Source organism: Shewanella sp. (genome assembly GCF_013214165.1).
Taxonomy (GTDB): Bacteria; Pseudomonadota; Gammaproteobacteria; order Enterobacterales; family Shewanellaceae; genus Shewanella.
In genome coordinates this window covers 1-57,671 of sequence record NZ_JABSSM010000007.1, presented here as the reverse complement: position 1 = coordinate 57,671, position 57,671 = coordinate 1, and the positions used below count along the sequence as shown (strand labels likewise).

49 protein-coding genes and 2 pseudogenes (1 of these 51 running past the window's edge) are annotated in these 57,671 nt (G+C 47.0%); 27 read left to right on the top strand and 24 right to left on the bottom strand.

Annotated features, from left to right (window positions below; genetic code table 11):
• From HRU42_RS03515 to HRU42_RS03505, 3 genes are all read right to left on the bottom strand, one after another.
• A protein-coding gene (locus tag HRU42_RS03515; RefSeq protein ID WP_295028959.1) for a DUF3019 domain-containing protein crosses the window boundary here: on the bottom strand, positions 1 to 375 show its 5' portion. The gene continues 48 nt to the left of window position 1, outside the view; only the first 375 of its 423 coding nucleotides appear in the window; it begins with the start codon at positions 373 to 375; the stop codon falls past the left edge of the window.
• 5 nt (positions 376 to 380) lie between these two features.
• Positions 381 to 1,262 (bottom strand): MipA/OmpV family protein, encoded by an 882-nt coding sequence (locus HRU42_RS03510; RefSeq protein ID WP_295028958.1) that lies wholly within the window; start codon positions 1,260 to 1,262, stop codon positions 381 to 383.
• A gap of 221 nt (positions 1,263 to 1,483) precedes the next feature.
• Positions 1,484 to 2,323: a LysR family transcriptional regulator gene (locus tag HRU42_RS03505; protein WP_295028957.1), complete on the bottom strand. Its 840-nt coding sequence runs from the start codon at positions 2,321 to 2,323 to the stop codon at positions 1,484 to 1,486.
• A 164-nt stretch (positions 2,324 to 2,487) separates the two neighbouring features.
• Here HRU42_RS03505 and HRU42_RS03500 point away from each other — a divergent pair, with 164 nt between their 5' ends.
• The 4 genes from HRU42_RS03500 to HRU42_RS03485 all read left to right on the top strand — a co-directional run bounded on the left by HRU42_RS03500 (position 2,488) and on the right by HRU42_RS03485 (position 7,708).
• Positions 2,488 to 3,663, top strand: a complete 1,176-nt coding sequence (locus HRU42_RS03500) for an acyl-CoA dehydrogenase (RefSeq protein WP_295028956.1) — start codon at positions 2,488 to 2,490, stop codon at positions 3,661 to 3,663.
• 67 nt (positions 3,664 to 3,730) lie between these two features.
• Positions 3,731 to 5,974, top strand: a complete 2,244-nt coding sequence (locus HRU42_RS03495; RefSeq protein WP_295028955.1) for a thiamine pyrophosphate-dependent enzyme — start codon at positions 3,731 to 3,733, stop codon at positions 5,972 to 5,974.
• A 1-nt stretch (position 5,975) separates the two neighbouring features.
• Positions 5,976 to 7,094, top strand: coding sequence for an ACP S-malonyltransferase (locus HRU42_RS03490; RefSeq protein WP_295028954.1), 1,119 nt, complete (start codon positions 5,976 to 5,978; stop codon positions 7,092 to 7,094).
• Positions 7,095 to 7,195: 101 nt separating this feature from the next.
• Complete coding sequence (locus HRU42_RS03485; RefSeq protein WP_295028953.1) at positions 7,196 to 7,708, top strand: GNAT family N-acetyltransferase; 513 nt, start codon at positions 7,196 to 7,198, stop codon at positions 7,706 to 7,708.
• Between the two features lie 29 nt (positions 7,709 to 7,737).
• On the opposite strand, the gene HRU42_RS03480 is transcribed toward HRU42_RS03485, so the two are convergent.
• Positions 7,738 to 8,208 (bottom strand): YcxB family protein, encoded by a 471-nt coding sequence (locus HRU42_RS03480; RefSeq protein ID WP_295028997.1) that lies wholly within the window; start codon positions 8,206 to 8,208, stop codon positions 7,738 to 7,740.
• Between the two features lie 216 nt (positions 8,209 to 8,424).
• Here HRU42_RS03480 and HRU42_RS03475 point away from each other — a divergent pair, with 216 nt between their 5' ends.
• From HRU42_RS03475 to HRU42_RS03465, 4 genes are all read left to right on the top strand, one after another.
• A complete protein-coding gene (locus tag HRU42_RS03475) occupies positions 8,425 to 8,712 on the top strand; it encodes a helix-turn-helix transcriptional regulator (RefSeq protein WP_295028996.1) in 288 nt (95 codons plus the stop codon).
• Positions 8,706 to 8,912 carry an SRPBCC domain-containing protein gene (locus tag HRU42_RS21145; RefSeq protein ID WP_367227136.1) on the top strand — a complete coding sequence of 69 codons (207 nt, stop codon included), beginning with the start codon at positions 8,706 to 8,708 and terminating at the stop codon, positions 8,910 to 8,912. Before HRU42_RS03475 ends, HRU42_RS21145 begins: the two co-directional genes overlap by 7 nt.
• A gap of 9 nt (positions 8,913 to 8,921) precedes the next feature.
• A complete protein-coding gene (locus tag HRU42_RS03470) occupies positions 8,922 to 9,308 on the top strand; it encodes an MAPEG family protein (protein WP_295028952.1) in 387 nt (128 codons plus the stop codon).
• A 374-nt stretch (positions 9,309 to 9,682) separates the two neighbouring features.
• On the top strand, positions 9,683 to 9,931 hold the full coding sequence (locus HRU42_RS03465) for a hypothetical protein (protein ID WP_295028951.1): 249 nt from the start codon (positions 9,683 to 9,685) through the stop codon (positions 9,929 to 9,931).
• Between the two features lie 91 nt (positions 9,932 to 10,022).
• Here HRU42_RS03465 and HRU42_RS03460 read toward each other — a convergent pair whose 3' ends face one another.
• Complete coding sequence (locus HRU42_RS03460) at positions 10,023 to 10,448, bottom strand: VOC family protein (RefSeq protein WP_295028950.1); 426 nt, start codon at positions 10,446 to 10,448, stop codon at positions 10,023 to 10,025.
• 493 nt (positions 10,449 to 10,941) lie between these two features.
• Here HRU42_RS03460 and HRU42_RS03455 point away from each other — a divergent pair, with 493 nt between their 5' ends.
• Both HRU42_RS03455 and HRU42_RS03450 read left to right on the top strand, forming a co-directional pair.
• On the top strand, positions 10,942 to 11,583 hold the full coding sequence (locus HRU42_RS03455) for a metalloregulator ArsR/SmtB family transcription factor (protein WP_295028949.1): 642 nt from the start codon (positions 10,942 to 10,944) through the stop codon (positions 11,581 to 11,583).
• A gap of 3 nt (positions 11,584 to 11,586) precedes the next feature.
• Positions 11,587 to 12,297, top strand: a complete 711-nt coding sequence (locus HRU42_RS03450; RefSeq protein ID WP_295028948.1) for a pseudouridine synthase — start codon at positions 11,587 to 11,589, stop codon at positions 12,295 to 12,297.
• Here HRU42_RS03450 and HRU42_RS03445 read toward each other — a convergent pair.
• From HRU42_RS03445 to amrB, 5 genes are all read right to left on the bottom strand, one after another.
• Positions 12,278 to 12,448 (bottom strand): hypothetical protein, encoded by a 171-nt coding sequence (locus HRU42_RS03445; protein WP_295028947.1) that lies wholly within the window; start codon positions 12,446 to 12,448, stop codon positions 12,278 to 12,280. The genes HRU42_RS03450 and HRU42_RS03445 overlap by 20 nt on opposite strands.
• 154 nt (positions 12,449 to 12,602) lie before the next feature.
• Entirely contained in the window at positions 12,603 to 14,138 is a 1,536-nt protein-coding gene (locus tag HRU42_RS03440) for an MFS transporter (RefSeq protein WP_295028946.1), read from the bottom strand.
• A 381-nt stretch (positions 14,139 to 14,519) separates the two neighbouring features.
• The gene (locus HRU42_RS03435) at positions 14,520 to 17,486 is read right to left on the bottom strand and encodes an ImpA family metalloprotease (RefSeq protein WP_295028945.1); all 2,967 of its coding nucleotides are present in this window, start codon (positions 17,484 to 17,486) and stop codon (positions 14,520 to 14,522) included.
• Between the two features lie 119 nt (positions 17,487 to 17,605).
• On the bottom strand, positions 17,606 to 18,214 hold the full coding sequence (gene amrA, locus HRU42_RS03430) for an AmmeMemoRadiSam system protein A (RefSeq protein ID WP_295028944.1): 609 nt from the start codon (positions 18,212 to 18,214) through the stop codon (positions 17,606 to 17,608).
• Entirely contained in the window at positions 18,192 to 19,004 is an 813-nt protein-coding gene (gene amrB, locus HRU42_RS03425) for an AmmeMemoRadiSam system protein B (RefSeq protein ID WP_295028943.1), read from the bottom strand. Before amrB ends, amrA begins: the two co-directional genes overlap by 23 nt.
• Before the next feature lie 441 nt (positions 19,005 to 19,445).
• Here amrB and HRU42_RS03420 point away from each other — a divergent pair, with 441 nt between their 5' ends.
• Both HRU42_RS03420 and amrS read left to right on the top strand, forming a co-directional pair.
• Positions 19,446 to 21,179, top strand: coding sequence for a methyl-accepting chemotaxis protein (locus HRU42_RS03420; protein ID WP_295028942.1), 1,734 nt, complete (start codon positions 19,446 to 19,448; stop codon positions 21,177 to 21,179).
• Between the two features lie 83 nt (positions 21,180 to 21,262).
• The gene (gene amrS / locus HRU42_RS03415) at positions 21,263 to 22,417 is read left to right on the top strand and encodes an AmmeMemoRadiSam system radical SAM enzyme (RefSeq protein WP_295028941.1); all 1,155 of its coding nucleotides are present in this window, start codon (positions 21,263 to 21,265) and stop codon (positions 22,415 to 22,417) included.
• Positions 22,418 to 22,536: 119 nt separating this feature from the next.
• Here the strand turns inward: amrS and HRU42_RS03410 are convergent, their stop codons facing one another.
• The 3 genes from HRU42_RS03410 to HRU42_RS03400 all read right to left on the bottom strand — a co-directional run bounded on the left by HRU42_RS03410 (position 22,537) and on the right by HRU42_RS03400 (position 28,484).
• Positions 22,537 to 25,452 carry a valine--tRNA ligase gene (locus HRU42_RS03410; RefSeq protein ID WP_295028940.1) on the bottom strand — a complete coding sequence of 972 codons (2,916 nt, stop codon included), beginning with the start codon at positions 25,450 to 25,452 and terminating at the stop codon, positions 22,537 to 22,539.
• 15 nt (positions 25,453 to 25,467) lie between these two features.
• Complete coding sequence (locus HRU42_RS03405) at positions 25,468 to 25,938, bottom strand: DNA polymerase III subunit chi (RefSeq protein WP_295028939.1); 471 nt, start codon at positions 25,936 to 25,938, stop codon at positions 25,468 to 25,470.
• A 1,391-nt stretch (positions 25,939 to 27,329) separates the two neighbouring features.
• The gene (locus tag HRU42_RS03400; protein WP_295028938.1) at positions 27,330 to 28,484 is read right to left on the bottom strand and encodes a methionine aminotransferase; all 1,155 of its coding nucleotides are present in this window, start codon (positions 28,482 to 28,484) and stop codon (positions 27,330 to 27,332) included.
• Between the two features lie 490 nt (positions 28,485 to 28,974).
• Between HRU42_RS03400 and HRU42_RS03395 the strand changes: the two genes are divergently transcribed.
• A complete protein-coding gene (locus tag HRU42_RS03395) occupies positions 28,975 to 29,967 on the top strand; it encodes a hypothetical protein (RefSeq protein WP_295028937.1) in 993 nt (330 codons plus the stop codon).
• 446 nt (positions 29,968 to 30,413) lie between these two features.
• Here the strand turns inward: HRU42_RS03395 and HRU42_RS03390 are convergent, their stop codons facing one another.
• The 5 genes from HRU42_RS03390 to yjjX all read right to left on the bottom strand — a co-directional run bounded on the left by HRU42_RS03390 (position 30,414) and on the right by yjjX (position 35,360).
• Entirely contained in the window at positions 30,414 to 30,851 is a 438-nt protein-coding gene (locus HRU42_RS03390) for a SufE family protein (protein WP_295028936.1), read from the bottom strand.
• A gap of 61 nt (positions 30,852 to 30,912) precedes the next feature.
• Positions 30,913 to 32,127 (bottom strand): cysteine desulfurase, encoded by a 1,215-nt coding sequence (locus tag HRU42_RS03385; protein WP_295028935.1) that lies wholly within the window; start codon positions 32,125 to 32,127, stop codon positions 30,913 to 30,915.
• Between the two features lie 103 nt (positions 32,128 to 32,230).
• Positions 32,231 to 33,274 carry an NADP(H)-dependent aldo-keto reductase gene (locus HRU42_RS03380; RefSeq protein ID WP_295028934.1) on the bottom strand — a complete coding sequence of 348 codons (1,044 nt, stop codon included), beginning with the start codon at positions 33,272 to 33,274 and terminating at the stop codon, positions 32,231 to 32,233.
• 153 nt (positions 33,275 to 33,427) lie between these two features.
• On the bottom strand, positions 33,428 to 34,402 hold the full coding sequence (locus tag HRU42_RS03375; protein WP_295028933.1) for a GNAT family N-acetyltransferase: 975 nt from the start codon (positions 34,400 to 34,402) through the stop codon (positions 33,428 to 33,430).
• Positions 34,403 to 34,775: 373 nt separating this feature from the next.
• The gene (gene yjjX / locus HRU42_RS03370; RefSeq protein ID WP_295028995.1) at positions 34,776 to 35,360 is read right to left on the bottom strand and encodes an inosine/xanthosine triphosphatase; all 585 of its coding nucleotides are present in this window, start codon (positions 35,358 to 35,360) and stop codon (positions 34,776 to 34,778) included.
• A 598-nt stretch (positions 35,361 to 35,958) separates the two neighbouring features.
• Between yjjX and HRU42_RS03365 the strand changes: the two genes are divergently transcribed.
• On the top strand, positions 35,959 to 37,251 hold the full coding sequence (locus tag HRU42_RS03365) for a serine/threonine transporter (protein WP_295028932.1): 1,293 nt from the start codon (positions 35,959 to 35,961) through the stop codon (positions 37,249 to 37,251).
• A gap of 126 nt (positions 37,252 to 37,377) precedes the next feature.
• On the opposite strand, the gene HRU42_RS03360 is transcribed toward HRU42_RS03365, so the two are convergent.
• Positions 37,378 to 37,833, bottom strand: a complete 456-nt coding sequence (locus tag HRU42_RS03360; protein ID WP_295028931.1) for a GNAT family N-acetyltransferase — start codon at positions 37,831 to 37,833, stop codon at positions 37,378 to 37,380.
• 401 nt (positions 37,834 to 38,234) lie between these two features.
• Between HRU42_RS03360 and HRU42_RS03355 the strand changes: the two genes are divergently transcribed.
• Positions 38,235 to 38,507: a hypothetical protein gene (locus HRU42_RS03355; protein WP_295028994.1), complete on the top strand. Its 273-nt coding sequence runs from the start codon at positions 38,235 to 38,237 to the stop codon at positions 38,505 to 38,507.
• 147 nt (positions 38,508 to 38,654) lie between these two features.
• On the opposite strand, the gene HRU42_RS03350 is transcribed toward HRU42_RS03355, so the two are convergent.
• Positions 38,655 to 39,068: an META domain-containing protein gene (locus HRU42_RS03350; protein ID WP_295028930.1), complete on the bottom strand. Its 414-nt coding sequence runs from the start codon at positions 39,066 to 39,068 to the stop codon at positions 38,655 to 38,657.
• A gap of 89 nt (positions 39,069 to 39,157) precedes the next feature.
• Here HRU42_RS03350 and HRU42_RS03345 point away from each other — a divergent pair.
• The 4 genes and pseudogenes from HRU42_RS03345 (at position 39,158) to HRU42_RS03330 (ending at position 41,383) form a co-directional block, all read left to right on the top strand.
• Positions 39,158 to 39,422, top strand: a pseudogene (locus HRU42_RS03345) (hypothetical protein).
• Positions 39,423 to 39,751: 329 nt separating this feature from the next.
• Complete coding sequence (locus tag HRU42_RS03340) at positions 39,752 to 40,318, top strand: GNAT family N-acetyltransferase (RefSeq protein ID WP_295028993.1); 567 nt, start codon at positions 39,752 to 39,754, stop codon at positions 40,316 to 40,318.
• Between the two features lie 49 nt (positions 40,319 to 40,367).
• Entirely contained in the window at positions 40,368 to 40,898 is a 531-nt protein-coding gene (locus HRU42_RS03335) for a hypothetical protein (RefSeq protein WP_295028929.1), read from the top strand.
• Positions 40,899 to 40,930: 32 nt separating this feature from the next.
• Positions 40,931 to 41,383: a VanZ family protein gene (locus HRU42_RS03330; protein WP_295028928.1), complete on the top strand. Its 453-nt coding sequence runs from the start codon at positions 40,931 to 40,933 to the stop codon at positions 41,381 to 41,383.
• A gap of 40 nt (positions 41,384 to 41,423) precedes the next feature.
• On the opposite strand, the gene HRU42_RS03325 is transcribed toward HRU42_RS03330, so the two are convergent.
• Both HRU42_RS03325 and metK read right to left on the bottom strand, forming a co-directional pair.
• On the bottom strand, positions 41,424 to 42,461 hold the full coding sequence (locus tag HRU42_RS03325; protein ID WP_295028927.1) for a glucosaminidase domain-containing protein: 1,038 nt from the start codon (positions 42,459 to 42,461) through the stop codon (positions 41,424 to 41,426).
• Between the two features lie 194 nt (positions 42,462 to 42,655).
• On the bottom strand, positions 42,656 to 43,810 hold the full coding sequence (gene metK / locus HRU42_RS03320) for a methionine adenosyltransferase (RefSeq protein ID WP_295028926.1): 1,155 nt from the start codon (positions 43,808 to 43,810) through the stop codon (positions 42,656 to 42,658).
• A 440-nt stretch (positions 43,811 to 44,250) separates the two neighbouring features.
• Here metK and tkt point away from each other — a divergent pair, with 440 nt between their 5' ends.
• From tkt to HRU42_RS03280, 8 genes are all read left to right on the top strand, one after another.
• Positions 44,251 to 46,245: a transketolase gene (gene tkt, locus HRU42_RS03315; protein WP_295028925.1), complete on the top strand. Its 1,995-nt coding sequence runs from the start codon at positions 44,251 to 44,253 to the stop codon at positions 46,243 to 46,245.
• Between the two features lie 336 nt (positions 46,246 to 46,581).
• A complete protein-coding gene (epd, locus tag HRU42_RS03310) occupies positions 46,582 to 47,604 on the top strand; it encodes an erythrose-4-phosphate dehydrogenase (protein ID WP_295028924.1) in 1,023 nt (340 codons plus the stop codon).
• Between the two features lie 209 nt (positions 47,605 to 47,813).
• Complete coding sequence (locus HRU42_RS03305; protein ID WP_295028923.1) at positions 47,814 to 48,989, top strand: phosphoglycerate kinase; 1,176 nt, start codon at positions 47,814 to 47,816, stop codon at positions 48,987 to 48,989.
• A 183-nt stretch (positions 48,990 to 49,172) separates the two neighbouring features.
• On the top strand, positions 49,173 to 50,237 hold the full coding sequence (gene fba, locus HRU42_RS03300) for a class II fructose-bisphosphate aldolase (protein WP_295028922.1): 1,065 nt from the start codon (positions 49,173 to 49,175) through the stop codon (positions 50,235 to 50,237).
• A gap of 269 nt (positions 50,238 to 50,506) precedes the next feature.
• Positions 50,507 to 51,247 (top strand): YdiY family protein, encoded by a 741-nt coding sequence (locus HRU42_RS03295; RefSeq protein WP_295028921.1) that lies wholly within the window; start codon positions 50,507 to 50,509, stop codon positions 51,245 to 51,247.
• A gap of 243 nt (positions 51,248 to 51,490) precedes the next feature.
• Complete coding sequence (locus HRU42_RS03290) at positions 51,491 to 52,228, top strand: helix-turn-helix domain-containing protein (RefSeq protein ID WP_295028920.1); 738 nt, start codon at positions 51,491 to 51,493, stop codon at positions 52,226 to 52,228.
• Between the two features lie 73 nt (positions 52,229 to 52,301).
• Positions 52,302 to 52,745, top strand: a complete 444-nt coding sequence (locus tag HRU42_RS03285) for a hypothetical protein (protein ID WP_295028919.1) — start codon at positions 52,302 to 52,304, stop codon at positions 52,743 to 52,745.
• Positions 52,746 to 53,133: 388 nt separating this feature from the next.
• Positions 53,134 to 54,519: a hypothetical protein gene (locus HRU42_RS03280; RefSeq protein WP_295028918.1), complete on the top strand. Its 1,386-nt coding sequence runs from the start codon at positions 53,134 to 53,136 to the stop codon at positions 54,517 to 54,519.
• A gap of 32 nt (positions 54,520 to 54,551) precedes the next feature.
• Here HRU42_RS03280 and HRU42_RS03275 read toward each other — a convergent pair whose 3' ends face one another.
• Both HRU42_RS03275 and HRU42_RS03270 read right to left on the bottom strand, forming a co-directional pair.
• Positions 54,552 to 56,780, bottom strand: a complete 2,229-nt coding sequence (locus HRU42_RS03275; RefSeq protein ID WP_295028917.1) for a PAS domain-containing protein — start codon at positions 56,778 to 56,780, stop codon at positions 54,552 to 54,554.
• 143 nt (positions 56,781 to 56,923) lie between these two features.
• Positions 56,924 to 57,311, bottom strand: a pseudogene (locus HRU42_RS03270) (hypothetical protein).
• Positions 57,312 to 57,671 lie beyond the last annotated feature (360 nt).

The window sequence follows — 57,671 nt, the reverse complement described above, 5'->3', positions numbered from 1 at the left end:
TGCGGCCGGTGTAACTTTGAGTTTGACTCCAGCTAGTGTTTGGTGTGTTTCTTTATCAATCATCACAAAATGAATATCGTCAGTTGTACTGATACTTAATGTTAATGAATGAGTTTCCGCTGACTCGGCACACCATTTTGCCATCTCTTTGTAGTCAGACAAGATACAGATGGGTCTTATAAATTCGTTTTCCCACTCTAGCACTAGGGTGAGTTGGCACACATTTTCATCTGCAGATGTGATGCAAAACTCGGTGGAAAGTGTGAGTATAGCACCCAGGTCTAGCTCCTCTTCTGCCGCGGCTAAGGCGCTTACCAGAGAGAGCATTCCCAAGGGTAACAATCTAAATAATGGTACTAGTAGCTGATTCAACACGCGTATTAAAACCTATAGGCAGTGCCGACGAAGAAGGTACTGGTATGATCTTCATTAAGCAGGGGACTCGCTACTATTTCATCGGCGAGCTGTGTGTACCTAGCGAGAAAAAGCAGTTCCCAATGTTCTGTCAGTACATAATGGCTGGTCAATTCTATGCCGGTATTGATGGCCGATCTCGCCTGGAAATTTTCACTCCAGTAAGCACTTTCGGAGGGCCTGATACCGTAATAGTAGTCAACGACCTCCTCACTTTTCCAATCGAGTACTAGAGCCAATTCAAATTTCCACTCCTCTATCGAATGATTGTAGAGCCACTTTAATTTGGCCTCTGTGCCTCGATGAACATTGAGCAGGTCGTGGGCTAGAGACAGGTTGAGTATGCCAATGCGAGTGTAAATATAGGCTTCAACCCCACCTAGATAGGTAAAGTGGCGGGTCTCGAGTTCATCGGGAGTGGGGACGCCTTGATCTTCCTCTATGACTGTTGGCTGGGTCCGGATAGAAAAGGATTTAAGATCTAAGTCATTGTTATTTGTTAAAAAAATATTAGATGGATCCCAGCGACGGAAGAAGGCACTGTCATTACTGAAACTCGTGGTCAGGTTGATGGTATATTTTTCATCTTCGACTAATGTATAGCCGAAATTACCATTGTCGAAGTGCCAGTTATCGCCGTAATACGCGAAAGTAGGTGCTAGGTAAATAGGGATATCTTCATAATCTTTAAGAGGGTTACTGCGGGAGCCGTAACCTAATGCCAAGCCAATATCCCATCTGCCTATTTCGATACACTCGTATTCACTTCCGCAGGAGTCGACGGGGTCGGCCCATGCAAAAATAGGAAAGAGAATACAGGTTAACAGCAGCACATTTAGGTTTTTCATCTTGCTCGTTTATATACTCATCACAGAATTAACATATCGAGTAACAGAGTATCACCTGTGCTAGTTTTAGGTAGGGTTTTCAGTTCTCCTGATGCAAACTGATACAAACTGGGTGGCATTGTTTCCTGTGGGTGTGTTTTATGCTTGACATTGTGATTGATGTGGCAATTTAGTGTTGTGCTTGTGTTGTTTTTTGGTGTTATTGGCTGCCGATTGCTTGCCTAGTGCCTGGGCTGTTTGCATATCTTGAGTAATTGAATCTGTTGCTCGTTTAATTTGGTGTCTCTAGGCAGGGCTAGCCCGACAGTTCGCTTAAACTCGATATCCTGAAGTGGTTTAAAGCTAATGTTTCTCTGTTCAAGCAAGGCTGGAAGTGCCGGCACTAAGGCGATTCCTAAGCCTGCTGCGACTAAACCTACCGCATATTCGACGGTCTGAATTCTGGCCCTGACCTGTACTTGTATCCCTTCGAGATCCATTAATTGTTGCAGGCTCGAGAGGGCCTCGCAGGGAGCACGGTGAATAAAGGCTTGTTGATCTAAATCCTGTAAGCGTATCTGGGTCTGTAAACTCAAACTAAATGAAGAGGGAATGGCCAGTAGATAGTCATCATGCCAGATAGGATAAAAGTCCTCCCCAGTGGTCAGATCGCTGGTGGTAATGATCCTCGCTTCGGCATATTCGTTGGCTTCGACGAGTGTGAGCTCCATGTCAGCACAGGCATGGGTAAAATCTTTCAGTAGTCCACTCATCCTATGGACCCCTAAGGAGCGGATTAATCCGAGTCTAAAGGGAGTCTGCTGTTGCGCTTGTTTGAACAGAGATTCGATGGCCTGAGATTCATTGAGCAGTTTTTGCGCCAGGGGATAAAGCCTAAGCCCGGAATCTGTGGGGCTGACACCTTTTCCATGACGATGGAACAGCTGCGTATCTAGCCGGGCCTCTAGTTGCGATATTGCGGCTGAGATAGAGGGCTGGGCGACAAAACATACTTTGGCGGCACCGCTAATACTGCCTCTCTCTACCACGGCGACAAAATAACTGAGCGATCTTAGATTCAAGTTAACCTCTAGGTTAGATATAGGTATTAGCTATAGATGCTAAAGAAAAAGAATATTTCTCCTAATGGCTAATTATGCCTATGCTAAGAAAATTAGGAAATGGTTATTTTGTAGACTCAAGATTGCCTATTTTCAGCTATCAGCACAATTCAAAGGACAATATCATGGCAAGAGTGCATTTCGATTGGACCGATCCCCTGCAGTTTAACGCCTTACTCTCGGAAGAGGAGCGCATGATCCGCGACAGTGTTCACGATTATGCCCAGGACAAACTCATGCCCAGAGTATTGATGGCCAACCGACACGAACACTTCGATCGGGAGATCATGAATGAGTTAGGCGAACTCGGTTTGCTGGGGGCAACCTTGCCTGAAAAATATGCCTGTGCCAATGTCAATTATGTCAGTTATGGCCTGGTGGCTCGCGAGATTGAGCGAGTCGATAGCGGTTACCGCTCCGCCATGAGTGTGCAGTCCTCCTTAGTCATGCATCCCATCTATGCCTATGGTAGTGAAGCGCAGAGGCTCAAGTATTTACCAAAGTTGGCTAAAGGTGAGTGGATTGGTTGTTTCGGTCTGACCGAGCCCGATGTTGGCTCAGATCCAGGAGGCATGAAGACCCGAGCAGAGCGCATCGACGGCGGCTATCGCCTCAATGGTGCCAAGATGTGGATCACTAACTCACCCATTGCCGATGTGTTTATTGTCTGGGGTAAGCTGGAAGGAAAAATCCGCGGCTTCATCCTGGAAAAAGGTATGAAGGGCTTGAGTGCGCCTAAGATAGAGGGCAAGTTTTCTCTTAGGGCCTCTATCACAGGTGAAATTGTGATGGATAATGTCGAGGTACCTGAATCTGCGTTATTACCCAATGTCGAGGGCTTGAAGGGGCCTTTTGGTTGCTTGAACAAGGCGCGTTACGGCATCGCCTGGGGCGCACTTGGCGCCGCTGAGTTCTGTTGGCATGCTGCGCGCCAATATACCTTGGACAGGATCCAGTTTAATCGTCCCTTGGCGGCCAATCAGCTGATCCAGAAGAAGTTGGCAGATATGCAGACAGAGATCACCTTAGGTTTATTTGCCTGCTTACAGGCCGGGCGTCTGATGGATCAAGATGCCTTACCTGTGGAGGCTATCTCTTTGATCAAGCGCAACTCCTGTGGCAAGGCGTTAGATATTGCCCGACTGTCTCGGGATATGCACGGTGGTAATGGCATCTCAGATGAGTTCCACGTCATACGCCACGTGATGAATCTGGAGGCGGTGAATACCTATGAGGGCACTCACGACATACATGCACTTATCTTAGGTCGAGCGCAGACAGGCATTCAGGCATTTGGGTAAGACGCAATAATAAGGAGCCTAGGGCTCCTTTTTTGTCTTTGGCATTGGTATCAAATAAGTAGGCATTATGGAAGATAGAGCCCAGGTATTGGATCGTCGTTTCGTCGAGCGAGTTCAGCAGCAAGCATTTAGCGATATCGGTGAAGGTTGGGACCATCACAAGATAGGCTTAACCGACAGCGATTTCATCGGCATGTTCGAGTCTCAGCTTAAGAGCCGTCTGTTGGATCTCGAGTCGAGGCAGATGAAGGGCCGCAATCAGGGCTTCTACACCATAGGCAGCTCAGGCCATGAGGGCAATGCCGCCTATGGACTGGCCTTTAAAGTCACTGATATGGCGTTCCTGCATTATCGTAGCTGCGCCTTCATGTTGGAGCGAGGCAGACAGGTCCCAGGTGAGACCCTGTTGTACGATATCTTGCTCTCGTTTGCCGCATCCAGTGACGATCCTACCTCGGGTGGCCGGCATAAGGTATTGGGCAGTAAACGCCTCAACATTCCACCGCAGACCTCGACCATAGCCTCTCATCTGCCCAAAGCCGTTGGGGCCGCCTTGAGTATTCCGTTGACCGAACGTTTGTCATTGGCCGCTAATATGCCCAAAGACAGCCTAGTGCTGTGCAACTTCGGCGATGCCTCGGCTAATCATGCCAGCGCCCTGAGTGCGATAAATTCGGCTTGTTGGGCCGCGTACCAACAAGTCCCCATGCCCCTAGTATTTATCTGTGAAGACAATGGTATCGGCATATCGACACCGACGCCCAAGGGCTGGATCTCGGCTAACTTCAGTCAGAGACCCGGGCTTAAGTACCTTTCTTGTGATGGCAGGGACATTCTCGACTGTTACAAGGTCAGTAGGGCGGCGGCCGACTTTGCTCGTGTGCATCGAAAACCCGTGTTCTTACATGTCCGCACTGTTCGCCTGATGGGGCATGCCGGCAGTGATGCCGAGATAGCCTATATGAACAAACAGCAGATCTTCGATAATGAATCTCAAGATCCCTTGTTGGTCTCTGCTCAACAACTCATTGAAGCGGGATTGATGACTAGCGAGCAGATAGTCGCTGTTTATTTTAGTCTCAAGGTGCGTATCCAGGCCATTTCGCGTATCGCCGTGACCCGGCCCAAGCTCAGAGACGTGAAGCAGGCTATGGCAGCCATAGTGCCGCCAAAGCGTAGGCTAGAGCCTGTCCCCTACTTAGATGCGGAGCGCAGAAGCATTTTGTTGAAGGCGGATAAGCAATCCTTGAGCAAGCCGGTGCACATGGGCAAGATGATTAATCTGGCATTGACGGAATTGATGGCCAGATACAGCAATATTGTGGTCTGCGGCGAGGATGTGGGTAAGAAAGGTGGTGTGTACCATGTGACTTCACGTCTGGTCGAGCGCTTTGGTCCTAATCGAGTGATCAACACCCTGTTGGATGAGACCTCTATCTTGGGCCTCGCCATCGGCATGGCGCATAACGGTATCTTGCCGATCCCAGAGATCCAATTTTTGGCCTATGTACACAACGCCGAAGATCAGATCAGAGGCGAGGCGGCGACCTTGCCTTTCTTCTCCGACGGCCAGTTTACCAACCCTATGGTGATTAGAATTGCGGGCCTGGCCTATCAGAAAGGCTTCGGCGGCCATTTTCATAACGACAACTCCTTCGCCGTGTTCAGGGACATACCCGGACTCATCATCGCCTGTCCGTCAAATGGTCACGATGCGGTCGAGATGCTGAGGGAGTGCGTACGCTTAGCCCGAGAAGAGCAGAGGCTGGTGATCTTCCTCGAACCCATCGCCCTGTATATGACCAAAGATTTGCACAGTAAAGATGATGGCCTCTGGTGCAGCCGTTATCTGCCTGAGCAGGAGGCTGAGCCAGTCGCGTTAGGGGAGATAGCTCAGCATGGGGAGGGCCAAGACCTGTGTATCATCAGTTATGCCAACGGTTACTATCTGAGTCGTCAGGCGCAGAAGTTATTAGCGGCGAGAGGGCTCAAGGTGCGTGTGCTCGACATTCGTTGGCTGGCGCCGCTGAATATTGAGGCGATTATCGATAGCGCCAAAGCGTGTCAGCATATCTTGATTGTCGATGAGTGTAGAAAAACCGGCTCCATCAGTGAGGCGTTAATCTCAGGGTTCCATGAGGCACTCGGCAATGAATGCCCGCCATTGGCCAGATTAACCGCCGAGGATTGCTTTATCCCGCTAGCCGATGCGGCAACCTTACCCCTACCGAGCAAAGACACCATAGTGGAGGCCGCTTTGGCCTTGATGGGTAGAGAGCTTGAACATCAGTTGCTCAAAGAGGCCCTGTAATATGACTATTAATATGACTCTTAATATGGGAACGCAAGTGGCGGCAATCGATAGCGCCGAGCAGGCGGTGAATAAACCAAGAGAGCGAGTCGTGGTGGTTGCCCCAGGCCGAGGTTGCTATAACAAGGATGAACTGGGATACCTGCAACGTCTTCATTCAGATAAGCAGGCCTTTATTACCGCGATAGATCAATACCGAGAGCAGCTAAAGCAGACGGGGATAGCTAAAATCGATGCTGCGGCTAAATATTCCTTTAAACAACATACCCCAGGGGAAAATGCCTCTGCCCTCATCTATGCCTGCTCGATATGTGACTTTATGGATATCGATACCGAGCGCTATGAGGTGGTGGCGGTAACCGGTAATTCTATGGGCTGGTATATTGCCATGGCCTGCGCCGGCGCTTTGGATGCCGATGCCGCCATCGATGTGATCAATACCATGGGCTCCATGATGCAAGATGGCCTCATTGGCGGCCAACTTATCTATCCCGAGAACGATGAACTGTGGCGGCGGGACAGCAACATATCTGGCCTCATCGATAGGGTAATCGAGACCATATGTGATGCAGAGGGCTGTGAACTCTTTACCTCTATCTATCTTGGAGGCTATCGGGTGCTTGCGGGAAATGAAGCTGGGCTGAAACGAGCCGAGGAGATGCTGCCCCAGATAGACGAACGCTATCCTATGCGGTTATATAATCATGGCGCTTTCCATTCACCCTTGTTAACGCGAGTGTCCGAGAAAGGCCTAGCCTCTCTGGGAGAGTCGCTATTTGTTAAACCCAAGATCCCCATGATCGATGGCGCCGGTAGAATTTGGACCCCCTATGGCACTGATTGCTCGGCATTGCGGCAGTACACCTTAGGCGAACAGGTCACTCAGCCCTATGATTTTACCAAGGCGATTCAGGTAGCGGTGAAAGAATTTGCCCCGGATAAGGTCATAGTGCTTGGCCCAGGTAACACCTTAGGCGGGCCTACCGCCCAAGCATTAATCGATATCAACTGGTTTGATTGGGCGCATAAAGAGGCGTTTACGGCGGCTCAGCAAACATCGCCTAAGATGCTTGCCATGGGCAACGAGGAGCAGCGCTGGCAAGTGCTGGCCAAGCGTTAACCTGAAGGCTTAGGTTAAGATTAGCTAGAAACAAAGAGTGTTAATAAACAAATGATGGCATAGTGTTTTGTATATAAATTATAAATTAATGGAGTGGGTGCATGCATATACAAGATGATAAGGTCATCGAAATTCGTCATAGTGATCTCGATGACATAGGGGCGATCAAGAATATCTATGCTCATCCCTCGTGTTATAGCGGTACCTTGCAGCATCCTTTCCCCTCTTTACAGCGTTGGCAGAAGCGGCTCAGTGAGCTTCCGGAAAACGTTCATAGCTTAGTGGCTGTCATCGATGGTGTGGTGGCGGGACAAATAGGCATGGAAGTGATGACCAATCCAAGACGTAAGCATGTCGCCAATATCGGGATGGCGGTAGATGAGAAGTTTCAGGGGTTAGGAGTGGGAGAGGCTATGGTTAAAGCCATGGTGGAATTAGCGTTTAACTGGCTTGCCATAAGAAGAATTGAGCTTGAGGTCTATACCGATAATCATGTAGCCATCGCCCTCTATAAGCGTAATGGCTTCATCATAGAGGGAGAAGCCAGAGATTACGCCTTTAGAGGTGGTGAATATGTCGACGCGTTTATCATGGCAAACGTTAAAGATGCATAAAATCGTTAAATGCCGTCTTGATGCAATATCTAGGCTTTACTGTTTATAAAGGCGAGTGCGGTTTCGTCGAGTACTTGTTTAGACACATAGCTGGTGCCACCAGGATGTTTTATGAGCAAGCCCCTGTCTGTAGTGACTATCTCAGAGACATCACTCCACAATATTTGGCTGTTAACATAGAAGGAGTGGCTGCTGATCCCTTGTTCATCTAAGGTGAGTGTCACTTCATTTCCGGCCGCTTTGCTCATCATCTGTCGCCAGAGCCACCAGGTCTTCTTAAACTTCACATTACCCCATTCCAAGACACCTAGTCCGATAACAAACCAGGAAGCATAGGCATTCATGCCTGTGAGCAGCAGGGCGACGCCGACAAAAAAGAAGCCTAATGCCTTGGTGTAGGGGCGCCATGAGGTGTCGATGGTGACTGACTCATCGAAGCATTCACTAAAATGAGCCTTATCGAGACAATATTGAGTCGTGTAGCTGTAAGAGGAGTTCATAAGCATAAGCTGTTATCAAATTTAGCCAGAGTTTACCCTATCTCAGCCCAAATCTCTTGGGCAATACTCGTTGCAGAACACGGGCGGTTACTGAGGTGGCTTTATATTTAACCGTTTGGTTGAGTATTAGGGTTTTAGGCGATATAATCAAGCGTACGGTTAAAAGCGAGGTTAACCTTGAACACCAACGGCAAAGATCCACTAGACTTGGTTTTTATGTCCCTGGCAGACAGCACGCGTCGAGAAATCGTCCATATGCTGTCAATGGGGGAAAAAACAATGTCTGAACTCACTGAGCCTTTTCCCATCTCAATGGCGGCCATCTCCAAGCATGTGAAAGTGCTGGAGCGGGCAGGGTTAGTGAAAAGACGCATACAAGGGCGTTGTCATTATTTAATGCTGGTACCCGAGCGCTTAGTCGGCGCCTTGGACTGGATTAGCGTCTACCGATACTTCTGGCAGCGACGCATGGATGAGCTAGATAATATTATTTCGGAGTGTTAAATCGAGAATTAATTTTCACCTGGCGTTGGGAAGATAGCCCTAACACCACATTAGTCACAGTGTTATTTAGTGCGATAGATGAGTGTAAAAGTCACCTCACACTGGTACACAGTGAGTTTGTTGAACAAGCCTTACGAGAACGCCACCTAATGGGCTGGAAAGGCTGTTTAGATAATTTAAATAAAGCGAAATTAGCTTAAGGAGCACTGATGGAAATTTCAATCGTTATTATATTGCTTGCACTGGTACAATACTTATTGTTAACACTCAAAGTTGGCAAGTCCCGTGAAAAATATAAGGTATTGTCCCCAAAGACCGTAGGTGATGAAACCTGGGAACGTATGTTTCGTATCCAACAAAACACCTTGGAACAGCTGGTGGTATTTATCCCTGGGATGTTGATTTTTTCTCATTACGTCAGCAGCCTCTGGGTTGTACTGCCTGGTGTGCTGTTTTTAATTGGTCGTCAGGTATTTGCCATCGCGTATTTTAATGAGCCTAAATCCCGTACTCTGGGTTTTGCGCTGACATTTTTTAGCAATGTCGGACTCGTGGTTGCGGGATTGATTGGTGTCATAGTGGCCATGTTTGCCTAAATACCAATCCGACTCATAATGTAAGCTAGCAGCGGGAGTTCAAAGCGCTGTAGGCAATATATAGACATTCACAGGTCCATGCATGTGGCTTGTGGATGCTTGAAGCTAATCGTTAATCTCGGCAACAAGTTCTTGCGTAGCGCTCGACAATGACTCCTGCATTATTCTGCCTTCACCCGTCCATGGCTGTACCTCCTGAACCTGACTTCCATGGAAGGAGCATATGGAGTCTATAAATTGAGTTAATCCTTCGGTCGAGTGTCTCAAATTAGCGGAACATCTTGAGTTAACCTACAGGTAACAAATCTTAACATGACATTTACACCAAGGGCGGGTACATTGGATACTTGTCGATAATAGATTAAGGAGAAGATATGTTAATGGGTAGCATAGCCGAGCTGTTCTTCTGGTTTTTCTGGGATTGTTTACTTTCTTTCGTTTTATACACGACAGGTGCCCTGGTGTTAAGACTGGTGTCATTTGGGCGAATTAAGAAGCCTCTTTTCGCACCTGGTGTGTTTAGCAGTGAAAAAAGATTAGCGAGAAATGATTTTTTCTCGGCTTATATTTCAGGGTTTTTCTTCTATCTCGTCTTGTTGGCATTAGTTATTTGGTTAAAGTGATGTGTTTTCCATAGGTTTCTTCGGTCACATCGCCTAAAATTGGGCCGTATCTTTTTCAAGTGGATATGGCCATATTATCTAGTTCCTGCCATTAAGCTTCATCATATCTATTTCTTTGTGACGGGATATCACTCAGGTACTGCACGAATTCGACTTCATAGCCGTTAGGATCTAGGTAATAGATGTTTCTTCTAAATTCATCGATGGTGCCATCTTTGTCAGCCTGGAAGCCTGCCAGAGCCAGGCGTGCGATCACGGCATCGATATTATCGGTAACAAAGGCAAAATGAGCTAAGCCGACTTGGTGACCACAGAGATCGCGATTTTGACCTACGCCATCATCATTGAAGGTGAGATATTGATAATCGTCGCCAAAGTGTACCCAGTTCCTAGGTTTCCCATGCCAGGTTCCTTCTCCGCCACCACGTACTGACCAATGGGGCAAGGCTGCTTGATAGAAGGTGAGTGACCTTGAAATATCTTCAACCACTAAATTTAAATGTTCCAGATGTAGCATGTCTTGCTCCTCATGTTGACTTTATTATTCGATGGCGCGCCGAGCACCTAGATACTCATTTCTAACTTCTAACTTCTAACTTCTAACTTCTAACTTCTATTTATGGGCTCACATGCCGTAGCAGTATTCTTGCTGTCTTGGGTATGGCTGATGCTTGTGTCTATGTCTGATTGTAGTTGAGGCTTGGCTATGCTTACTTTCCTGCTCACCGTCCCAAAAAGCGAGGTCGTAACGGCAAAGCTCTATATGGCGCACCTGTTGGCACTCAGTAGCCTGTTTAGCGAGATAATTTGCGACCTTGGCACTCTGTGAGTCGGTTCTTTGGCTACCGCTGACGATGAGTCATTTCATTTAATAAACTTTTTTACTTATTAATTATTTTGTAATGTAAATATTTTACTTAATATTGTAGAGGATTAAAGTAAATAAAAATGTTTACTTAATATCAGGATCGGTAATAATGTAAGGGTGAAGAAAGTTGTAGAGAGGCATCATGAAAACCAGCGAAAAAATCATTCAACTGCTCAAGGCTCAAGGTCCCCTCACTGCTAAGGTCTTAGCCAGTGAATTGTCTCTGACGACCATGGGTGTGCGTCAGCATATGCAAGGTTTAGAAGATGATGGCGATGTGATCTTCGAAGATAAGAAGGCGGCTCGTGGGCGCCCGACTCGATTTTGGTCGCTGACATCTAAGAGTAATAGCCACTTCTCCGATCGCCATGAAGAGCTCTCGGTGCAGTTGATAGATTCCGTTATCACAGTATTTGGTGATAGCGGACTAGAAAAGTTAATAACCCACAGGGAGCAAGCCTCACTCTCACTCTATCGACAGAGCATGTTAGACAAAACCAGTCTTATCGATAAACTTAATGCCCTAGCCGAGCTGAGAAGCCGTGAGGGATATATGGCTAGCATAGTCGAAGATGAGTCTTGTTATTGGTTAATGGAAAATCATTGTCCAATCTGCGCCGCTGCCAGCAAGTGTGTTAATTTCTGCCGCTCCGAGCTTAACTTGTTTCAAACGCTGTTGAGCGATGAGGCTAGCGTCAGCCGTGAAGAGCATATCATCGAGGGGGCTAGGCGCTGCGCCTATAGAGTGACGCCTCTATCTGCAGTTAATCCTGCGGCTCAATAGTCAATGGAATCTAAACGTGCCAGATTAGACAGGTTCCTCAGCAGTGAGCTTAAGATCAAGCGTAAGGATATACGCTTGATGCTCGCGCAGAGCCGGGTCAGAGTCGACGGCATAGTGGCCAAAGACACACAGCAGCTGGTGGATGAATTTTCCCATGTGTCACTCGATGACAGGGTGCTTAAGAATAATACTCCCAGCTATGTGATGCTTAATAAACCTGTGGGTGTGGTGAGTGCGACCAAGGATGATAAACACAAGACAGTGATCGACCTGTTATCCCATGCTGCTAAATCTGAGCTGCATATCGTCGGTAGACTCGACTTGAATACCTCGGGATTAGTGCTGCTGACCAATGATGGTCGCTGGTCTAGAAAACTGATGTCTCCCGAATCTAAAGTCGAGAAACGTTACCGAGTGACACTGCAAAACCCACTGTCTGAAGCCTATATTCAAGCTTTTGCCGAGGGCTTCTACTTTGAATTTGAAGATATAACGACTCGAGCGGCCAAGCTTGAGATTATCGCTGAATATGTCGCGGAAGTGACCTTGACCGAAGGCAAGTATCACCAGATTAAACGTATGTTTGGCCGTTTTCGAAATCCTGTCATAGATCTACATCGCTGCTCGGTTGGGGAACTGATATTAGATGCCTACCTAAACGAGGGAGAGAGCCGGGAGCTTAGCGCCGCAGAAGTTAACGGTATATTTGGTTAGACAGAACGGATTTTTTATCTGAGGCCCGCAGCAACTTAGGCCAGATGGGGGTCGGTATGACCCGCATCCTATCAATATCCATCACGCAGACTGCTTGTCGACTGACTCTATGATCGTAGCCATGGGTATTGCACTGTGGTGTGAGTGCCATTTACTTTGCCTAGAACAGGTACTTAACGCCCGAGTAGGCTCGCACTATTTTACCTGTAGGTGAGCGTAAGAAACGTCATAGATGGCTATTTTTAGCATTAAAAAGTGAACAGGGACCTAAGCCCCTCTTCTGTCAATCTGCTCAGCCTTCCAGACTATAAACTTCTCTGTAGATTCAATAACCATTTACCGTAGAGGAAGATACCCACGGCGGAAATGGTGCCAATGGCCGCTATGATATACCAGGCCATGCCGATATTATGGCTATTGTACATCAGCGTCGTTAGCGCTTGAGCCGGCTCGCCAGTGTAGGCGACGAGTGTTGTGAAGGCTTCACCCTGTGGGATCGCACTCACATCACTGGCGCTCATGCCACGATCTTTGAGCAGGTCTAATGAAAAGATCTCCTTCGATGCATACATCTCATACAGTTTAGGGCCGAAGAAACCTTCCAGTGTCCAGCCTATGCCTTGGGGGAGCATCACAAAGCCCAGATACATGGCTTTCTTGCCTTCCGGGGCTATGTTACCCATAAACTCATTCTTCTTCGGGCTGATCATCATCTCACCGAAGGAGAACATGACGATAGCCAATACCATCATCCAGGCGGTGTTAGTGGCGCCAATAACGACGAACGCCAAGATACTCAGCAGGCAGCCAGCCAACATTGCCGTGGTGATACGATATTTAGCCGTGAGGGCGGCGACCAGGAAACATGAGGTCATTATCATGCCGGCATTGAGGTTGAGCATGCCTTCTGGCATGACCTTAGTGCCGGTGTTATCCAGCCCCAGCCAGAATTGTAATATCCCGTTTGATGTCCCTTCCGGGCCAAACAATGAGGTCACGATAACGCTGGTATCGACCCACTCGGCAATATGGATCGGTAACACATCAAACAGTGAGTTAAACAGGAACCAGAACCCCGCAAATACCAACATGTAGTAGATGACGATAGGTTTCTTTAGTTCGTGGAGGGCGTCTCTCCAGAGTGCGACCTGATGGATTTCACCGGATTTAATCTTACGGTTACGCTCTAGGCGTGCCTCTTTGCCTGGCTCTTTATAGGCGAGTAAGAAAAGGAAGTTAAACGAGATGATGGCTGCGCAAGCAAAAAACACATTATCCCAGGATAGCTGACGCATATGCACGGCGACCAAGGGACCTAAGAAGCCGCCAATATTCACCACCTGATAGAATATCCCCCAGGCCATAGAGGTGTTCTGCCTCCCGGTTGACAGTACTAGTGTGCCTTGAATACCAGGTTTAAATACCCCAGTACCGGCGGCGAGTAATATGGCGCCGAAGAGGAAACCATAGAAACTGGGGAAGAAGGCCATCACTAGATAACCGCAAATCTTGATTATCGTTGAGACAAAAATGGTTTCCTTGTAGCCGACGCGATCTGAGATACCGCCGGTAAATACCGGGATAAATGTCTGCATCATGGCCCAAATTCCGATAATCACACCATAGTCGCTGAGGCTGATCCCTAGGCCACCTTCGGATACCGGTGCTTTGGCATACAGGCCCGCACTGGCTTTAACACCATAGTAGGCAATACGCTCGACGAGCTCCATGCCACCGACTATCCAAAAAATATAACTCAAGCTGGCTATGGAGGCCCACATGCCAAGCTGTTTGACTTCCCGCAGATCATTGTCTGCATAAGCATCTTTGGAATTGCTCATCTTCTTCCTTTAAATATTATAATTATTAGTGTGTTACTAAGCCTACTTGCAACTAATGATGTGTTCATGTTGGTTTTTATGTTTTAAACGCACATCTTGACTGTTTTTAGGTTGTTCACTTGTGATGCCTGTCGACACTTTACCTAATTTACTGCAAAACACCAAAACCAATCGAGAAAACTTCACAAAACACCTGTATCACAGGTCTTACTTAGGCGTTAATCTTGTTGATAATATGTGGTTTTTCTGGCAATCATTAGGGTAGGGAGTTTGAGCGTGATACTAGATAAGATGCCAAGGGTTACTAAAGAGATAAGGCTCATAGAAGAGGCCTGGTATTAGACAAGCCTCTTCTATCGATTATTTTATATTCTCGCTTGGCTAGTCGAGTGGCCAGGTTTGATTGCCATCCACCGCCACAGCTTGAAGGTCGAGTCCGAGACAATAATCTCCCGGCGCATAGACATAAACTTGCCTTGGTATGCTGGTGTAGCTAAATCCTGCCAGCTGATCTTGGGCACTTTTCGTGGTCGCAAGTCCCCACATTTGATACAGATCACGATAATCCAATCTGGTTGAATAACTCATGGCGATTAATAAGAAGTCATTATTGGAGATAGTCTTAGCCGCATTCAAGCTATACCCACTGAAGCCAAGACTGGCACGTTTTGCCAGCCAGGCATCTTCATTGGCTTTGGCGCGCTCAAACTCGCGCAACAAGATATGTAATCTGGCCAGCAGGTGCCAACCATCTTCCAATGCGCCATGTTGTTGCGCCGCCACCATCATCTGCAGCATAGTCGCCATGCCGTTCGACCAACTGGTGAGCTTAGCATCTTGCATATATTTGAACGGATCGGCTTGCCTCATGCTGGCCTGCAGTACCTCAAACTCATCTTCAATAGACAAGCCCTGACACGATGGCAGTTTACCGCTCTCCTTATAGGCGCGAGACTTAGTGTAGTAAGAGTAGGGGTTGGTCGATGAATGACCTTCATGGCCATCGAATCTGAGGCGGCCCTTCTCTAGGCCATGGCCAAGCTCATGAATATCTCCGTGTCCCGTAGGACTAAATGACCAGCCGGCATCATAGGGATTACCCGAGCAACCCGAACCGCAGGTCGGTTGGTCGGCGTTCATATGTTTTACCGTATCGAGATTATCTATGTCCCATCCCTGAGCGATGGCAAAATCTGTGATCTCGCTCACCTCATCGATAAAGGGTCCCTTGAATCCGGCTAACACATGGGGATAATTATGCACATGGGTCATTATGGCCTGCCCCATCTTCTCCGGGGTATCCCATAGCGGTTCATGGGACATGGTGGTCTGCATCTTGTCTAGGCGTGAGTGAACCTCAAAATGTGGTGTCGCCAGCTCGGCCCAATCAAATTTAGCCAGGGTCAATTGCTGCATAAACTGAGCGCCGTCCATGCCTTCACGCCAGTAAGGGTGAAGGCCGATATGGCTAAACTTGAGTTCAGTGTCTATATCACCCTTGTCGAATTTGACTTGCATGGGGCCACCGTAGGGCGAGGTGAACTTGATGCTCTGTCCAGCTTGTATTTCGATCTGGGTCGATTGCAGGTATTTAGCCCGGTTATATCCTTGGTTATCAAATTCGTGGGTGGAGCCAGCCCTTTGAGTGTTTATAAACACCCAGGCTCTGACGTCATTGCTATCGGTTCTACTCACTGTGACCGTTTGACCGGGAAGCGCGTAGACACCGACGGAGCGGAAGCCCTTCTTGCTGCTGAGGCTTATCGTTGCGTCCGTTGGCGTGATATGGGAAAAGTCGCTGCGGCTGAAGTTACCTAGGTCACTGGGTACCGGGTTGATGTTGCGATAGTGATAGACAGTATTATCGGCAAACATGGCCTCAAGGAAGTCCATCTCGTTTGTCGTCGTCACATCCATAGGGTATTTGATTCGTGAACGGTAGCTGTCACCGAGCAAGGTGAGCAGCTTATAGAGTCGATGATCTTCTTGCTCGAACATATCCAGATGTTGAGTGTCTAGCGACTGCAGCTGGGCGCGGATATGACTCAGTGCCGGCCTGTATTGCTCATCGAACAGGGCGTCACATTGATCTGCACACCTGGCTAGATTGAAATCAGGATCCTGACTTTCGAACAGGCTTAACCACAGGTGCTCCGCCGTTAGGGAAGGTTTTGCCGTTAGCATCTCAGTATAGTTAGACCAGCTCGCCTTATCCGGGGAGAAGAAGTTCCCTGGTCCGCCGGGTCCCTGCATGGAAAAGTCCATCAGCTCGAGTACGGTTTGGGTGAGCGGCACACTGTTCCAGCTATGAAGATGCATATAGAGCAGAGGCGTGCCTTGCAACTGAGCACTCATGAGCAGTGAGCTAACACCTTGTTCACTCAGGCCGCCGCTGGAGCCTGTGATGATAAGACTGCCAGCCTGTAGGCAGGATGCTTGCGTCGCTTCATCATCACATAAAGTGACACTCCAGTTCGGGTATTGGGTCGATATCCAGCTGGTGATACGATTGACTGTGTTGCCAGCCATTAGAAACAGACGAACATCTTCAGCCTGCTCTTGGCTCAGGTCTTTATCCAATAGCCAGGCCAGTAGCCGTTTAAAGTTCTGCTGATAGGCTAAGTTGTTGCCTTGCTGCATGCTACTGATGATGTCGGTGCCAAATGCGGCATTCCTCTGCCCCGACTTGTCGCTGGCGGCCGCGAAGATTCGGCCGCCGTTACCACGGATAAGCTCGACACTTTTAACCTGGGGATAACGATGAACGGCTTGATTGAGGCGGATCATCTGCGAGTATTGCCCCGAGTCATAGACGATATCATTGCCTTGATAGACTGAGGCTAACATAGCGGCATTATCGACACGATACTGCTGAATAATGTTCAGTGCTCTGGTTATAACTTGATCTTGTAAGCCATCGATTAATGCTGGATCGCCAATGTTCACCGCTGCGGTTATCTGATCATTTAATCTGATGCTGAGACTGTCTTGGCTGCTCTTTCCTGTGCTGTCGGTGACGGTTAGCTCGAGCACTAAGTCTGCATCTTGTTGCAGTGATGAGGCATCGATACTGACAGTGTCAGTGTCGGTACCCGAGAGCGTGACCAGAGGACCGTCGATAATTTGCCACAGATACTGGGTCTCACCTTCGGCATAAACCGTGATCTGGGCTGATATGGTGATCGTTTGATGATTCCAACTTATCAGGTTGTCACCCACTTCCACATCAGGGGCCTGCAGTGAAGCCGGCGGCGTTCCCCCGCCGTCATTATTACCTGAGTCGTCATCGCTGCCGCCTCCACATCCAACTAAACTTATTAGCAAGCAACCAGAAATGAGCCATTTCATATTATTAACACCATAAACAATTTGCTCACATCTTGATGGCTTTCGATTTGTAAATCAAATAAGGATCGATGAGGTTCAATAACAGCGATAAAATGTGCTTATGTGTCGCAGGCTCATGGTTAACCACCTAGGTGTTTTTCGCTGAAGTGGATAACCTTAAATAGCTCCACTTCTATCTTATCTGACCAATAATTTTCGGGCCAGCCGCCCTTAACTTTCAGGGCATCGATAAAGGCTTTTGGGCTGGGGAAATGCGCCCAGACCTGGGGAAGAAACACGGCTCTTAATCCATCTTCCTTAAGCACTAGGCCATAATGATCCCGCGCTAGATATTTTTCGAGCTGAAGCTGGCTGCTGACGTTTAAAGGGGTAAGAGGCGAGAGTAGCGATATCTCTATCGTGACTCGACCTAACTGAGACTTCTGCAGCGGTGAGAAGCGGCGATCGTAGAAGGCGCTGCTGCTGGCCAGATCTGGGATGCTATTAGCCAGAGTTCGCTCACCTTCTATGCAGCCCATACAGCCTTTGAGTTTACCGTCGAGCGTCAGGGTCACGAAGCAACCCAGCTTCAACTCGACAAGGGTTTCATTGGGGAGTTTTCCGGGTGCAGTCATAGGGAGGTTGGCCGCTGGAACCGAGCCGAAGGCGTCAATTAAGGTGCTTCGCGCCAGTGCTAACAATTGACGTTTATCGGACTCGGTCAGGTTAACTGATGGCAAAGCTGGCATAGCCGACCACTCGATTCTTGTCAGCCCCATAGCCAGTGGCACAGTCAGCAGAGTTTTGATAACTCAGTTGACTGATCTTGAGATTATGACGTATAAGCTGGAGGGAAAGCGCATTAAGTGAACGGCAACCGCAGGCTTGCTCGGAAGATATGTCGCTGTTATTGTCCAGGATTTTCTGGCAAGTTGCCCTGTCTAATCGCTTAGCTTCATCATAGGGATGAAAGTGGCTTAGATCTGAGCTAACAACAATCAAGGTTTCCTCTCCACCCCAGACTAACTCCAACAATTCGGCCATCAGCTCAGGGGCTATGTCGCCCACTAGGATGGGAAGGATCTCAAATTCATCCAGGCAGTGCTGCAGGAAGGGCAGTTCGACTTCCAGGCTGTGCTCCTCTCGATGGGGGATATTGGAGATGATGACGCCATCATATGCCGCCAATTTTTCAGCGCCAGAGCCGTCAATGGGCAACTTGCCCAGAGGCGTGGAGAAGTGGGTGCTTGCGGGGATGGCGCAGCCTTGCAGATAAAGGGTATGGGCGGGACCGAGTATAACCACGCGTTTAATTTTATGTTTGTTGTTCTCGATGTGGGAGAAGCCATGAGCTGCCACCATGCCCGAGTAAATATAACCCGCATGAGGCACGATAATTGCCTTAGCTATCGTATTGGATATTTGAGCTAGCGGTGCCTGAGCCTGATGCATATAACTGGCTAGCTGAGCGGATAGCACCATAGGATCTGCCGGATAAAACAGTCCTGCGACGGCGGGAGGGCGAATAGAACTTAGCATCGGTTACCTAGCCAAACTTTCCACACTAGACTTTAAGTATAGGCCAAGGTGAACACATGCTGATGATGTCTAAACCGAGAACAGACTGCAATACTGTAAACACCAATCTTGTAGACCAGTCATCAACCGCGACGGGTATGAGTCAGGCGAATATTACCTGGATCACAGTGCCTATTATTACAATGCGCAACTTCCAGAACGCTGCGCTGGATCCTGTGAGCATGTCGGGCGTCAGCGGATCTCGAACGTGGTTGGTTAAGGAACAGGCATAAGCCATGAACCTGTTTCATACCCTAGCTGCGATCCATGCTCAAGTATGATTCAATCCTCCTTATATAGGTGTTTTACTAAATCTGCTGACAGTGAGATCTGGATCAATAAACTGGCTGCCATTATTCTATATTCTAAGTTGTTACATTATAACAATAAAAGGAATTTAATATGTCAGTAGTCTTAGCCATTAAGGCAGAGAGAGCCAATGCTAGCGTCGCAGTGGGTCACAATAAAACTTCTGGCCCGCTACAGCGGATGAAGTCGATTAGATTTCAGCTGCAAGCGATAGTGCTATTGACGGTCATTGCATTCATTTTTTTAGGCTATAAAGGCATTTCCGGCATGGAAGAGTCGGGAGCTTCCATCGAGGAGCTATACACCCAAGGCATGGAGCACAGTATCAATATCGGTAAGCTTCTTGACGAGTTAGGCAACGCGCGTGGCGAGCTATTGCTGGCTTTTCAACATGATCCTAGCACTAAGTCTGCGGCCATGCATGACCACTCGCTAGATAGGCATGTGCGGGCGGTGCAAGCATCCCTCGACGCGCTGCATTATATCGTCGATGAGAAGTTGCTCACCGCCTCATTAGACGCCGAAGAAAAAGTCTTGATAAATCGTCTGGCCTTCGGGCTTGACGACATCAGCACGACAGGCTTTGTGCCTGCACTGGCAGCGCTGCAGCGTGGGGACTATGAAGACTCGGAGCGGTTATTGTTGACACAGGTTAATCCACCGTTTGCCAACATAAGAGCCGCAGCCGAAGAGTTTGAGGAATTGCAGATAGCGGAGGGGGAAAAAATGTTCACCCGCTCCCAAGAGAATATTGCCGCCTTCACCCTGTTAGTCTTGCTATTTTCCGGTGTCAGTATCGTCCTTATCACCCTAGGCTCGACGCTGATCATCAGACGCATGAGTCATGCTGTCACCCAGCTGGAAAATACCGCCAATGCGATAGCGAACGGCGATCTGACTCGGCGCATCAATCTTGGGGGAGACGATGAATTTACCCATATTGCTATCACGGTCGATGCCATTGCGGCGGGATTCCAGCAGGCAATCGAAAACACTCACCTGTCGACGGTTAAGTTATCCAGTTCGGCCGAAGAAAACGCTGTGGTGGCGACCCAGACTCAGAGGAATGTGGTCGAACAACAGCTACAGACACAATTGATTGCCACGGCGATCAATGAGTTGACCGCGACGGTGAGAGAGGTTGCCCAGAGCGCCGCTGCGGCGGAGACTGCCTCGGTGGAGGCCGATGCTGCCGCCGTCAATGGTCAGTCTGTGGTGGAGGAGAGCATCAGCATGATCGAGACCCTATCCCTGGAAATGGAACAGGCAACCGAGTCGATGAAACTCCTAGAACGTCATTCCGATGAAGTTGGCGGCGTGGTGGATGTGATCCAGGGGATCTCCGAGCAGACCAATTTATTGGCGCTCAATGCCGCGATAGAGGCAGCCCGTGCCGGTGAGCAGGGACGGGGTTTTGCCGTGGTGGCGGATGAGGTTCGCACCTTGGCCAAGCGAACGCAGGATGCCACCGAAGAAATACAGCAGATGATCCAACGCATACAGCAAGGAAGTCGAGACTCAATGGTGATGATGGATCGTGGCACCGAGCAGGCACAGCTGAGCGTGGATAAATCTCGGCATGCCGGCGATGTTCTGCGACAAATAATCGCCAGCGTCGAACAGATCACAGCCATGAATGCCCAGATCGCCACCGCCTCTGAGCAGCAAAGTTCGGTTACCGAGGAGATAAATCAAAACATCATCAATATCAGTGATATTTCCGATCAGACCGCCGCAGGTGCGGAGCAGAGTAATCTCGCCACGCGTGAGCTGGTCAGCCTAGCCGAATCTATGCGGATGGAAGTTGAGCGTTACCGGATAGATTAAGCCAGCTTTCTCAGCTTGCTGATACCTGAGTCAAGTTTTTAAACTAGGCTTTAAGTATAGGCCAAGCTGGACACATGCTGATGATGTCTAAATCGAGTACCAATACAGGTGAAACTAATCGTGTTAATAGCAATGTTGGACAGACTAATATTGCACAAGCCAGTACTGTAACAACCAAGTACTGGCATCGGCTGGACGATGGTAGGGTGCAATGCGATTTATGTCCCAGACATTGTCAACTGCGCGAGGGCAAGCGCGGGGTCTGTTTCGTGCGCCAAAACATAGATAATCAGATTAAGCTCACCAGCTATGGACGCTCCAGTGGCTTCTGTATCGATCCCATCGAGAAGAAACCCCTGAATCATTTCTATCCCGGCAGTTCTGTACTTTCTTTTGGCACCGCAGGTTGTAACCTCTGTTGTAAGTTCTGTCAGAACTGGGACATCAGTAAGTCACGTGAGTTCGATACCTTAGGCTCGAGCGCCAGTCCGGAATCATTGGCGGTCACGGCCAAGCGCATGGGTTGTCGGAGCATCGCCTTCACCTATAACGATCCGGTTATCTTCCTCGAATATGCCATCGATGTGGCTCAGGCCTGTCATGAGCTGGGGATTAATTCTGTGGCGGTGACAGCGGGTTATATCTGCCCCGAGCCCAGGATCGAGTTTTATCGCTATATGGACGCGGCCAATGTGGATCTGAAAGGTTTTACTCAAGACTTCTATCACAAGATATGTAGCGGAAATCTCAGCGATGTACTCGATACCTTGCTCTATCTTAAGCATGAAACTAAAGTCTGGTTCGAGATAACCACACTCTTGATCCCCGATGAAAACGACTCAGTCAAAGAACTGGAGCAACAAACCAGGTGGATAGCCGATAACTTAGGTCATGATGTTCCCCTGCATTTCAGTGCCTTTCATCCCGACTTTCATATGTTAGACAAGCCCAGAACGCCGGCATCGACTCTGATGCGGGCCAGAGAAATTGCCCTGGCGCAGGGGCTCAACTATGTCTATACCGGCAATATCCATGACACAGATGGCGGCAGCAGTTACTGCCCGTCATGTCATCAGTTGGTCATCAATCGAGACTGGTACGAGTTAGGCGAGTATCACCTCAATCACAGCGGCAAGTGCCAATATTGCGGTACCCAAATACCAGGACGTTTCGATGGTCCCTGTGAGCATTTCGGCAGAAATAGGATCCCGATTTCGATAGGCACCTCTCCCGGCTGAAGCCGGTCCTACAACGATGGCTGTGATAACAAAAAGGGCTGTCACGATGACAGCCCTTTCTAGTGTTAGTCAAAAATGCTTGTTCCTAGGCTCTCGCTCCTAGGAACTCAACGCTTCTTCTAGCCTTCCAGCTTAGCCAATTCAGCTTTCTGCTCGGTTAGCTTGTCGATATCGCGTTGATATCCGACTTGCTTAGCACGCTCTTTGTCAATCACGGCTGCCGGGGCTTTCGCCACGAAACCTGAGTTAGACAGCTTACCTTCTATGCGCGCAAACTCAGCGGCCGCCTTCTCGAGAAGCTTGTCGATACGGGCGACTTCTTTAGCCACATCGATAAGACCCGCCATAGGGATAAGCAGCTCCATGTCACCAATCAACTGAGTGGTGGACATAGGTGCCGTCTCGTCGTCGCTGAGAATCGTCATGGACTCGAGCTTAGCCAAGGTCTTGAAGAAGGTTTGGTTTTCTTCTAGACGAGCCTTGTCTTGCTCACTGACGCCGCGTAGCAGGGCATTAAGCGGCTTAGACGGGGCAATGTTGAGCTCGGCGCGGATGTTACGTACCGCAATGATGACCTGCTTAACCCACTCGAGATCTTCCATCGCGCTGTCATCGACCTTATCGGCCTGATATTCAGGGAACTGCGCCAACATAAGCGTGTCGCCGGTAACGCCAGCTAGGGGCTGTACGCGTTTCCAGATAGTCTCTGTGATATAAGGCATCATAGGATGCATCAGACGCTGCATCTGCTCGAGTACAGTGACTAGTGTATGACGGGTACCACGCTTCTGAGCCTCGGTGCCAGTCTGCATCACAGGTTTCGTCAGCTCTAAGTACCAGTCACAGAACTGGTTCCAGGTGAACTCATAGATGGTGTTTGCCGCTAGGTCGAAACGGTAGTTCTCCATGTGCTCATCGAAGGCTTTAACGGTTTGGTTAAACAGGCCTATGATCCAGCGATCCGCAAGAGACAACTCCATGTCGCCCGGCTTACCGTCGACTAAGATTTGACCGCAATCTAATGGCTCGCCTGCGACATTGCTGTCTTGATCTTCTGACTGCACTTCTGTGTTCATCAACACATAGCGTGAGGCGTTCCAGATCTTGTTACAGAAGCTGCGGTAACCGTCGAGACGCTTCATGTCCCAGCTGATATCACGGCCAGTGGATGCCATAGACGCTAAAGTGAAACGCAGGGCATCGGTACCGTGCGCTTCAATGCCATCGGCGAATTCTTTACGTGTGCTCTTCTCGATTTTTGCAGCCAGTTTTGGCTGCATCAGGTTAGCGGTACGCTTGGTCACTAGTGACTCAAGATCGATGCCGTCGATCATGTCTAACGGATCCAGTACGTTGCCCTTAGATTTAGACATCTTATTACCGACTTCATCACGAATGAGTCCGGTCACGTAAACGGTCTTAAAGGGAACCTGTGGCTTGCCATTTTCATCTTTGATGAAGTGCATGGTCATCATGATCATGCGGGCAACCCAGAAGAAGATGATGTCGAAGCCAGTGACCAATACATCGGTTGGGTGGAAGGCTTTAAGCTCTTCGGTGTTCTTCGGCCAGCCAAGGGTCGAGAAGGTCCACAGCGCCGAGCTAAACCAGGTATCGAGTACATCCTTGTCTTGGCGTAACACGACCGAGTCATCAAGCTTATGCTTAGCACGTACTTCGGCTTCGTCGCGGCCAACGTAGACCTTACCCGCCTCGTCGTACCAGGCCGGGATCCTGTGTCCCCACCAGAGTTGGCGTGAGATACACCAATCGTTAATATCACGCATCCAGGAGTTGTACATGTTCTCGTACTGCTGGGGCACGAACTTAATATCGCCGTTATCGACCGCTTCCATGGCAGTCTTCGCCATAGGGGCAACCGACACGTACCATTGATCGGTGAGTAATGGCTCGATAACCACGCCGGAGCGATCGCCATAAGGCACTTTTAATCCGTGTGGATCTATCTTGCCCAGTAGTCCTAGGGTGTCAAATTCTGCGATGATTGCCGTACGAGCCTTGAAACGATCCAGACCAGCATAACGCTCGGGCAGGCTGCTATCTAACTCGGTATTGCTGGTGCCATCTGTGTTAACCACTTCGGCCGAGCTACGGATAGCCGCATCGAAAGTTAAGATGTTGTACATGGGCAAGGCATGACGCTTACCGACTTCGTAATCGTTAAAGTCGTGAGCAGGCGTTATCTTCACACAACCTGTACCGAAATCCATGTCGACATAATCGTCGGCAACGATAGGGATAAGACGGTTAACTATGGGCAGCAGGATAAACTTGCCGACCAAGGATGCATAACGCTCATCATCGGGGTGAACCGCGACGGCGCTGTCACCGAGTATGGTTTCAGGACGAGTGGTGGCCACTTCTAAATAGTCTTTACCGTCGCTAGTCAAGGCGCCATCGGCCAGTGGGTAGCGGAAATGCCACATGCTGCCTTGCTTCTCTTTGTTCTCGACTTCGAGATCTGAGATCGCCGTATGCAGGGCCGGATCCCAGTTAACCAGGCGCTTACCACGGTAGATCAGATCATCTTCATACAAGCGAACGAACACTTCCTGAACCGCTTCAGACATGCCTTCGTCCATGGTGAAACGTTCGCGATCCCAATCCACAGAGGCGCCAAGACGACGCAGCTGCTTAGTGATAGTGCCCCCGGACTCTTTCTTCCAGTCCCAGATTTTATCGATAAACTTATCGCGGCCAAGATCGTGACGAGTCTTGCCCTCTTCGGCTGCCAACTTGCGCTCAACCAACATCTGAGTCGCAATACCCGCGTGATCCGTACCTACCTGCCAAAGGGTGTTTTTACCCTTCATACGCTGATAACGAGTCAGAGTATCCATAATAGTATCTTGGAAGGCGTGACCCATATGCAGACTACCCGTCACATTGGGTGGCGGGATCATGATGCAATAGTTGCCTTTGGACTCGTCGCCATGTGGCTTGAAGTAACCTTTCTCTTCCCAGCTTTGGTAAAGAGACTGTTCTATAGACTGCGGGTTATATGTTTTTTCCATAGGAGCTAGTATTTCTCAAACAAAATTAAGTGGTTGTTTCGCTAAGTCTTGAGTGTTTAATGTCACTCCAAGACTCTTATACTGGCGGTAACGATCGCGTGCGATCGTCTTGTGGCCAGTATCATTGGCAACGAAATCGATAATATGGCCAAAGTTTACCGCAAATGAGGGTACTTGGTCTGCAAGATTAATCAGAAGATGACGATTTTTATTGGGCCCCAAGCTATCGAAACCGATTTCCACCGGTGCCCCCGTGAGCGGGCCTTCCCCCTTGAGGTTATGGGGCACAAAAGAATTGGGCTCAAATTGCCATAACAATTCATCGACAGCATAAGCCTGTTCTCTATCTTGGGTATGGATATAAACCAGTTGCTGACTTGCATAGGCATTCTGTGCAAGCTCACAGGCTAATCTATGTACCTGCTGCGCCGCCTCGGTGGGGCTGTTAGCCTCATCGGGCATCACGTAAAATAGGGCATTTGGCATAGTTGGGATCAGTTAGGCTTAAATGGCTGTCGAAGGGAGAGATTTTACACCAAAACCTATGCGTTAAACCAGAGTCGCTGCCAGTGTTCAGCGATTTTTTGTTGATGTAAACGTCAAATTGACTGATGAACCTTGCTTTAGCGTTAACCGATATTTTTACTCATCGCTTCTCAACTAAGTCATTAAATGGTGATAACTAAAGGCCTGATTAGAGGAGGCGCTAAAGTATAAAAGATATGCCGGTCCGATCTTTTACTCCCTATGGCGTTTCCTACATGCTTGTAGTTCAGGATGGGACTATGGAACGTTATCGACCAGCGTGAGATTTCCAGTTACTTGATCGTGAATTTGTAAGTTAACCCTTCTGGTTATCTAACACCTGCGGTGGGCGATGTGCTGACACTTCTATGACACGCTGTAAATACGTCCATGTAAGCTCTACGAAAACATCCCTGTTTCCGAAGGTCATAGCCGCGTCTGCACTTGTGTATTAAAAGCGAAGGGGTTTGGAGGCACAGGAACTCTTGAGTTGAAGTCTTATTTGCCATTCTCAACTAAGCCATTAAATGGTGATAACTAAAGGCCAGATTAGAGGATGCGCTAAAGTACAAAAGATATGCCGGTCCGATCTTTTAATTGGTGTAACACCCATGCGGACTAAGCTAATTACTGTGTTCTAGCTTCTAATGAGCATGTTCTTGGCCTGTTCGGGTTTACATTGGTAGGAAAAGACAAAAGACAAAAGACGGGACAGGCATAACTTTGTCCAAGCGTAATATCAGAAGTGCTACGCTTCCACGGAGAACATAGAGGTAAAGATGAAGGTCTCCAAAGGCTTGAACTGTTGCCTTTCTCCGTGGTGAATCGCATTTGTTCAGTTTTAATATCTTTTGAGTTAGAGCGAGTGTTCTATCTCATCTATGTCCAGCTGCTTGTTTGTCATATAGAGAAAAGCCAAATCGAAGAGAGTAATAACAGGGTGTGAACGCGGCTGCGATTTTCCGAAACAAGGCCGTTCTATGACATCCCTGTCACCACGGCATTTGTGAATCTGACCTAATTATAGGGCCTGCGATACTCCAGATATCACTCAGGCATTCCCCACGCTGACCCATAGAGATATGGGAAATGTCTTGAGATGTAGGGAGCATCTCTGACCTTGTGATCACGACATTGGTGAATCTGACCTATAGGGAGATAGGAAATGTCTAATGTATGTCTGGAACATACGAGACCCTGCACGGCACTGCTGCAAGCAATAACCCCCAATGAAGCTATGGCATTTATAAACCTAATCAAACAACAAAACCAGTACCATGAACTCAACTTAAAAAGATATTTGAAACTTGTTATCCGACAAGTGAGTCAATATCAATAGTGAATTCTGCTCACTACAAAGCAGATAGTTTTTCACCGGCTTGCTGCAATGTTTTATCCTCTTTGGCAAAGCATAAGCGAATGACTTTATCAGCCGGGGCTGTTTGGTAAAACACGCTCAGTGGGATGGCCGCTACGCCAACCTCTTTGACGAGATACTCACAAAATGACATGTCGTCTAGTGTTGAGATCTCAGAGTAATCTAGCAGTAAAAAGTAGGTGCCTTCGCTGGGTAAAATCCTAAAACGGCTATTTTGCAGCGCATTAACGAGCACGTCTCTCTTGTGTTGATAAAAAGATGCGAGTGCTGTGATATGTTCAGGCTCTTCGGCCAGCATATCTGTTAACGCCAGTTGCGCTGGGGTGAAGCTTGAAAAGGTGACATATTGGTGAATCTTCCTAAACTCTTGTGTCAGCATCCGGGGGGCTACGCAGTACCCCATCTTCCAGCCAGTGCAATGAAACGTCTTGCCAAAACTGGAGATCACGAAAGCGCGCGGAAAAAGTTCAGCATCGCCTAATACACTGATGTGGGGCGTGTTACCAAAGGTGATATGTTCATATACCTCATCACTTATTATCAGCAGATCATGCTTGAGCACCAGTGCTTTTAATTCATCAAAATCAGCTTGTTTTAACGTTTTTGCGCTGGGATTATGGGGCGTATTGATAATAATCCCGCGGGTGTTGTCGCTGATCGCGGCCGCGACCTGTTGCCAGTTTATGGCATAATCCGGCGCCTGCATTGCGATATGTACCGCACGGCCTCCGGCCAGTTCAATGGCGGGCTCATAGGAATCATAGGCCGGATCGAAGATGATTATTTCGTCGCCTGGATGAGTGATGGCCTGAATGGCGACAAACAAGGCTTCGGTCGCTCCCGACGTCACGGTTATCGTATCATTTGGATTGACATCTACGGCGTATTGACGCTCGATGAGGGAGGCAATTTGAGTTTGTAGTGGTGCCAGTCCAGAGGAGGGAGCGTACTGATTAAAACCTAGCTCGCAGTATTTGGCCAAGCCTTGCTTTAACCGTTTCGGGGCATCAAACTCAGGGAAGCCTTGAGAGAGGTTAATGGCCTTGTATTGGTTTGCCAGCCCTGTCATATACGTAAATATGCTGGTGCCAATATTCGGTAATTTACTGCTAAATTCTAAGGTACTCAATAGGACTCTCTCCGTAGTTAAACCACTCTGGTTTGTCAGTTTTTTTTCTCTGCAATCTAATCTTATTCTAAATTACCTTAATTTGATATTAGTAAAATAAGCGAGTCAAACACGGCCTTTTTTTGTCGATATTGGGGTCGCTATTTGGGTTGCAAGTGCAGCATCCATGCACAGTACCTGCTGCAAGCAGTAGATATCAATGAGGCCATGGTGTTTAGTATGCTAGCAAGTGCCCAGTAAGCCCAATGAAACCAATCAAAGAAGATATTTGAAACTTATTATCCAACAAGTGAACAAACTTTTGTCCAGGTACGTCTTAGAGTGATAGCTCTAAGCCCTACTTACCCCTTTTAAATTTAAAAATCTTGACAGTTTAGTCGGTTTTATTAATCGTTTGGTATTGCTATTTATTATTTTAAATCAATGTGATACAATCAATGTCAATTAACTAAATCGCTGACGATTTTATGAAATAATGGGCTATATTGGTATGAAAAAGAAAACCAAAAAATTTAAGCGTATTGTGATTATTAGCTCGATTTTTTTAATCTCTCCAATTGTGCTTTCTTATGTCTACCAGTTTGGCCATGGTGGCCTTTCTAATAAGACTCAAGATTGGGCGAACTTTAGTACATATGTTGGTGGTTTATTAACCCCAATAATCACATTTTTTACGATAGTTTTTTTGTATTTTCAAATCAGGAGTTCTCGCGAAGAAAGTGAGCTGCAAATTGCAGAAAACTCAAGATCAGTTGAGCGCCAGTTATGTCATTTGCAGGATACTAGAACTATTGAAATGATAACGGCAGAAATTAATTATTTGGTTTCTGTTTTATTTAATATGATATCGGAACCTCAAAAAGTACCAGATGAAAACATAAAAATATGCCTAGATAAAATTAATTTCAAACGCTGGGACCATGACCATGCAAATAAACAAGTAATCTTTCATAGGCATGACGGAGAATCATCCACTATTGAGTGGGCTGATGTGGTGATTTATCTGAAATCGTTATATGAAAACTATAGCGAAGAAGAAGTTGCTATAATCCTTAAAAACTACAAATATGCCCATGTATATTCAACCATTTCTTCTTTACTTGGACACCTTGTACTTCATTGTTATAGATTGGCTCACATTGATAAAAATTCATACGATATTATTAAAACACACCTCTCTCTATTTAGTCCAACAGTGTTTTACTTGAAAAAGGCTGGTTATATTAGTGAGGACATAGAGGAGGAAATTTGCATTTTACAATCTCTATCACGTCCAATAACACGAACTGATTACGTCGATTTTAACGGTATGTTTTCCAGTGAAATAAATGAGTTGGGATGGTTTGACGCAGAGGTTAAGCCCTGTGACATTACAAATATCCGGATCAAGTTAGATGGAGGGCCAAATAACAGACATGTCATTTATACAATGGATTATATGAGGAATAAATTAACCAGACGTAATTCTAACTGGATTAAATAATTTAGATGCTTATTCTGAAAAACAGCCATCAATACCCAGATAGTTGTTTTAGTATAAAGTTAGGTTCTTAGGTTGAGTCATCGTGGAGCACCTTATGTCCGTAGTTAATCTCAGTTAAGCCATACTAAACTTAATGAGAATAACCGAGTTTAAAGCTGAAGCTGCAGACTCGTTTCTGTCCAGAAATGAGTTACTAACCAAAAAATCTTAAATCGAAGAGATAAATAACCTGATGTAGATGCGGCTGTGGGCTTCGGTTTCAGGGATGAAACCGCAGAGCGTATAGGGACATATTTATAGCGTCCCACAGAAGTATTTACATGTGAGTCTGCTGCAAGCAATTAACACCAATGATGCTATGGTACTTAGCAAGCTAATCAAATAACTAACCAGCCCAATAAAGCCAACTTAAAAAGATATTTGAAACTTGTGATCCGACAAGTCAGTCAGACTGATGCTTTAATTGCCTTAGCCAAGGCAAACAGTCCATTGGTGCGCGAGGGGCTGAGTTGTCCGGTTAAGCCTAATCGATCGAAGTAGGCCTCAGTATCGAACGCTGCAATCTCGTCTGCGCTCTTGCCATGACAAGCGGTCAGCAATAGCGCAACTAGGCCTTTGACTATGCGGGCATCGCTGTCGGCGAGATAGTAATGCTTGCCGTCTATCTCACTATGATAGAGCCAGGCATTACTCTCGCAGCCCCTGACCTGGGCCTGCTCCACACGAAACTCATCTTCGAGTTTAGGTAAGGTCTTGCCCAGGAGCATTATCTGGCGATAGCGCTCCTGCCAGTTGTTGGCATTGTCGAATTTAGGCAATATCTCACCGCTATCGAACTTAAGGGCTAAAAATGTCTCTGTGGCGGGCTGTACTGCTGAGCTCATAAAATTGACCTGAATTAGTGACCTTGAATGATGCTTAAATAACATGCTCGAACCTAGACCCTTAATCTAACAACATCTCTTTTACCGATGTTAGCGCCTCTATGAAGCGATCGATATCTTCTTTACTGGTATAGACGCCTATGGATGCGCGGCAGCAGCCCTTGATCGCTAAACTCTGCATCAGGGGCATGGCGCAGTGATGGCCACAGCGGACGGCGATCCCTTGTTGATCCAGTAAGATCCCCACATCCTGATGATGTTCAGCGGCCAAGTTAAAGGCGACGGCGCCGATATTGTTTTCATTGGCACCGTAGAGCTTAATGTCGCCTAAATCGGTTAACTGAGTTTGCAGATAAGCCAACAGTTGCTGCTCCCGTTGAACCGTCTCAGCTTTAGGTAGATTTTGTATGAATTCGATGGCAGCACCCAGCCCAATCACTTCGGCTATGGGCGGTGTTCCGGCCTCGAGTCTATTGGGTAAGACATTAAACTCGGTGGCATCGAAACTGACGGTCTTGATCATCTCGCCGCCTGTCATCATAGGCTCGAGCTTATCGAGAATATCGAAACGGCCATAGAGCACGCCTATCCCCGTTGGGCCATACATCTTGTGGCCGGAGAACACATAGAAATCACAATCTATCGCCTGTACATCTATCTCCAGATGGGCGATAGCCTGAGCGCCGTCGACTAGGGTGATGGCACCAGCGGCCTTGGCTTTAGCGACTAATTGATTTACTGGGTTGAGAGTGCCAAGTGCATTGGACACATGGCATAGCGCGACGATGGCAGGCTTTTGTTTGAGCAGTGTTTCATAGGCTTGTTCATCGAGTCGGCAATCCTCTGTCAGCGGGATTGGCTTGATGATGGCGCCACTGCGCTTAGCGAGTTCTTGCCAGGGGACGATATTGGCATGATGGGCGGCCGTGTCTATTAAGATGATATCGCCAGATTTTGTCTGATCCATCAGGCCATGGGCGACCATATTTATCGACTCTGTGGTGCCGTGGGTGAAGATGATCTCTTCGCGGCGACTGGCCTTGATAAAGCCTTTTAGTTGATCGCGCACCGCCTCATATTGAGAGGTGGCTCTGGCTGAGAGTTGGTGAGCGGCCCGGTGAACATTGGCGTTATCTTTATGATAATACTGAGTCATGGCATCTATGACACACTTGGGTTTCTGGCTGGTCGCTGCCGTGTCCAGGTAACACAGAGGGTATCCCTCTAAGGTCTGCTCGAGTGTAGGAAATTGAGCACGCAGCTGGGGAAAGTCCATGGTTAGGTCCGCTAGTTCATCATAAAAAAAGGCGGCTAGATCTTCGGAGATCTACGCGCCTAATGCAAGCTTTAAAGAAGGGACCAGTAACTTGGACCATTATTTAAGGACAAGGCAGTCGATAGATTTGCGCCAGTTCATCTAGCCTTATCATTAGCTCTGGAGAGATACAGGTGTTGATGCTGTCGATATTCTCTTTGAGCTGTTTAAGATTGGTGGCACCTATGATGTTTGAGGCGACAAATTTGCGTGAGGTGACGAAGGCGAGCGACATCTGCGCCGGACTCAGCTTGAATTCACGTGCAAGCTCTACATAGGCCTTGGTGGCTTCGAGCGCTATTTGTGTCCCCGTGTAACGAGAGAAGCGCTTAAACAGGGTGAGTCTGGCGCCCTGGGGCCATTTATCGTCCAAGTATTTACCCGTCAGTGCACCAAATGCCAAGGGAGAATAGGCCAGTAAGGGCACTTCTTCTCGATGGCTGATCTCTGCCATGCCGACCTCAAAACTGCGGTTGAGCAAGTTATAGGGGTTTTGTACGCTGATGACTCTAGGGAGATCGTGTTTCTCGGCGAGTTGTAGATACTTCATCAACCCCCAAGGGGTTTCATTGGAGACACCGATATAACGAATTTTTCCTGCCGTCACTAAAGAGGCTAAGGCTTCCAGCGTCTCTATGATAGGAGTCAGTTGCTCGTTGTCATCGACCTGTTGATAGGATAGCTCACCGAAGAAGTTGGTATTTCTGTCTGGCCAGTGGATCTGATACAGATCTATGGTGTCGATCTTGAGTCGCTCCAGGCTGGTATCGACGGCTTGGTGAATATTACGCCAATCCAGAGCCATATCAGGACGTATGAAGTCACTCTTAGGCCCCGGAGCGGATACTTTAGTGGCGATGATCAAGTTGTCTCGGTGACCACTTTTTTTAAGGTAGTTACCCAAGATCCTCTCGGTCTCTCCTTGAGTATCAGCCTTGGGAGGAACCGGATACATCTCGGCGGTGTCGATAAAGTTAATGCCTTCGCCTATGGCATAATCTAGCTGAGAGAAGGCTTCGGCTTGTGTGTTCTGCTCACCCCAGGTCATGGTACCTAAACAGAGTTCACTGACTTCAAGGTTGGAATGTGGGATACGACGATATTCCATAAAATCTCCACGATTACTTTAGCTTGTTATTTAGACTGGTTATTTGGGCGCATATTTTGGCTCAAGAGTGCGCTCACTATCATTCGAAGCTAACAAGCTTTCAGAGGAAAGACTAGGGAAATAAAGATCTTAGTTCCTAGGATCTAGGACCTTTTATAACTTTAACAACATAGGCATCTCGCAGGCATCGTGTCCCGTAGCGCCAAGATGAGAGTCCAGATGTTTGAATCCGATAGACTCATACAGTTTGACCGCTTCATTGAGATCCGCGGTGGTTTCCAGGTAACAGGCGTGAAATCCCTGCTCGCGGGCAAAATCGAGCGCCAGATAAGCCAGGCGTTTAGCAAACCCTTTGCCTCTAAGCGCTTGGCTGAAGTACATCTTCTGCAGTTCACATACTCGCTCTTGGTCTGCCGAGGGCTGATCTACCGTGTTGATGACTGCTGTATTTATGCTTAAAGGCGCAATTCCTCCTCCACCCAAGATTTCACCCTCTTTTTCTATGACCCAATAGCGGGCATCACTTGCTTGGTATTGTTCACTAAGAATGTCTAAGGTGGGATCCGCTACGCTATAACCTTTATCTGAGGTGAGGCCATATTCAGCTGAGACCGTGCGTATCACTTCGGCCATAGGGGCATTATCTTCTGGGGTCATCACCCTAAGTGTATATTCCTGTTGCAGCCGGGAGCGCTCAATGGCCTTGTGATATAAGGTCATTGCAGTCTCAATTTGCTGGGTTTCAGAGCAAGATAACTGGGATAAAATTTCATTAAAGATGATGTTTTGCTGATGATCTAACTTTTGTAGTAATTTTCGTCCTTGAGGAGTCAGGTGAGCCAGTAGGCTGCGGCTGTCTCTGGGGTTACTCTTGGTATGAGCAAATCGCTTCTCAACTAGATGACTGACTGCACGACTGGCGTTGGATTTATCAATATTTAGGATTTGTGCCAATTTTTTAATCGATATGGCGCCATGGCTGACTTCGATAAGCGCATGAGCCTGAACAGGAGATAGAGGAAGGTCGCCACAGGCAGAGTTAAGCATGCCGAGTTGTCGCACAATATGGCGAGATACGGTTCTGAGTGCAGAACCTTGTTGATTGCTTGGTTTATTATCTTCTGTCATACCTGTTCCTGCAATTTATTTTGTCTGAATCGACATTGGTTATCTTGGTCAGAAATAACGTTTCTTCATCCAAAGTTGACTGCTGACATTGGATGAGTATGGTTGCGACTTACATCTAACTTATGGGTATATTAAGCAAATTGCAAGTAGGGAGTCGTGGCTTTATGTATCTAAGCTCAGTTGTGATTAACATCTATCACTCAGTGAGCGAGATTCGGAGACTAAAATTTTGTGCGCGAAAATTAAGTTTGTGAAGCTAAGTGACTAATATTTAATGCGACTTGATAGGGGACTAACCTAGTTGCTCATGGAGGAGAATGCAAGCCATTGCTAATGACAGTCACTCGCTTGCATTAGCAATGGCTTGAAACAGTTAATCAAGATAAAGCTCAGGATTTAGCATGGGGGCCATGGCTAAGATTAATGCCTGAGTATAGACACTCTCTCTGGTGGCATGCCCTTGGGTCAATAGGCCAATTGCACCACCTTTTTGCTTGATGTTGTTAGTGTTGAATAGCTTATCCATCACATCTCCGAGCTCCTCACCGGCAACCAGTGACTTATAGATAGATGGAGAGATGGGGAGTTGTGCGCTACGTCCAACGGAAAGTTGGCTCCGGGTGGCAATCACTGTGTAGGCGAACGTGGCTGGCCCGTATTCGAAATTATCGACGCCGCCTTCCATTGCGATAAAGAGTTCAGCAACTGACTCGCCATCAGCTTGCTGCGCCGTAGCGGAAAATTCTCGGCAATACTTTACACGGTTAATGGCGCCTTCGCGGGTTTCAACATCTGTCATGGGTTGGTCTGGTACGCCTGATGGGGCGTGCATACCAATACATTCGATATCAATATCCGGAAACAGTTGGCAGATAGCGATTTTGGCCGCGTTTACTTTCACCGGGTTTTTCGAGCCGACTAATACTCTGATCTTCTTTAATTGAGTTATCTGTTGCATTTTTTTATTCATTCCAATCAACCTGGGGGGATTATACCAAATTTCCCCCTAATTTATTACGGGTGATGAACCATGAATGAGTTGGTGGAGATGTATCAAGGTTTATCTAATTTGGCTTAGAAAAACGGATAGCAGATGTAGGTCAGCTCGTGCTTTTTTCTAGCCTATAGTGGATCATGGTTAACTTTCGCACTGAGTCAGTGAAAAATCCTGTGATCTTACGCGTATTTTGTGAAGTTTGTACTGTGCTGGTTATCAGGGCTGCTATTATTTGCGACCCATCTCACCTCGCCATCTCCTAGAATAAATTTTCTAATATCACCAATAGGTAATATGTGTGCCTAAAGTGTTAATTTTAGGTTAGTTTTGGTTGCGGGCGTGAGGTCGAGATAAAGATTTAGCCCATGATAATTTAGACATAGCTCCCATAATGAACTTGTTCTGAAATTTGATGATAAAACCCCATTCCAGATCAATTTTTCACGGCTTGACTCCTATAGTCTGGCCTTGAATTTATGGCTGCTTCCCTTTGAAAATGGTTTTAGGTGGAGTGGTTTCTGGAACACCAAAGGTGTAGAACACCTCAAAGGTAATGTTTATGCACAAAGAATCGACCGCCTCTCCAGTCAATGCAGCCGGACCCCAGGTAAACCCGGCCGTCAGTCAGGGCTGGACACGTAAAGATACGACTTGGATGTTGAGCTTGTTTGGCACCGCCGTTGGTGCTGGTATCCTTTTTCTCCCAATAAATGCAGGCATGGGCGGTTTCTGGCCACTGGTGATGATGGCCTTGGTTATAGGACCTATGACCTATCTAGCTCATCGCGGCTTGTCACGCTTTGTCTGCGCCTCACAGAAGCCGGGCAGTGATATTACCGATGTGGTCGAAGAGTTTTTTGGTGTCAGTGCCGGTAAGGCGATCACCTTGCTCTATTTCTTCGCTATCTTCCCAATTGTATTGATCTATGGCGTGGGAATTACCAATACCGTAGACAGTTTCATCGTTAATCAACTCGGTATGGCATCGCCACCACGTTGGATATTATCTGGCTTGCTTATCCTTGCCATGATGTCAGTGATGGTATCCGGTGAGAAGTTGATGCTCAAGGTGACTCAGTTTCTGGTCTATCCTCTGGTGGGTATTTTAGTCTTTATGTCCTTGTACTTGATCCCAAGCTGGAAAATGGATGCCTTGACCCAGGTTCCATCAGCGGGGGACTTCCTGGGGACCGTATGGTTAACGATTCCGGTATTGGTTTTTGCCTTTAACCACTCTCCAGCAATTTCTCAGTTCTCTGTGGCACTCAAACGCGAACATGGTAAAGATGCCTCGAAGAAAGCCGACGTGATACTGCGTAACACCAGTATGATGTTAGTCGGTTTCGTTATGTTGTTCGTGTTCTCTTGTGTTCTCTCTTTGAGTCCGGAGCAACTTGCCGAGTCTAAGGCGCAAAACTTACCGGTCCTTTCTTATCTGGCTAACATTCACTCGAGTGGCTTCGTCAGCTACTTCGGTCCAGTCATCGCTGTGATTGCCATCGTTTCTTCATTCTTCGGTCATTACATGGGTGCGACAGAAGGCATGAAAGGCATCATCACTAAGCAGTTGCGTAGCAGTAACAAGCCAGTCTCAGACAAGAAAGTAGATAAGTTTATCCTGGTGTTCATGTTCGTCACCATCTGGGGCGTGGCCATCATCAATCCAAGCATCTTAGGCATGATTGAGGCGCTTGGTGGTCCAATCATAGCTGCGATTCTTTATCTGATGCCTATGTATGCTATCCATAAGGTACCGGCACTCAAGGCCTACCGCGGTCGTATCAGTAATGTCTTCGTTGTTATTGCGGGTCTGCTGGCCATGACAGCCATTCTGTTCGGTATCTTGTCTTAAGTTCTTCGTTTTCCTCTCTTTATAACGTTCGCTTATTCTCGTTTTCTCGCAGCGAAGCGCTCTAGCAGGGAACTGGTTGCCGTACTCGTAGTGAGCCAGCGAACGTCATCGAAGCGTTCGCTGTCGCTATTTCTCTTCGTACATTAGGTAGTAACTCTGCTCCATTCCTAGGGCTTGATAGGTTTGCTGCGCCTTGGTATTTTCCTGCTCTACGTAGAGTCTGAAACTCGCAGCGCCACCATTCTCTGCCGCTATGGTTTTAACGTGCTGATAAAGCTTGCCATAGACACCCTGACGGCGATTCTCTGGACGGATATAAACGCTCTGGATCCAGTAGTAATTTTGCGCGCGCCAATCGCTCCATTCGAATGTCACCATCAGAGAACCCACTATCTCGCCAGCGGCTTCGGCGACCAGATAGAAGCCTTTTTCTGGCTCCGAGAGTAAGGCGTTTACTCCCTTTGTCAGTAGGACTTCATCCAGTGACAGGTTTTCAGTTTCCAATGCCATCGCTTGGTTGAATCGAACCAGAGCCAGCAGATCAGATTGTTGGCCCTTTCTTAATTGAACATTTGTTTGCATATTTAATTCCACACTCGACTGTACATTTGATTTCACACTTGGATTAATGATGGTTAGGCTCCATTTTTCAGACACTCTAGCATGTCGCCGAGTTTAATTTGGCTAATAAAGTTGATTTTTTATTCGACTAAAGTTCCCTGAGCCTGTTTATCTTTCGAGCTTGATTTTTGCTCAACCTTGAAAGGTCAACAGGGCCTAAGTCTGCTAGACTTTTATTATTGGCTCAAGAGAAAGAGGCGCTTATGGCATCAGTCCATCATAAATATCGCGTTCATCGCTTAGCGGTTAAACCTTATTGCCATTGTTATGTGAGAGTCAGAAGCAGGGGGAAGGACTTACACTCATTGTTTAGGCGAACGGCGGCTAATCAAGATAGACTCGTTGCCGAAGAAGGCACTGATATTCAGTCTGCTGATGTTAAACGGGCTAGGCTTGAACCGACTAATCTCGAGAAAAACAAGCCGATTCACTTCGTTCTTACCCTAGTTACTTTCGGTGTATGGGGGCTTGTCTGGTGGTGGTTAATCTTAAAATCTGAAGGGAAAACGGATCAGTTTTTTCGTGGGTTTGATGATGCTTATTGGAGTTACCTCATAGCGCGGGAGCAGCCTCCTGCCTCACTTCATAAAATGAAAGTCGATCAAGCGGCTGAATCTGGACATTTCGATGCCTGATGCTAGAGGGCTTAATCTAGCAGGGCGAGTCTAGGCATAGATAAGTTGCTGACAAGGAATAATAAAACCGCCATGAGGCGGTTTTTTACATTATTCACTTTGCTGTTATTTATTGTGTTCCAGTCGAGGGTAGCCGCGCAAATGGCTTTAGAGCTTACTCAATACAAATTGAGTTTTTCCATTGGCGTCTTGCAATACCAGCTGATTTTTGACTATTTGACCCGAAGTGACCTTGGGCATAGCGGTCATGACTCTTTGCTCCTGTTCCATCAATGCATCGACACAGGCTTTCATCGTGCTACCAGTCGGGGAAAGTGTGATCGATGAACCTTGCTGTGAATATTCACCAAAGAAGCTATTACAACTGTTATTACCACTCAGTTTACCTTCTTGGCTAAAGATGAGTTGAGCCGGACTGTAATCGATGACAGGATCACCTGCGATTACCTCTATATGCCAGGTGCCTGTGAGTTCTATTGCCAGCGGCTCAGGCCCTGCAGTGCTTTGGCATGCGGATAATGCGAAGAATGTGGTGGCGATCAAAAAAGATTTTAAAGACATGATAGGGATCCCAATAAATTTATGCTTATAGTGTGGCAAGTTTAGAACGAGATAAACAGCGATAACTCGATATAAGGGCTCAAAGTGTAATGAAAGCTGTAAAACTATTGCATCGGATAGGCTTACTGATGCTTATTAGCGGCATTGGTGCTTATCTTTTCACAGATATAACACTGGAGATAGCCGGCATGGTTATACCATTCCGAGTAAGTATCTGAACTGACCAGATACTTATATGGAATGGTATTAGTGTCCAGCTTGATTGGACTGGGATTAGTGATGATGTCACCCTTTCCCATGGTGATGTTTATACAATGGGCAGGAGGACAAGCAAGACTAGTGGCATGGGGATAATCTGACTCAATGGTCTCGGTGCCATCGGGCCAGAGAATGGGACGAGTTAATAAGCTTGGGGCTTGATCGAATTCTTCATCTAGGTCTATGTGGTCATTATTGCTTAAATCGATATTTACCCCATCGTAGCAGTCGTAAATTGTGTGGTCTCTATCGAAGCTAGTACCGCGAGTAAACTGTCTGGACTGGTTAATCGTGCGAATCAGAACGCCATTATGCAAATGAATGACGTGTTTGGGGATTTACCGAGAGCGGATAATTAAACGCTTACTTAGTATATAATCATGGCTAATTTGTTTATTCATCATTTAAAGGTCAATACCTGCACCATGAACATCAGACTAGCCCGTATGGGTGATCTCAAGCAGTTGGTAGAGCTGGAACGAATCCATCTTAATGACGAACTCAGTGACGGAGCACAAGCTTATGCATTAGATGGGCAAGCTTTTGCAGAGGCTGAATTGAGACAGTTGATCGACTCTCATTGGATCTGTGTTGCTGAGCGAAAATCTGACCGTCTCGATGGGCAAAACGGTGAGATACTAGGTTATGTTATTGCTGGGGCCTGGTCGTTTTTTGAATCTTGGCCTGTGTATCAACATATCCTTAAGAGATTAAAGCAGTTTAGTCTTGGCGGGGTTAAGTTAACCAAGAGTAATTCATGTCAATATGGCCCTATCTGGATTAAGAAGGAATATCGTGGCCAAGGTATTTTTGAGGCTCTGGTCAGTGAGATAAAAACGCATGTACAAGCTCAATTTCCCTTTATGCTGACCTTCATCGCCGAAGATAATATGGCATCCTTCTCGGCGCACACCAATAAAGCATCGATGCAGGTGTTGGATTTTTTTACCTTCGATGACAGAGATTATTATTTACTGGGCCTGTCTACTTGAATATACAAGATTCAATAAGCCTTAATTAACCTCCACAGGTAATGTCATCATGAATTCCGAACCGGATAAACACGTATTACAGCGAGTGCAAAAATTGCTCGCGCCCTTTGCCAGAGAGTCGTTGTCGGCTTTCGATAATATGAAGTTAGTCATTGCTGTTATTGCTGCAGATATGGAGCAGAACGTCAATGACTCAGCTAAACCTGCTGCTATCATTGGCTATGAAGTGACGCTGCGAAGGGGGGCTCACCCAGACATTGAAGATAAACACTCAAAAATTGACGATGACAACAGCAAGAAGAGTGAACAATTTTACTGTGTAAAGTGGCAAAATCTGTGGGTAAATTGTGGTCTCACTCATGATTATAGTGCATCGATTGTATTGTTAGATCATGATGGCAAGGTGCAGCAGATAAAGGCCCCAAGCTTATCTGATGACAGCCATGAAGCCGCTGGCAAGGGATCACTCGATATCATAGATATTGAGATGTCTTCATTGAGGGAGCTGCATGTCGCGGTATTATCGCTCCAGCAAGTTGAATTCATGTGTCTGGAGTATGCACATTTTGACCATTGCTAGTGGCTCGGTTATTACCTCGATGGGGGGATTGGATGACTAGAAGTGCGCGGACAGGGGAGCGTAAAAACGTTGTTTTTACACTAATGAAAGTGTTCAGTTTACTGTTCTTCTCTTTTATCCTATGGATCATCTACACCGCTAACACAGGTGGCTCTAGTGTGTTTTTCGAGCTTGTCGCCGCGATCCCCTATGGCGATAAACTTGGGCATACCTTGCTGTTCGGCATATTGACCTTGGCGGCTAATATTTGTTTTAAATTCAGCAGTTATCGACTCTCGTTGCCATTCGTCGCCCAGCCTAAAGGCGCCTCTATCTATTGGGGAACCACTTTGGTATTGATATTTGTATGCATCGAAGAGATGAGTCAGGCGTTTATTCCCAGCCGAACATTCGACTGGTTAGATTTAACCGCCGATGGGGTGGGTATCAGCCTGTTTTCTTATGCTTCCTACCGGCTTGCAAGAATTTTATCTTTTAAGCGCTAACGTAAATCAGAACGTTAGCGCTTAGATATCTAGACTCTAGTCATTCTTGATGCTTACTGATTAAATGCAGGGGGGCCTGGCTACTGAGGTAAGCCTCATCCACCTGATCTAACTTATTAAACCTTATCATCTCGCGAATGCCATCTATGTAAGCCTGGCCACGTTCTGAATACTTATCTAAGGTGCCGGCAAGCTCGGGTCCTGTAATTGCCTGTTCACTATTTCTTAACTCGGCACGGAGGTTACGCAGTTTTAGATAAGCATTATTGGTATTGAGGTTAAACATATAGCCTTCTACCGATGCTAACGGACTATCGAATCTCGCTAAACCATAGTTACCTAACTCTTTACGCTGTTGCTTGGGGATCATGCCGTTGCCGCTAAAATCCCATTGACCGAAGAATGCATTGCCCTCTAAGGTGAATCTTGAGGTAGCCCAGCCACTCTCTTCGGCTGCTTGGGCTAGCACTAACGAAGGTGGCAATATATCGACTCGATCCAATAATTGAGTGCGTAGCAGTTCGGTAAGCGGCAGCTTACTATCTGTTATGGTTCGGTATTTTAGCGCTATGCGCCTTAGCTCTGGGGCATCGAGCTCGGCAGCTTCGATTATCTGACGCTCTAGTAATATCTTCTCGTTAGACACTAAGATCAGCGGGGCCATCAGTCGGAAAAAGACCATCTTCTTCTGTTGCACGGGTATTTCATTAGATGTCTTATGCCAGGTATCGCTGACGCCTCCGAAAGTGAGCCGCGGTACTTCGCGATGACCTTCGAGCCAGCGTTGGTTGTTATAGTCCAATGAATCAAATAGGGCGATAAGATCGTCGAGTGAGTCCAGTACGACATCTTTAGCCGCACCGGTGGGGATGTTGTCGCTCAGTTGCGGGTGATTGCTTTTCCCTGGTGCCACAGCCGATGACGCGGCTGGCTTAACGGGGATATCTGTGACATCCAGGGTTTGCTCCTCTGAATCTATGACCTTGACCGCGCCGCGGGTGAAACTATCGACTCCCCAGTAGAGTGAGCTGCCTATGAGTAGGGCAAGAAGTGTTAATTTTCCAAGGTTTTGTTTCATTATCTTTCCATCGAAGGCGTGTTGAAATTGATCAAAAATATGACTTGCCAGTCTACTAGCAAGGAACTTAATCGGAGCTTAACCTGGCAAGATTTTTTCAAAAATATCGTAAGTAACGTGATCTTGATGCGGGGTATTAGACATAAAAAAACCGCCAATTGGCGGTTTTTAGGGATTAGACGGGTCAAACAAATTTATAGCTTAGCACCCTCTTTCAGTGCCTCGGCTTTATCGGTACGTTCCCAAGGGAACTCATTACGGCCGAAGTGACCGTATGCCGCTGTAGCTTGATAGATTGGGCGAGCCAGATCTAGCATCTCAGTCAGGCCATAGGGACGTAGGTCAAAGTGCTCACGTACCAAGGCGATGAGTAGCTCTTCAGATATCTTGCTGGTGCCGAACGTCTCGATGCTGATAGAGGTTGGCTCGGCAACACCTATGGCATAGGAAACCTGTAGCTCACAGCGATCGGCAAGACCCGCTGCCACTATGTTTTTTGCCACATAACGTGCCGCGTATGCTGCACTGCGATCGACTTTGGAAGGATCTTTACCCGAGAATGCACCGCCACCATGGCGAGCCATGCCGCCGTATGTGTCGACGATGATCTTACGACCCGTCAGACCACAATCACCTACTGGGCCACCGATAACAAAACGGCCGGTTGGGTTGATGAAGTATTTCGTGTCTTTAGATAACCACTTAGCCGGTAATACTGGCTTGATGATGGTTTCCATGACGCCTTCAATCAGGTCTGACTGGTTTACGCTGTCACAGTGTTGAGTCGAGAGTACGACTGCGTCGATACCTGCGATGCTACCATCGGTATTATAAGCAAACGTGACCTGACTCTTCGCATCTGGGCGCAACCAAGGCAAGGTCTTGTCTTTACGAACTTCAGATTGACGCTTCACCAGTGCGTGTGCATAGGTGATAGGCGCAGGCATGAGTACGTCGGTTTCGTTGCTGGCATAGCCAAACATCAGACCTTGGTCACCGGCACCTTGCTCTTTAGGGTCGGCGCGGTCAACACCTTGGTTGATGTCTGGAGACTGTTTACCAATGACATTCAATATAGCGCAAGAGTCGGCATCGAAGCCCATATCAGAATGCGTGTAACCAATTTCACGTACAGTCTTACGGGTGATCTCTTCGATATCGACCCAAGCAGAAGTCGTGACTTCACCACCGACCATGACCATACCGGTCTTTACATACGTTTCGCAGGCGACACGAGCCTTAGGGTCTTGCTCTAGGATTGCGTCGAGTACCGCATCAGAAATCTGATCGGCGATTTTATCGGGATGCCCCTCTGAGACTGACTCGGAGGTAAACAGGTGCTGTGCCATGTGATAAATCTCATTTTTAAAACAATTTGAATGTGTAGAAGTATCTACATCTAGACGTCTATATTAATTCAAAATGAGTCGGCGATCACCCCCGTTCACTAATTATTAGCAGATATTGTGACATGAAATAGGTGGAGTTAGTGTGTTTATGACTTATTAAACCTTATTTATCAACCTTGTAGGTTAACTCGTGTCGATGAATTTAATTCAGCCTTAAATGAGGTAAAGGCGACGTTTAGCGAATACTATGTTTCGAAGATGGCGCTTCGTCCCATGACTTACAGGGAAAAATCATGATTTGGTGAATTATCGTTTGCGTCCGTGTGTTATGTGGGCGAAAATATGGCTCCAAATTTTGCAGTAGAGCATCGATGCCTAATTCAAGTGCTGATTGATATGGCGCTCGATGATCTAGACCTCAAAACCAAGCAGGAGACAGCATGTCATCTCGTAAAGAACTCGCAAACGCTATCCGGGCATTAAGTATGGATGCCGTTCAAAAAGCCAATTCTGGTCACCCAGGTGCACCAATGGGAATGGCGGATATCGCTGAAGTGCTTTGGAATGACTTCCTTAAGCACAACCCTAATAACCCAGAGTGGGTTGATCGTGACCGTTTTGTCTTATCAAACGGCCATGGTTCTATGCTTATATACTCTTTGCTTCATCTGACAGGTTATGCACTGCCTATCGAAGAGCTTAAACAGTTCCGTCAGTTGCATTCTAAGACACCGGGTCACCCTGAATATGGTTACACTCCGGGTGTTGAAACCACCACAGGTCCACTCGGCGCTGGTATCAGTAACGCCGTCGGTATGGCAATCGCCGAGAAGACCTTAGCGGCTCAGTTCAACCAACCTGGTCACGACATAGTCGATCACTTCACCTATTGTTTCTTGGGTGACGGTTGTCTGATGGAAGGCATCTCACACGAAGCCTGTTCTTTAGCGGGAACCTTAGGCTTGGGCAAGCTCATCATGTTTTGGGATGACAATGGCATCTCTATCGATGGTAACGTCGAAGGTTGGTTTACCGATGATACGCCAAAGCGTTTCGAAGCTTACGGTTGGCATGTGATTGCTGGCGTTGATGGTCATGATAGCGATGCTATTCGCGCCGCCATCACCGCAGCTAAGTCGGTCACCGACAAGCCGACCATGATCTGCTGCAAAACGGTTATCGGTTTCGGTTCTCCTAACAAGTCTGGTACGCATAACTGCCACGGCGCACCTCTGGGTGATGCCGAGATCGCAGCGACTCGTGAATTCCTCGGTTGGGAACACGGTCCTTTCGAAATTCCTGAAAATGTATACGCAGGTTGGGATGCTAAAGATGCTGGCGCGACTAACGAAGCCAGCTGGAATGACAAGTTTTCTAGCTATGAAGCAGCATTCCCTGAGCTCGCCGTAGAATATAAGCGCCGCGTGATCACGGGTGACTTGCCAGCCGATTTTGAAGAGAAGGCGCAAGCCTTCATTCAAGAGTGTCAAGACAAGGCAGAAGGCATTGCCAGCCGTAAGGCATCGCAAAATGCCATAGAGACGTTCGCTGCTATGTTGCCTGAAATGTTAGGTGGCTCTGCCGACCTTGCGGGTTCTAACCTGACGCTTTGGTCTGGTTCTAAAGGTATTCAAGACGATCCAGCCGGTAACTACATCTACTACGGTGTACGTGAATTTGGTATGAGCGGTATCATGAATGGTGCATCGCTTCACGGTGGTTTCATCAACTATGGTGCAACTTTCATGATGTTTATGGAGTACGCACGTAACGCGGTACGTATGTCTGCGCTTATGGGTATCCAAAACGTCTGGGTTTATACTCACGATTCTATCGGTCAAGGTGAAGATGGTCCGACTCACCAGCCAGTAGAGCAACTTGCTAACTTACGTATGACGCCAAATATGACAGTGTGGCGTCCATGTGATGCGGCAGAAACTGCGGTTTCGTGGAAGTCTGCCATTCAGCGTCGTGATGCGCCAACGTCACTGATCTTCAGCCGTCAGGGCCTTAAGGCTCAGGCGCGTACAGCAGAGCAGCTAGCTAACGTCGCGAAAGGTGGTTACACCTTAATCGATTGTGCTGGCACGCCTGACTTGATATTGATTGCTACTGGTTCTGAAGTTCAACTGGCTGTCGATTCAGCCGCTGCACTGACAGAGCAAGGCAACAAGGTCCGTGTGGTTTCTATGCCTTCGACTAACGAGTTCGATAAGCAAGATGCGGCTTACAGAGAATCTGTACTGCCAAAGTCTGTGACTAAGCGTGTTGCTATCGAAGCGGCTCACGTCGATTTTTGGCACAAGTATGTCGGATTCGGCGGCGCGGTTGTGGGCATGACTACCTTCGGTGAGTCGGCTCCGGGCGGCGACTTGTTGAAGCATTTTGGTTTCACCGTTGAAAATGTTGTCGCGACTGCGAACGAGCTGGGTTAATCAGTTCATTTAGCAGTGCATCGGCTAGCTGAATGGCTAGCTGGTATTACTAACGGCTTATCTCATGTGGCTTATTTTAAGCGACAAATAATGGGGTAGGCCGTTGTTACATCTGATAGAGTACGTCTCGCCTGTTGTGGATATTTATCAAAGGTCATTGAATACCATCAGTGACCTTTGATAAATGCCAGTTTTTAAAATAGTCTTTTTACATATATGTTGAAATAAGCATGTTGAAATAAGCAAATTGAAATTGCAGTTTTAACCTAACCCATGGGGTTATTGTTGAGCTACAGATGTCGATTCTAATATTTTTATATAGGGTATAAGCGCTTAATGATCAGAGTTGCAATCAATGGTTATGGCCGCATCGGTCGTTCAATTCTCCGTGCCGTGTATGAGTCAGGTAAGCGTGATCAGATCCAGATCGTCGCTATTAATGAACTGGCAAAACCTGAAGCAATTCTTCATCTCACCAAGTATGACACCACTCATGGACGTTTTCAGTCCCAAGCAGAATTGAGTGCGGATGAAAACTACCTGCATGTCGGTGATGATTCCATCAAGCTAGTGCATGAAAGCGATGCCAGCAGACTGCCGTGGGCCGAGCTGGATATCGATATCGTCTATGAGGCGACTGGCGTGTTATCCGATAGAACCAGCTGCGAGGCTCATATCCATGCGGGGGCCAAGCAGGTACTCATAAGCCATCCTTCATCGAGTGATGTCGATGCGACTATCGTCTATGGGGTGAATCATGACCTATTACGGGCTGAGCATACCGTGGTGTCTAATGCATCCTGTACCACAAACTGTATTGTGCCTGTCATCGAAGTGTTAGATAAACACTTTACGGTGAAAAGCGGCGCTATCACCACCATACACTCGGCGATGAACGATCAACAAGTGATCGATGCCTATCATGACGATCTGCGGCGTACACGAGCCGCGGGTCAATCGATCATTCCCGTAGACACTAAGTTAGCTCGAGGCATAGAGCGCATACTCCCGCAAATGAAAGACAAGTTTGAAGCTATCTCGGTGCGAGTTCCTACGATAAATGTCACCGCCATAGATGTGTCGGTAACTTTAGCTTCAAGAGTCGATATAGAGCTTGTAAATCAGGTGCTTCGAGATTCGGCAAAGGGTCTTTATAAAGGTATTCTAGGCTATACTAATGAGCCTCTGGTGTCCTGTGACTTCAACCACGATCCCAGATCTAGCATAGTCGATGGCACTCAGACCCGAGTGAGTGCCGGTCATCTGGTTAAGTTACTCCTCTGGTGTGATAACGAGTGGGGCTTTGCTAACCGTATGTTAGATACCAGCTTAGAGATGATTAAGGCGAGAAGGCTGTAGGACTGGCTTTAGCCGGGAGAAGATGGTGATAAACCTAGGTTCTAGGATCGAAATTCTAGAATCTCGGGGCTAAAGCCCCTCCTACACAGAAGCCCCTCTTACATCTTTATATCTGATGGCCCGGTGTTTTGTCCCGGTGGTCAGAGTGAACCGAATTGATTTACCCGTTTTTAACTTTAATTTTAACTTTAACTTTTAAGGAAACGTAAATGGCGATTATTAATATGTCAGCGTTGGATCTACAAGGTAAGCGTGTGCTTATTCGTGAAGATCTGAACGTACCTGTGAGTGATGGTGCTGTCACCAGTGATGCGCGTCTTAGGGCTGCATTGCCGACGATCAAGCTTGCGCTGGAAAAAGGTGCTGCCGTGATGGTGATGTCACATCTGGGACGTCCTACTGAAGGGGAATTCAACGCGGAATTCTCCCTCAAACCTGTCGTCGATTACCTGACTAAGGCATTAGATTGTCCAGTGCGTCTGGCTAATGATTATCTCGACGGTGTCGAAGCAAACGTCGGCGAAGTAGTGGTATTTGAAAACGTGCGCTTCAATGTCGGTGAGAAGAAAAATGATGCAGCCCTAGCCAAAAAGCTGGCGGCGCTTTGTGATGTCTATGTAATGGATGCTTTCGGCACCGCACACAGGGCACAGGCGTCGACTCACGGTGTGGGTATGCATGCGCCAATTGCCTGTGCGGGTCCACTGCTTGCCAATGAACTCGCGGCATTAGGTAAAGCGCTGGACAATCCTGCTCGTCCTTTCGTGGCGATTGTAGGCGGGTCTAAAGTGTCGACTAAGCTCACGGTATTAGACAGCCTATCTGGCATAGTCGATCAGCTCGTGGTTGGTGGCGGTATCGCCAATACCTTTATCGCCGCTGCCGGTCATGAAGTGGGTAAGTCTCTGTATGAGGCCAATCTCATCGACGAGGCTAAGCGTCTGGTTGCTAATGCTCAGAGCCGAGGTGGTGATATTCCTGTACCGACCGATGTGGTGGTGGCCAGCGAATTTAGTCCGACTGCAAGCGCGACGCTTAAAGATGTGAGTGAAGTGACCAAGGACGATATGATCTTCGATATTGGTCCCGATAGCGCGCGAGCCTTAGAAAAAATTATTAAAGGTGCTGGCACCATAGTCTGGAACGGCCCTGTAGGTGTGTTCGAGTTCGATCAATTCGGTGAAGGTACTAAGCGTATCGCCCTGGCTATTGCCGAGTCTAAGGCGTTCTCTATCGCCGGCGGCGGTGATACGTTAGCGGCAGTGGATAAATATGGTATCGCCGACAAGATCTCATACATCTCTACCGGTGGTGGTGCTTTCCTCGAGTTTCTCGAAGGAAAAGAACTTCCGGCTGTAGCTATGTTAGAATCTCGCGGAAAATAACAAACATAAACTGATTTAGAGTGAAATAGTGCTGTTAAAATTATAATTACCCTCTAAATCGGCGATAAAAAGAAACCGTGCTTTGGTTAAGTTCGATGCTGAGACCTAGGTCTGAGTATCGTGTTTGACCAAGGCATATAAAAATCAATCCAAGCGATAGTCACCCTATTATTGGAGTAAAAAATGGCTTTAATTTCCCTACGACAAATGCTCGATCATGCTGCAGAACATAACTATGGCGTACCTGCTTTCAACGTAAACAACCTTGAGCAGATGCGTGCCATCATGCAAGCTGCCGAAGCGACAGACAGTCCTGTGATTGTTCAGGCATCGGCTGGCGCACGTAAGTATGCTCGTCCTCAGTTTCTTAAGTATCTGATGGCCGCCGCTCTCGAGCAGTATCCTGACATCCCCGTGTGTATTCACCAAGATCACGGTACAGATCCAGATATCTGTCAGCGTTCTATTCAGCTTGGCATGTCATCTGTGATGATGGATGGCTCCTTGATGGCCGATGGCAAGACACCGGCATCATACGAGTACAACGTAGACGTAACGCGTAAGACTGTCGCTTTTGCTCATGCCTGTGGTGTGTCTGTAGAAGGTGAAATTGGTTGTCTGGGTAGCCTGGAGACAGGTGAAGCCGGTGAAGAAGATGGTATAGGTGCTGTGGGTATATTGACCATGGATCAGATGCTAACCACACCGGAAGAGGCGGCGCGTTTCGTCTCTGACACTCACGTCGATGCCTTAGCTATCGCTATCGGCACTAGCCATGGTGCGTATAAGTTTAGCCGCAAGCCTACCGGCGAAGTGCTGCGTATCGATCGCATCAAGGAAATTCATGCACGTATCCCTAACACTCACTTAGTGATGCACGGTTCTTCATCTGTGCCTCAGGAGTGGCTGAAGATCATCAACGAGTACGGCGGAGACATCCCTGAGACTTATGGTGTGCCATTAGAAGAGATCGTCGAGGGTATCAAGCACGGCGTGCGTAAGGTCAATATAGATACCGATCTTCGCTTAGCCTCTACCGGTGCTGTGCGTAAATTCCTGGCCGAAAATCCAAGCGAATTCGATCCGCGTAAATTCCTTAAGGCATCTATGGAAGCCATGGCCGATATCTGTACCACGCGTTATGAAGCATTTGGCGCCGCGGGCATGGGTTCTAAGATTAAGCCTAAGTCGCTGCAAGCCATGTATAAGGCGTATCAATCTGGTGAGTTAGATCCACAGATTAACTAATGACTAGCCTAGCCTAGCGATGTAGCCGATTTATAAGCTAAAAATGCCCGCCGCTAGCGGGCATTTTTGTATCTGAATATTTCCTATCGACAGCGGATATAACCCGCTTTGCTTAAGTGGCTGTTAACTGCTTATAAAGCTTGTTAATTCGAGGTGTATCTATAGATAAGCTGGGTTTCGGCCTAGTTGTTACAGATTTTCATTTTTGTTTCTAGAATGTTAATATCACGCCGATTTTAAGTGATATGATCTTTCGGAGTAGAATAAAGATGAACAAAATGCTGATAGTGTCTGCCATGATAGCGGCGGCCCCTTTCGCTGCACAAGCCGGTGCTGACTTTGTCGAGGGCGATAAAATTTTTGGCGGCGACGCTGAGCTAGGTGCGACCTTGACCACAGGTAATACGGAAACAGCCTCGATAAAAGGCCGCCTAGATATGAAGCACGAGTTGGGGAACTGGGAAAATCAGTACTTGTTCGAAGCCTTATATAAGGAAGATACGGGTGAAGTAACGGGTAAACGTTATTTTGGTTTGATCCAGGGCGATTACAAGTTATCCGACACCCGCTATCTGTTTGTCAACGCAAACCATGAGATCGATCCTTTCACCGGTTTCGATTCTACCTCAACTCTCTCTTCCGGTTACGGTTATAAGTTTATCGACGATGGTAAGACCCTGTTTAATGTTGAAGTCGGTCCAGGTTATAAGTATAAGCGTTTAGACACTGAGAGCGCAGCTCTAGTGGGTTATGACGTCGAAGATAGCTGGGTTGCTCATGGGGTGGCGAACTTTGAAACTGAGATCTCTGAGAGTGCTAAGTTTAGGCAGATGTTTGTTGCCGATTATGGCGAAAGCTTTGCGGGTCGCTCAGAAACCTCAATCACAGCCAATATCGTTGGTGCTTTAGCAATGAAATTTGCCGTTATAGTGCGTTATAACGATTCGCCCCTCGATGATAAAGAGAGCACAGATACCGAAACGAATATGACCTTACTTTACGCATTCTAAACGTATTTGAAAAAGATAAGCGTCATCGTGGCGCTGGTTAAATCACCTCACACACCGCTTACATGTTAACTATGCGCACACGGACGTGTCAACTTGTATCTTTACTTGCTCACTACTATCAATTGCTTGTGTGCTCTTAGTCACGATTCCTTTCAATAGTTACCGAGATGTTATTGCGGTCACTGATTCCTGTGCAAGGAATAGATACAATGTTTGACCGTCAGATAAATTAGGCCTCTAACTATGCAAATTGGTTGCTGCTGGTTTGACATAAAATTTACCACACTATCGAGTCAGAAAAATGATACCAGCTGGAAAATGCCCTTGGTGGAGTTTGTTGTACTCGAACACTTAGTTCGTTGCAGGGATCAGGTGTTATCAAAAGAGCAGCTACTGCAAGGATTACCACAAGAGCATAGATCACCGGCTAAGCTACAAGAAGCGATCGATAGGATCAGGTTTTTTCTAGGCAAGCAATCTGCTCAGCTGTTAGAGACTATAGATGATCAAGGTTTCATTCTGCATACTAGAATGAAACCTTCTATAAATCATACTCTCTCTGGCCCCCTAGCGGGCATGACTAAACAGCATTATGGGCTATTAATCGCACAGATCTTGCTATTAATTATCTTCATTCATTCCATTTTTGAACCAGCAAAGTTAATTAAACCATTGAATAAACATGAAATAACCACATCGACAGGTATCGTATCTTATTACCCCGTGGCCAATGAAGGGGAAACTCTTGCTGATATTGAGCATCTGTCTGATTTTTTTTTACGGCAGCTTGAGCGTTGCGACACTGTACTCTGGGATGATGTGTTTGTTTCATTTAGTCATGATCAGAGAGTGAGCAGTATAGTGTTAAAACGGGAAGGCGTTGAGGGAACAGAGGTGAAAAACGTTAAAGGGCTTTCATCTGCTGTTAGTGAGAATTATATCGACCAGTCATGGTTAAGAAGGACAGGTATCTGTGGTTGATTTTTCTCAGCGAAATAAATATGGGCTGCAGATATGGCCAATATTGTTCAGTTTATTCACTGTTGTGATATTAATGTCTGGTTTGCATTATTATCATTTAAGTGAAGATGGGATCGATCTAGTCTGTAAAGGAAACTCATATGGGGAAGATGCCTCAGATGATTTGGAGTTACTGTTAACTGTTGAGACTAACGCTAAACAGGTCATGTTAAATTATCAGTTTTCCCGTAAAGATAACCCCTTAGGTAAAATCACCTTCATAGGTGTTCTAGACACTCTCGATGTTGCGAGTATGACCTATAGGTTATTGATTGATGAGGGGGAGTTGCAACTTAGTTTTGGTCAACAAGCAATTCCAGCCCATATGTCTTACATAATAGATTCGGCAAAACAGGTTTTAGCCGATCCCAAAACAGCGAGATTAAACCTCCACATTATAGATATGGATAGTGCTAAAGGTTATGCTGTCATTCAGTTTCATCCTGGTAATGGTATCTGGATCTGCGATCTTGATTAATCGTGTTAGCACTAAAGCTATTGATAGGCGATATCTTAAGATGGGCCTTTCACGGTAAAGTTTTCTCTTATTTCGGATATGGTATTAATAAGGTTTTAGACTATACTTACGATCTAATATCCCATTAATTTTTAACTGTTTTATCTAAATACACCTCTTGTATCTTCTGCATGAGAAAGTGATCAAACCATTACTCTCTGTATGGCCTTTTTAGGCGGAAATGAGAAAATATCGTGCTTTGCAGCACATCAAACATTGCTATAGTAAATTGTTAATTCTATCCCTTGAGGTCATCGCCTACTATTTGCCAAGACTAGTATGGTGACAGTGAGAGAACAGGCTAAACCGATAAGGCATTCTGCTGGAATTTAAAGGAAACTGGAGCTAAGTGTCGAAAATTAGAGTCAAGCAGGAAGAGTCGCTGTCTATTAAGTTTATTCATCAGATGAAGGTGGGGGATAACCGACGTCTGGATCTCTATTTCTTCTTGCCTAAAGAGATGGGGATAGGTCCTCAGAGCCTGAATGAAGAGGAATACTATCATTCGGCAATCACAGGACGTCGGTCATATTATTCCAGCGGGCTTCACCTGCCTCTGGTACAGAGCCGTTTTGCCAGTCAGAAGAAACGTACGATAGAAGAATTTCGCCTCTACTTGAATCTATTTGCCTATCAATTCTCTGTAGCCATCGAGACAGATAGCAAGGAGCTGGCACAAATTGAAGAGCCTGCAGACTTCTTCAATTCTCTGCAAGGTCTGTGTGACTTGGTGAGTCAACTGCTGAAGAAGTTTCGTCGCAATGAGCCCAGCGATCCCAAATGGAAGTCCTATTTTGAGAATGCCGACAATTACCTCTCCTGGTTCTGTGAACAGCGTCTACTGAAACTCTTGTCTACCGCGCCTAGAAGTAACGAATACAGTGATATTTTAGATTCGGCTATCGCCCTGTGCCGAGCTGAGAGCGAACATAGAGAAACTAAGCGCTATAATTCACAACAGACTAAGGATGATCCTAATCGCATCTCCAACAAGATGTTGCTGCTCCGACGTTTGATCCAGCAAGGTGTTGTATTGAAAGAGGAGATGAAAACCTTAGGCACAGGCCTTAAGAAGATGACTACCGGCTTTGCGACGGCCATGGTGATGTTGGTCGTGTCGGCGCTTATTATCAAGGCTCAGGGAGTATTTAGCGGCTTAACCATAGCCCTAGTGTTAACGCTGGCGGTGATCTATGGTTTTCGTGAGATCTTTAAGGAAGATATTCGCAATGCACTCTGGCGCCTGATACAGAAGGGGAGGCCCAAGTGGAGTAGAATACTCAGAGATACCAATAACCAGGCACCGATTGCCAAGCAGCTGGTTTGGTTAGACTTTATGAAAACTATCGAGTTACCGGGTGATATCGCCGAAATTCTTAAACGGCGCCATAGGCAAAATAAACTCGATGCCGAAGTGTTGCATTATGGTATTCATACCCGGGTGACTCAGAAAGAGTTTCTGGCTGGTTATACGTCGATACAAGAGCAGGTTAACTTTAGTTTAGCCCCATTCGCCCGTTTTCTGGAGCGGGGCAAGGCGAAGATCTACAAGGAACAGGATGGTAAGATCAGCAATGATTCGGTGGAGCGCCGTTATCAGATCAACCTGATCTTAGCGGTGAAAGACGGTAAAGACGCGGTGCAATATGCGCGTTATAAGATCACCATGAACCGCTCGACCATTATCGATATCAGCCAGAGTGAACTACCCGAAGGCATAGCAGCAATAGCATAAGTGCCTAAGTGCTAGAAACTAGAAACTAGGACCTAGGGGCTCTCTGAGTTCGAACGCGTAAACGCCTGACAGATATTTTGCTCGCCTATTTGCTTAGCGCGTTTAAGTGCGACTTCGGCATTACTCAAGTACTGTTCGAGATTTTGCTCCGGTTGAAAAGACGCTATGCCCATGCAAATACCTTTACCCAGCCCCATATCATTGAGACTCGCTAAAGACTTGATGGCGAAATAATGTGCCTGATCTGCATCAGTATCGGGCAAGATGAAGATAAGCTTACCTAGCTGCCAGTGAGACATCTGGTAATTGGATGGCAGCTCTCTGAGGAGGAAAATCTCAACTTCTTTCTGCCTGCTCTCGAGCAGCCCGATATCACTCATATGACTCAGCATACTCTCAGAGGTGATGTCCAACAGGAGTAGACTAGAGCGATCTTTACTGGTGTGTTCTAAAGAATCGAAGTAGCTTTCAAGATCTCTATAGTTGACCAAGATAGTCGAGCGGTGAGGCACCAGTACGCTGGATTCATCATGGTTATTCTTGATGATCGCCTGTTCGAAGGTACAGACGATATAATCTAGCTCTCCGGACGCATCGGTATGCCCCTTGAGTGTGGCTTGTAAGCAAGTATTAGTACTCGATGTGGAACATAATACCTGACCTTTCCAACTCCCCTGCAGCAATATTAGCTGAGAGATTTGCGACCATTTATTGCCTAAATCATCGGGCAAGGTGTCAATGATATTGCTACATTCAGTGTTTGACTGTATTTGCTGTTCAAATGCCGGGTTAGCACGAATGATAGTGCCGTCTGCCTGGATCAGGGCCGATGGTACGCCACTATTATTCAAGACTCTGCTCAGGTAGGCATCTTGCTGCGCGTGTTTGAGCTCACTGACATCTTCGAAGGTGATGACCAGATAGGCTCCCAGTTCATCTTTAGAGGCCTGGGTTTTTATATGGGCAATTATCTTGGCCTGTGTTTCTGCACCCATATCCAGACTCAGCTCACCTTTCCACTCTTGCTTTTGCTGGATCTCAGTCACGATACGTGAATAGTCATCGTCCTCAAGTTGTAGGATCCTTTGTAGACTGCGATCGAGTAGCTCATCTTTAGGCAAAGATAACTGAGTTGCCGCCAATTCATTCGCCGAAATCACCCGATTGTTATGATTGACTATGATACAGCCCACCCGTCGGTGGAAGAGTCGATTCGATAGCTCTATGCTGAACTGTCTGGATCTCTGCTCTAAACGGTACAAGTGACTCAGCAGAATGAGCATAGAGGCCAACAGAGTCAGCAAAAAAGCACAGCTCATGAGTATGGTGCGCCAGCGGGAAAAATTGGCTGCTATATCATCATTGCGCACGTAAGATAGCAGGAAGTATTCTCTGCGGGTCTCATACTGGGTCGTCAGCTCGATTTTTAGATAGACGAAGGTGGCATTATCACCATGAAACTGCCCGAAGTTACTCATGGCCATCTTACGCCATAGTGCCGGATAACTCTGCTTCAGGCTGCCTCCCATAGTATCGGGAACACGCTTCAATGACGGGCGGGCATCTGCACCGGCATAGAGCAAGCCCTGAGTATCTAACATCAGTAACGGTGATTGACCGCTGGAATAGGTAGGCTTGATACTCTTAAGCATCTTAGACATAGAGTTATATGTCACTAAATAGCCTCTAACACTCTGATCGGGATTCTCGAGCCAGGCGAGTTGATACAGGTAAGGCTCTAGCTTGCCATTGACCGGGCTAAACTCCAGTGGAGAGGTGTAGATCTCGTTGCCACCCATGTTTCTCGAGTCGCCGAGCAGGGAAGGGGGCAGAGGTTCATGGCCGAAATTATCGCTGGTAGCGAATTTGAAGTTGCCTTGGGGATCGAACAGGGCGATATCTAACAGCTCGGGAACATTACCGGTTATCTCACCCCAGTTTTTCTCGACCTTGTCTTGTCTAGGAATACTAGGCACATCCAAGTAGCTCTTGAGCAGTTCTGACTTGGCAAACATCTGAGTGCGAAATTGTTGGAAAGAGACCTTATCTGCGATCAAGGTGCCCACAGCTTGGAGCTCACTGTACCTCTGAGTCGCCCAGTCTTCCTGGAGTCTACGTTCGCCTAAGGTGATGATTACGTTACTGAGTAATACCACGCTGATTATCAGAATGAAGATCTGTGTTGCCACCGACAATAGTCTTTGATTTGACCAATGAATATCTTGGGCCGGGATAAGAGGTGATAGTTTTGGCGTCAACATCTAAAGTATTTTTGTTGTTTGTTTTATGGGAAGCCATATTAACATAAATCAAATTTGCGAACACTGCTGGTTACATGAATATAACTTTGCTTTGTTAAAGCGAATGAGCTTGCTGTCTACCCAGAAGGTGACGAGTGGGGCATTCAGCCGACAACACCTAAACGTCGATGTTTAAATACGGCGCCGCTCTGCTCAACCCAGATTCTACAAGCCGCAATATCCACCCCTTCTAGGCCATCTATGGCCGAGACCTGTATTGAATCGATAGAATCGACGGCCAGTCGAATGAAGGCTTTAACGCTGGCATAGCTCCCCTTCAACTTGGGCTTACAGTGCAGCAGATAAGCGGTTTCATTATCTGCATTGAGTGAGATTGACAGGCTATCTACCCAAGGTGCCAGCTCAGGTAAGATGTTGCGCCGGTGAAACAAGTTAGCTAAACCATCAGTATTGGCAACGCAAGGTGCATCGGCCGATAATATTAAGGTAGCGACTATTACGTATATCGTAAACTAAGGTTGAGCTTGCCATCTGTGCCTTAGGATAAAATCTCGGAGTCTTATTGTAGGGGCATTGCGCGTTGTAGACTGATAAACGGATCACATATCTAGCCTTCGACTTCGAGCTCAAGGTGGTAAGCTATAGCCAAAAATCAACAGCTGGATGTTGAAATGAGCTCAGCTATCGGCAAGGCTTCACTTTTGATGAATCTAACTGGTTAATGCTACTTCTAAAGTTGTTCTCTGAACGAAAAACTAATTTATTGGCGCTGTTGTAGGTCAATGTTGACTATACTTAATGAATGAAGCTAACTGATTGAGGGTAAAGAAAATGAAAGCAAAATTATTTGTGAGTAAACTTAACCAGATAACAAAAGCACTTATCTCTATG

Excerpts from the sequence above, each read along its gene's own strand:
- HRU42_RS03510 (WP_295028958.1), bottom strand. The coding sequence starts at position 1,262 with ATGAAAAACCTAAATGTGCTGCTGTTAACCTGTATTCTCTTTCCTATT.
- HRU42_RS03500 (WP_295028956.1), top strand. The coding sequence starts at position 2,488 with ATGGCAAGAGTGCATTTCGATTGGACCGATCCCCTGCAGTTTAACGCC.
- HRU42_RS03495 (WP_295028955.1), top strand. The coding sequence starts at position 3,731 with ATGGAAGATAGAGCCCAGGTATTGGATCGTCGTTTCGTCGAGCGAGTT.
- HRU42_RS03490 (WP_295028954.1), top strand. The coding sequence starts at position 5,976 with ATGACTATTAATATGACTCTTAATATGGGAACGCAAGTGGCGGCAATC.
- HRU42_RS03485 (WP_295028953.1), top strand. The coding sequence starts at position 7,196 with ATGCATATACAAGATGATAAGGTCATCGAAATTCGTCATAGTGATCTC.
- HRU42_RS03480 (WP_295028997.1), bottom strand. The coding sequence starts at position 8,208 with ATGAACTCCTCTTACAGCTACACGACTCAATATTGTCTCGATAAGGCT.
- HRU42_RS03475 (WP_295028996.1), top strand. The coding sequence starts at position 8,425 with ATGTCCCTGGCAGACAGCACGCGTCGAGAAATCGTCCATATGCTGTCA.
- HRU42_RS03470 (WP_295028952.1), top strand. The coding sequence starts at position 8,922 with ATGGAAATTTCAATCGTTATTATATTGCTTGCACTGGTACAATACTTA.
- HRU42_RS03465 (WP_295028951.1), top strand. The coding sequence starts at position 9,683 with ATGTTAATGGGTAGCATAGCCGAGCTGTTCTTCTGGTTTTTCTGGGAT.
- HRU42_RS03460 (WP_295028950.1), bottom strand. The coding sequence starts at position 10,448 with ATGCTACATCTGGAACATTTAAATTTAGTGGTTGAAGATATTTCAAGG.
- HRU42_RS03455 (WP_295028949.1), top strand. The coding sequence starts at position 10,942 with ATGAAAACCAGCGAAAAAATCATTCAACTGCTCAAGGCTCAAGGTCCC.
- HRU42_RS03450 (WP_295028948.1), top strand. The coding sequence starts at position 11,587 with ATGGAATCTAAACGTGCCAGATTAGACAGGTTCCTCAGCAGTGAGCTT.
- HRU42_RS03445 (WP_295028947.1), bottom strand. The coding sequence starts at position 12,448 with ATGGCACTCACACCACAGTGCAATACCCATGGCTACGATCATAGAGTC.
- HRU42_RS03440 (WP_295028946.1), bottom strand. The coding sequence starts at position 14,138 with ATGAGCAATTCCAAAGATGCTTATGCAGACAATGATCTGCGGGAAGTC.
- HRU42_RS03435 (WP_295028945.1), bottom strand. The coding sequence starts at position 17,486 with ATGAAATGGCTCATTTCTGGTTGCTTGCTAATAAGTTTAGTTGGATGT.
- amrA (WP_295028944.1), bottom strand. The coding sequence starts at position 18,214 with ATGCCAGCTTTGCCATCAGTTAACCTGACCGAGTCCGATAAACGTCAA.
- amrB (WP_295028943.1), bottom strand. The coding sequence starts at position 19,004 with ATGCTAAGTTCTATTCGCCCTCCCGCCGTCGCAGGACTGTTTTATCCG.
- HRU42_RS03420 (WP_295028942.1), top strand. The coding sequence starts at position 19,446 with ATGTCAGTAGTCTTAGCCATTAAGGCAGAGAGAGCCAATGCTAGCGTC.
- amrS (WP_295028941.1), top strand. The coding sequence starts at position 21,263 with ATGTCTAAATCGAGTACCAATACAGGTGAAACTAATCGTGTTAATAGC.
- HRU42_RS03410 (WP_295028940.1), bottom strand. The coding sequence starts at position 25,452 with ATGGAAAAAACATATAACCCGCAGTCTATAGAACAGTCTCTTTACCAA.
- HRU42_RS03405 (WP_295028939.1), bottom strand. The coding sequence starts at position 25,938 with ATGCCAAATGCCCTATTTTACGTGATGCCCGATGAGGCTAACAGCCCC.
- HRU42_RS03395 (WP_295028937.1), top strand. The coding sequence starts at position 28,975 with ATGAAAAAGAAAACCAAAAAATTTAAGCGTATTGTGATTATTAGCTCG.
- HRU42_RS03390 (WP_295028936.1), bottom strand. The coding sequence starts at position 30,851 with ATGAGCTCAGCAGTACAGCCCGCCACAGAGACATTTTTAGCCCTTAAG.
- HRU42_RS03385 (WP_295028935.1), bottom strand. The coding sequence starts at position 32,127 with ATGGACTTTCCCCAGCTGCGTGCTCAATTTCCTACACTCGAGCAGACC.
- HRU42_RS03380 (WP_295028934.1), bottom strand. The coding sequence starts at position 33,274 with ATGGAATATCGTCGTATCCCACATTCCAACCTTGAAGTCAGTGAACTC.
- HRU42_RS03375 (WP_295028933.1), bottom strand. The coding sequence starts at position 34,402 with ATGACAGAAGATAATAAACCAAGCAATCAACAAGGTTCTGCACTCAGA.
- yjjX (WP_295028995.1), bottom strand. The coding sequence starts at position 35,360 with ATGCAACAGATAACTCAATTAAAGAAGATCAGAGTATTAGTCGGCTCG.
- HRU42_RS03365 (WP_295028932.1), top strand. The coding sequence starts at position 35,959 with ATGCACAAAGAATCGACCGCCTCTCCAGTCAATGCAGCCGGACCCCAG.
- HRU42_RS03360 (WP_295028931.1), bottom strand. The coding sequence starts at position 37,833 with ATGCAAACAAATGTTCAATTAAGAAAGGGCCAACAATCTGATCTGCTG.
- HRU42_RS03350 (WP_295028930.1), bottom strand. The coding sequence starts at position 39,068 with ATGTCTTTAAAATCTTTTTTGATCGCCACCACATTCTTCGCATTATCC.
- HRU42_RS03340 (WP_295028993.1), top strand. The coding sequence starts at position 39,752 with ATGAACATCAGACTAGCCCGTATGGGTGATCTCAAGCAGTTGGTAGAG.
- HRU42_RS03335 (WP_295028929.1), top strand. The coding sequence starts at position 40,368 with ATGAATTCCGAACCGGATAAACACGTATTACAGCGAGTGCAAAAATTG.
- HRU42_RS03330 (WP_295028928.1), top strand. The coding sequence starts at position 40,931 with ATGACTAGAAGTGCGCGGACAGGGGAGCGTAAAAACGTTGTTTTTACA.
- HRU42_RS03325 (WP_295028927.1), bottom strand. The coding sequence starts at position 42,461 with ATGAAACAAAACCTTGGAAAATTAACACTTCTTGCCCTACTCATAGGC.
- metK (WP_295028926.1), bottom strand. The coding sequence starts at position 43,810 with ATGGCACAGCACCTGTTTACCTCCGAGTCAGTCTCAGAGGGGCATCCC.
- tkt (WP_295028925.1), top strand. The coding sequence starts at position 44,251 with ATGTCATCTCGTAAAGAACTCGCAAACGCTATCCGGGCATTAAGTATG.
- epd (WP_295028924.1), top strand. The coding sequence starts at position 46,582 with ATGATCAGAGTTGCAATCAATGGTTATGGCCGCATCGGTCGTTCAATT.
- HRU42_RS03305 (WP_295028923.1), top strand. The coding sequence starts at position 47,814 with ATGGCGATTATTAATATGTCAGCGTTGGATCTACAAGGTAAGCGTGTG.
- fba (WP_295028922.1), top strand. The coding sequence starts at position 49,173 with ATGGCTTTAATTTCCCTACGACAAATGCTCGATCATGCTGCAGAACAT.
- HRU42_RS03295 (WP_295028921.1), top strand. The coding sequence starts at position 50,507 with ATGAACAAAATGCTGATAGTGTCTGCCATGATAGCGGCGGCCCCTTTC.
- HRU42_RS03290 (WP_295028920.1), top strand. The coding sequence starts at position 51,491 with ATGCAAATTGGTTGCTGCTGGTTTGACATAAAATTTACCACACTATCG.
- HRU42_RS03285 (WP_295028919.1), top strand. The coding sequence starts at position 52,302 with ATGTCTGGTTTGCATTATTATCATTTAAGTGAAGATGGGATCGATCTA.
- HRU42_RS03275 (WP_295028917.1), bottom strand. The coding sequence starts at position 56,780 with ATGTTGACGCCAAAACTATCACCTCTTATCCCGGCCCAAGATATTCAT.